This window comes from Demequina phytophila (assembly GCF_000971135.1).
Lineage (GTDB): Bacteria > Actinomycetota > Actinomycetes > Actinomycetales > Demequinaceae > Demequina > Demequina phytophila.
This window is the reverse complement of sequence record NZ_BBLW01000003.1, coordinates 168699-225384: the sequence shown is the minus strand read 5'-3', so window position 1 is coordinate 225384 and position 56686 is coordinate 168699. Positions and strand designations below refer to the sequence as shown.

Here is a 56686-nt window from a genome sequence, read left to right as displayed (position 1 = left end):
GGCGCGGGTGGACGAGCGGTCGGCCACCACCGGGTGCGTGTAGCCGCCCAGTTCGGTCCAGGACGCGGCGCTGAGGCCGAGTGCGCGCCAGGTGCGCTCGTTCACCACGCCTGTCGACGGGATGCCGCGGCTCCGCTGGAACCGCCGGACACGGTCCACCGTGGCGGCGTCCATGGTCTCCCAGCGGCTCCCCATTCCGAGCGCGCGCTGCACGGCCTTGACCTTGTTGCCGTTCCGGCCCGGCTCGAGCGAGTAGCCACCGGGCTTCTGGGCGATCGACAGCACCGGTTGGATGTGCCGGGTCCGCGCCCGGTACGCCATGGTGGGACGGACCGTGAGCGCGGGGCTGGTGGCGGCCCGCAGCGCGCGCGTCGCCGGTGCGACCACGCGGTACCGGTACGTCGAGCGCCCGGTCGCGTACCAACGGGAGTCATCGCCGTCGAAGGTGAACGCCACGGTGGCGGTGCGCGCGTTCGCCGTGCGGGCTCTCTTGACCGTGGTCCACCGTCCGTCGCGATAGGCCTGCAGGTGGACCACGCGGCCGTATGCGGGGGTGACGGTCGCGCGGCGGCTCCAGGTCGTACCGGCCTTGATCTCCTTGGTGGTGCCCGTGACCGCCCAGCGTGAGGTGCTCGAGTCCACCTTGCCGAAGCGCGCCGCGGCCGTGACCCCGCCGAGCGCGACGGTCACCCGTCCGCTGCTGCCCACGGTGCGGTCGAACGGCACCGCCCACGCGTGTCCGGCGGCGGTCACGCGCGTGACGGTGGCGGCGCGGCGCTCGGTCACCGTGCGGCCGGTATCGAGGGTGTAGGTGACCGCCGCCATGAACGGGTCCCCGCCGAGAGAGTCGGGGTCACCGGTCGCGGTGAAGGTCGCCTCGCCCGTGAGGTGGAGCGCGTTGGCGGAGGCCCCGGCCGTCGTCGCGGCGACCCTGCCACCGCTCACCACCACCGGGTCTGGGTCCGGTGCCGCGGGGTCCGTGCCGTCCGGCAGCTCGGCGGGGTCCGCGGACGAACCCACGCCCGGCTCCGGTGCAGGGGCACCTTCCTCGGCCAGAGCGGGCGTCGCCGGAACGAGCACGAGTGCGGCGAGGACCGCGACCACCGCGAGGGGGGCGATCGCCGCTCGCGCGGCAGGCCCCGACCGCGTCCTCCGACGGCCGTCGTCCACACTCGCCCCAGCACGCACGACGTTCACCACGTGGCCCCCCAGCCGTCACCCGCGCACGCCCGCCGAACCGGTCGCACGCCCTCACCCGTCCCGCTCCCGGACCTCGGGCCCGACGCGCGCGTCAGGTGCCGCGATCGCTGGGGAGGGGACTCTTGCGCGTCGCAATGTAGCCGAATAACAGCGATTTTGCTGGCGAGCACCCGGCCCGGGTGAGGAGTGAGTCCCGCCTCGCCGCTGAGCCGGACACGCGCGCCTGGCGCCAGCGGTGATGTGCTGGAGGCATGGATCCCGCCGATCGGGTCGCCGCCGCCTTCGCCGCCCAGCCGCGCCGTCGGTTCCTACCCCCGGACGTGCGAGGGTCGGCCGCATGGGACGCGCCGCTGGCGATCGGCTACGGCCAGACCAACAGCCAGCCTCACACCGTCGGCGACATGCTGGTGCTGCTCGACGTCGCACCGGGGATGCGCGTGCTCGACGTGGGCGCCGGCTCCGGGTGGACCTCGGCGCTGCTGGGCGAGCTGACGGGGCCGGACGGCTGGGTGCTCGCGCTTGAGATCGTTCCGGAGCTCGCCGCGTTCGGCGCCGCGAACGTCGAGGCGGCGGGCGTGCCGTGCGTGCGGCTGGTCCGCGCGGGGCAAGGCGCGCTCGGCGCGCCCGACGAGGCGCCGTTCGACAGGATCCTCGTCTCGGCCATGGCCAGCGAGCTGCCCCTGTCGCTGGTGGCGCAGCTCGCTCCCGGCGGGGTCATGGTCGCGCCCGTCGCCGGGACCATGCTCCGCGTCGTGCGCGGGTTCCCGCCGCGCGACGCCCCCGGCGAGGCTCGGGTGACCGAGCACGGCTCCTACCAGTTCGTCCCGCTCGTCGGAGGGTGAGGCGCGCGCCGCGCGGACAAGGAAGAAGGCCCCCGGGGATACCCCGGGGGCCTTCTCATATGGTGCGCGAGGGGGGAGTTGAACCCCCACGCCCTTTCGGGCACACGGACCTGAACCGTGCGCGTCTGCCTATTCCGCCACTCGCGCGCGCCGGGTAACTCTAGCACGGTTTCAGAGGCCTATACGATGGCGGGCATGGGTGTGCTGGACCGCTTCGAGCGCGGAGTAGAGAACGTGATGCAGAACGCGTTCGCGCGCACCTTCAAGGCGGGGGTCAAGCCGGTCGAGCTGGCCGCCGCCGTGAAGCGCGAGTGCGACGCCCGCGCGGCGGTCGTGGACCGCGGCCGCACGGTCGCCCCTAATGAATACGGGATCGCGCTCGCGCCCGCGGACATGGAGACGGTCGAGCAGTGGGGCGCGGACGCCCTCCGCCACGAGCTGGTCGACTCCGTACGCGCGCACGCCGAGCGCCAGCGCTACTCCTTCGTGGGCGCCGTGGACGTCGCCTTCGACGTCGACGAGACCCTCGCGACCGGCCGCTACGCCGTGGTGTCCCGCACCACCCGCGGCCCCGTTGCCCCGGCCACCGGCACGAACACCAGCTCGCGCTACCCGCTGCTCGACATCGACGGCACGCGCTACTACCTCACGGGCGAGTCGACCACCATCGGCCGCGGCTCGGAGGCGGACATCGTGGTGGATGACACGGGCGTGAGCCGCAAGCACGTCCGCCTCGAGGTGACGGACCACGGCACCATCCTCACGGACCTCGGCTCCACCAACGGCACCATGGTCGAGGACCAGCGGGTGAGCGAGGCGACGCTGCTGGACGGCAACGCCATCACGATCGGCCGCACCACCCTCATGTACTGGGACGCCGTCGACGGGGACGAGGACTACTGACGTGAGCCAGCTGTCGATCACCCTCCTGCGCATGGGCTTCCTGGTCCTGCTGTGGGCGCTCGTGCTGTCCGCCATCGCGGTGCTGCGCGCGGACCTGTACGGCACGCGCGTCACCGCGCGCGGCCGCGGCAGGGAGTCGAAGAAGGACGATGCCCGGGCTGAGAAGGTCGCGTCGCCCAGCCGGGCGGCCACGGGCCTGCGCACCGGGTCGATCTCGACCAAGGACCCCTCGGCCGGTCACCTCGCGGTGACGGCGGGGCCGCTCAAGGGCACCACCATCCCACTCGGCGCCGCGCCGGTGCTGGTGGGGCGCGCGAGCACGTGCACGCTCGTGATCGACGACGACTACTGCTCGGCACGCCACTGCCGCATCTACCCCGAAGGAGACCGCTGGATGGTCGAGGACCTCGGCTCGACGAACGGCACGTACCTCGGCAACCAGAAGGTGACGGACCCCGTGCCGTTCCGCGGCGGCGACGTCATCCGCATCGGCGCGACCGCCCTGGAGCTGCGCGGCTGATGTACCTGGGCATCCACTTCGCCGCGCGGTCCGATGTCGGTCTCGTGCGCTCCAACAACCAGGACTCCGGCTTCGCGGGCCCCCACCTCCTCGCGGTCGCGGACGGCATGGGCGGCGCGGCGGGCGGCGACATCGCCTCCTCCATCGCGATCGCGCGCCTCGCGGCGCTCGAGGGCGAGTCCCACGGGCCCGACGACGCGCTCGACGAGCTCAAGGAGGCGATCTCCGACGCTCACGCGCAAATCGTCGACCGCGCCCGCAACGATCCGGAGCTCTCCGGTCTGGGCACCACGGTCACCGCGCTGCTGCGCTCGGGCTCGACGCTGTCGATGGCGCACATCGGCGACTCGCGCGCCTACCTGCTGCGCGACGGCGAGCTCAACCAGATCACCACGGACCACAGCTTCGTCCAGCACCTGGTCGACACCGGCCGCCTCTCCGTGGCGGACGCCGAGCACCACCCCAAGCGCTCGATGCTGCTGCGCGTGCTCGGTGACATCGACGCGGACGTGCCCGTCGACATCTCCGTGCGCGAGACCCGCGCGGGCGACCGCTGGCTCCTGTGCTCCGACGGCCTGTCCGGCGTGGTGAGCAAGGACACCATGCAGAAGACGCTGCTCGAGGTCGAGGACCCGGGCGACTGCGCCGACGCGCTGGTGGGGCTCGCGCTCGCCGCGGGCGCGCCCGACAACGTCACGTGCGTCATCGGCGACATCGTCGACATCGACGCCTCGCCGGACGGCGTGGGCCCGGCGACCACGTCGCAGATCGTCGGCTCCGCGGCCCGCGACCGGCGCAAGCCGTCCGCGGGCGGCGACTCGCCCGCGGGCAAGGCCGCGCGTCTCGCCGCCCGCGAGGAGCCGGACGACGACGAGGAGCCCTCCCGAGAGGGCTGGCAGCGGCTGCGCCCCTGGATCCTGCCCTTCGTGACCCTGCTGGTGCTGGTCGGAGCGGCGTGGGGCGGCTACTGGTGGTCCCAGCAGCAGTACTACGTGGGCGCGGACGAGGGCTTCGTCACCATCTACCGCGGCATCCCCGCGACCATCGGCACCTGGGAGCTCTCCCACGTGGTGGAGAAGACCGAGATCCTCGTCGATGAGCTCGCCCCCTACCAGCGCGAACGCGTCACCGGAGCGATCCGGGTACCCACCCTCGAGGAGGCCGCCGGGGTCGTGAGCTCGTTGGAGGCGGACGCGTAGTGGCGACCGTCACCGACGTCCAGGTCCGCACCGGCCGCCGCGGCGAGCTCGCGCTCCTGGGGCTCGCCGTCGCGATCGCCGTGCTCGCGCGCGGCCTGGTCGACTATCACGCGGACTTCCTCGAGCTCGACGAGCTCGCCCTCTACGCCGGCGGCTGGACCATCGTCGCGCTCGGGATCCACCTCGCGATCCGCCGCTGGGCGCCGTTCGCGGACCCGGTGCTGGTCCCGGCCGTGCTCGCGCTCAACGGCATCGGCCTCGCCGTGATCCGCCGCATGGACTTCGCCTACGCGGGCCGTGGCCGCGACACGAACTTCGGCGAGATCCAGACCCTCTGGACGCTGCTCGGGATCGGGCTCGCGCTCCTGGTGATCCTGCTGATCCGCGACTACCGGCTGCTGCGCCGCTTCACCTACACCGCCGGGATCCTGGGCCTCGTGGGGCTCCTGCTGCCGCTCGTCCCCGGGCTCGGCTCGCAGATCAACGGCGCGCGCATCTGGATCAGCGTGTTCGGCAAGTCGCTCCAGCCGGGCGAGTTCGCGAAGATCGCGTTCGTCATCTTCTTCGCCGGTTTCCTGGTGTCCAACCGCGACACCCTCGCGCTCGCCGGCCCCAAGATCCTAGGGATGCGCTTCCCGCGCCCCCGCGACATGGGCCCGCTCGCGCTCGTCTGGGCCGCCGCGATGCTCGTCCAGATCTACGAGCGCGACCTCGGCACGTCGCTGCTGCTGTTCGGGATCTTCGTCGCCATGCTCTACGTCGCCACCGAGCGGCTCAGCTGGGTGGTGGTCGGCCTCGGCATGTTCGCCGTCGGCGCGGTCCTCGCGGGCTCGCTGTTCAGCCACGTGGGCTCGCGCTACACCGCGTGGCTCCATGCGCTCGACGCGGACGTCTACAGCTCCGGCGCGTCCGAGCAGCTGGTGCGCGGCCTGTTCGGCATGGCCTCGGGAGGCCTGTTCGGCACCGGGTTGGGCGAGGGACGCCCCGACCTGGTCCCCTACGCGGAGTCGGACTTCATCGTCGCGTCGATCGGCGAGGAGCTGGGCCTCACGGGCCTCATGGCGATCCTCACGCTCTACGTCATCATCGTGCAGCGCGCCATGCGCACCGCGATCGGAGTCCGCCACGGCTTCGGCAAGCTGCTCGCCGCCGGCCTGGGCTTCGCGATCGCGCTGCAGGTGTTCATCGTGGTCGGCGGCGTCACCCGCGTGATCCCCCTCACGGGTCTCACCACGCCGTTCCTCGCGTACGGCGGCTCCTCCATGCTCGCGAACTGGCTGATCGTGGGCCTCCTGCTGCGCATCTCCGACCAGGCCCGCCGCCCGGAGGTGATGACGCCGTGAACGAGCCCGTCCGCCGCCTCTCCGTGATCGTCCTCGCGATGTTCCTCACGCTGATGATCGCGGCGTCCTACATCCAGGTGATCGCCGCGGGCGACCTCAACGCCGACGCCCGGAACGTCCGGACGCTGTACCGCGAGTACGGCACGTTCCGCGGGCCCATCGTGGTCGACGGCGAGTCCGTGGTGTGGTCCAAGCCCGTCGACGACCCGTTCAACTACCAGCGCACCTACGCCGACGGCCCGCTGTACGCCGCCGCGACGGGCTACTACAGCATCGTCTTCGGGCGCACCGCGATCGAGCAGACGGAGAACGACCTTCTCTCCGGCACCGCCGACTCGCTCTTCTGGACCCGGCTCAGCAACCTGGTGTCCGGGGAGACGCAGCGTGGCGCGAGCGTCGAGCTGACGCTCGACGCGGAGGTTCAGCAGGCGGCGGCGGAGGCGCTGGGGGACGATGCCGGGGCGGTGGTCGCGCTCGACCCGTCCACCGGGGAGGTGCTCGCCATGGTGACGAGCCCCACGTACGACCCGGCACTCCTCGCGGGCCACAACACGGCCGAGGTCGACGAGAACTACCGGGACCTGCTCGCGCAGGAGGACGGCCCGCTGGTCAACCGGGCCATCGCGGGCGACACCTACCCGCCGGGCTCGACGTTCAAGCTCATCGTGTCAGCGGCCGCGCTCGAGGCGGGCTACGACGCCGACTCCGAGCTCTACGCGCCGGACGAGCTCGAGCTGCCCCTCACCACCACGACCATCGAGAACTACGGCGGCGAGTCGTGCTCGGCCAACGAGCGTCAGACCCTCGAGGACTCCCTCGCGATGAGCTGCAACACGTCCTTCGCGAACCTGGGCATGCAGCTCGGGTGGGGAGTGGTGGAGCGCAAGGCCGCCGAGTTCGGCTGGGGCGAGCAGCTGTCGATCCCGCTCGCGGTCACGCCCTCGAGGCTCCCCGAGGACCCGGACGAGGCGCAGACGGCCATGGCGTCGATCGGCCAGTACGACGACCGCGCGACGCCGCTGCAGATGGCGATGGTCGCCGCGGGCATCGCGAACGACGGCGTGCTCATGCGCCCGTACCTGGTGGACAACGTCCGCGACGCGGACCTCCGGGTCATCGAGGAGTACGAGCCGGAGGAGATGTCCACGCCCATGACGCGGTCGGACGCGAACGAGCTCACCGACATGATGGTCGCGGTGGTGCAGTCGGGCACGGGCACCGCGGCCCAGATCTCGGGCATCGACGTGGCCGGCAAGACCGGCACCGCGGAGACGGGCACGGGCGACAAGCCGCACACCTGGTTCGTCGGGTTCGCCCCCGCGGACAACCCGGTGGTGGCGGTCGCGGTGCTCGTCGAGAACGGCGGCTCCGCCGAGGGCGAGGTCACCGGCGGGCGCGTCGCGGCGCCCATCGCCCGCACCGTGATGGAGGCCGCGATCGCGGCCCAGGGAGGCAGCTGACATGGCGATCCACGCGGGCACCACCCTGGGCGGGCGCTACGTCCTGCGCTCCCTCCTGGCCGTCGGGGGCATGGGCGAGGTGTGGCGGGGCACCGATGCGGACCTCGATCGAGAGGTCGCGATCAAGGTCCTCAAGGACGGCGCGGCGGAGAACGAGACGTTCCTCAAGCGGTTCCGCAACGAGGCGAAGAACGCCGCGGGCCTGCTGCACGGCAACATCGCCCAGGTGTTCGACTTCGGCGAGCACGACGGCACGCCGTACATCGTGATGGAGCTGGTCGAGGGCGAGCCGCTGTCCTCGATCCTCGAACGTGAGCGCACGCTCGACGAGGCGCGCCTCGTCACGATCCTGCGCCACACGTGCCGCGGCCTCGACGCCGCGCACGCGGCCGGGATCATGCATCGCGACATCAAGCCGGGCAACCTGCTGGTCCAGGACGGCGACCGGGTGAAGATCACCGACTTCGGGGTGAGCCGCGGCACCGACCAGACCACGCTGACCGCCACCGGCATGGTGATGGGCACCGCGCAGTACCTCGCACCGGAGCTCGCGCTCGGCAAGCCTGCCACCCCGGCCTCCGACCTGTACGCGCTCGGCATCATCGCGTTCGAGGCGGTCGCGGGGAAGAGGCCCTTCACGGCCGCGAGCGCGGTCGACATCGCGATCTCTCAGGTGAACGACCCGGTGCCCCCGCTGCCGGGCGACGTGTCTCCGGAGCTGGCCTCCCTCATCGTCCGCCTGCTGGAGAAGAACCCCCGCCGCCGGCCCGCCTCGGCCCTCGAGCTCGACCGCCTCCTCGCCGAGCTCACGCTGCTCGAGCCGGGCACCGGAGCACGGGTCCCCGTCGAGGCATCCCTGCCCGCGTCACCGCCCCGCCGCGCCATGCCGCCGAGCATCGCCCCGCGCGAGTACCGTCCGCGCCCCGACGTCGAGCGTCGGCGGCCGGGAACCCGGTAGGTGCGACAATGGCCCCCGAACACGGACCACTAAGGAAGAGTGAATGAACGACGAACCGAAGATCCTCGCCGGACGGTATGAGGTCGGCGACCTCATCGGCCGGGGTGGGATGGCCGAGGTGCATGTCGGATACGACACGCGGCTCGGACGCACGGTCGCGATCAAGATCCTCCGCGCCGACCTCGCGCGCGACCCGTCGTTCCAGACCCGCTTCCGTCGCGAGGCCCAGGCCGCCGCCGGCCTCAACCACCCCAGCATCGTCGCCGTGTACGACACGGGCGAGGACACCTTCGTCAACCCCGACGGCAACCCCCAGGCCGTGCCCTTCATCGTGATGGAGTACGTCGAGGGGCACACGGTCCGCGAGATCCTCAAGGGCGACGTCGCCGCACCCATCGACGAGGCGGTGGAGATCACCGCGGGCGTGCTTGCCGCGCTCGACTACTCGCACCACGCCGGGCTGGTCCACCGCGACATCAAGCCCGCGAACATCATGCTCACCCCCACCGGCGCGGTGAAGGTGATGGACTTCGGCATCGCGCGCGCCCTCGCCGACGCCGGGCAGACCATGACGCAGACCCAGGCCGTGGTGGGCACCGCGCAGTACCTGTCGCCCGAGCAGGCGCGCGGCGAGAACGTCGACGCCCGCTCGGACCTGTACTCGACGGGCTGTGTGCTGTTCGAGCTCCTCACCGGCCGGCCGCCGTTCATCGGCGACTCGCCCGTCTCCGTCGCCTACCAGCACGTGCGCGAGCCCGCGCCGAAGCCGTCGCAGTTCGCGTCCGACGTGCCCGCCGAGCTCGACCAGGTGGTCGGGCGGGCGCTGTCGAAGAACCGCGACGAGCGCTACTCGAGCGCACAGGAGTTCCTCGCGGACCTCCGGAGCGTGATGGCGGGCGACGGCGTGTCGCCCACGACCGGCGCGATCGCGCTCGGCTCAGCCGCGCTGGGCGCGGGGGCCGCGGGCGTGGCCGCCGCCGCGATGGCCGGTGACGACGGCGCCCCGGTCACGGGCGCCACCGAGATCATGCCGGAGGCCACCGTCGCCGGCCAGACGGCCGTCATGCCGGCGGGCGCCTGGGGTCCGGAGGGTCAGCCGGTGTCCGGCGGTGCTCCCACCACCGCCCCGGTCGACACGCTCGACGACGAGGAGGACGAGGCGGCGCTGCGCAAGAAGCGCATCATCCAGTGGTCGCTGCTCGCCGCGGCGCTCATCGCCGTCGCGCTCGTGATCGCCGCGCTGTTCATGATCAACCGCGACGCCCCCGGCGCCGAGCCCAGCCCGTCCGCGGCCCGCGTCGAGATCACCGACCTCGAGGGCATGACGCAGGCGGAGGCGCAGGCGGAGCTCGACAGGCTCGGCCTCGCGGGAGACTTCCAGACCGAGGCGTCCGACACGATCGAGAAGGACCTGGTCACGCGCACCAGTCCCAAGGCGGGGCGCAACGTCGACGAGGGTGCCACGATCACGGTGTTCCTCTCGACCGGCCCCGACGTGGTCACCGTCCCGGACGTCAAGGGCTACACCGAGGACGACGCCATCAAGGCGCTCGAGGCGGCCGGGCTACGCGTGGTCGCGCGGGACACGGTCGACGATGCGAGCCTGGACGAGGGCCGCGCGTCGAAGACGGACCCCAAGGCGGGCGAGGAGGTGCCGAACGACTCGACGGTCACCCTGTACCTCGCCTCGGGCCTCGTCAAGCTGCCCGACCTCACCGGGCTGAGCATCGAGGAGGCGCGCCAGAAGCTGGGCAAGCTCTCGCTCGTGGTGTCGGAGTCGGAGGAGGAGACCACCGATGCCGCGGACGGCACGGTGCTGCGCCAGGACCCGGGCGAGGGGCGCGTCGAGCGCGGCTCCACCGTGAGCCTCGTGGTCGCGACGGCGCCGTCCACGGTGGCGGTGCCCGACGTCCTCGGCAAGTCGCAGAACGCCGCGAAGGCGGACCTCGAGGGCGAGGGCCTGTCGCTCGGCGACGTCACGGTCGACAACACCGAGGCGAACGTCGACCTGGCCGGCACGGTCAAGGCCACCAACCCGAACGCCGGCACCCAGGTGGCGCCCGGCACCGTGGTCTCGCTCACCATGTGGTGCGACGTGCGGTCCGTCCTCGTCACCCCGGACCCGGGGCAGCCCGACGCGACCGAGCAGCAGTACGTCTGCCGCTGATCACTTTTCGAGAACAGCCGACCCCTGGGGGAATACCCCCGGGGGTCGTGCTGTCTATCCTGTCGTGATGACGCCGCTGGGGACCGTTGCCGGGGTACGCGACTTCGTCGAGGCCAATCTCGACGACGTACGTGCCACGCTCGACCGCCACGTCGAGCGTGCGATGCTCGAGCTGCCCTCCGCGGGCGCCGACTACCGCGACCTGTGGGCGTCCATCGGCGACCAGTACCTGGGCGGCAAGGACCTGCGACCCTCGCTCACGCTCGCGGCCTACGCGGGCCTGGGCGGCGAGGACGCCGAGGCGGCCGTGCCCGTCGCCGCGGCGATGGAGATGCTCCACACCGCGATGCTCATCCACGACGACCTGCTCGACGGCGACGAGGTGCGCCGCGGCCGTCCCAACGTCGCCGGCACCCGGCGTGCCGCGCTGGCGACCAGCGGCCTCCCGCCCGCGCAGGTCGAGTCCCACGTCCTGTCCGCCGCCCTCCTGGGAGGCGACCTGGCCCTCGCATCGTCCTACGACCTGATCTCCCGCGCGAAGCTGCCCGCCCACCACCGCATCGCGTGCCTCGACCTCATCACCCGCGCGATCCGCACCACCATCGCGGGCGAGCTGCTCGACATGTACGGCGGCATGGTGGCCCCCGAGCAGGCGGACTCGCTGGTGGTCGCGGAGCTCAAGACGGCCACCTACTCGTGCATCGTGCCGCTGCTGGCCGGCGCGCAGCTCGCGGGCGGCGACCCGACCATGGTGAGCCACCTCGAGAAGCTGGGCGCCTCGCTGGGCCTGAGCTTCCAGCTGGTGGACGACGACCTGGGCGTGTTCGGCGACCCCGCCGTCACCGGCAAGTCCGTCCTGTCGGATCTGCGCGCCGGCAAGCGCACCGAGCTGCTGCGCCTGGGCTTCCAACGGGCCGATGCCGCGGGCAGGGCCGTGCTCGAGGCCTCCGTCGGCGACCCTCGCCTGGACGAGGACGGGGCCGCTCGCGTGCGAGAGGTGCTCATCGCGTCGGGGGCCCGGGAGCATGCGCTCCGCACGGCGCGTCAGCACGGCCGCCTCGCGCGACGCATCGCCTCCGAGCGGATCCCGGCGCCGCTGTCGGGCTACCTGGTGGACCTCATCGACAGCCTCGCGGACCGGCTCTCGTGAGCCGCCGCTCGCGACGGCGACGGCACGACGACGGCGCCGCCAGCCTCGCCCTCTACGACGCCGCGGCACGCGACGCCGCCGCGCGCGTGATCGCCCGCTACTCGACGTCCTTCGGGCTCGGCACGCGGCTGCTGGCCCGTGCGCAGCGCACCCACATCAGGAACGTGTACGCGATGGTGCGCGTCGCCGACGAGATCGTCGACACCTACCGCGGGCCCGATGCGGGCGAGCTGCTCGACGCGTTCGAGGCCGAGGTCCACGCCGCGATGGACCGCGGCTTCAGCACCGACCTGGTCGCGCACGCGTTCGCGCTCACCGCGCGCGAGGTCGGGATCACGCACGAGCAGACCGAGCCGTTCTTCGCGTCCATGCGCATGGACCTGACCGCGACGGCACACGACGCCGACTCGCTCGCGCGGTACATCTTCGGCTCCGCGGAGGTGGTGGGGGAGATGTGCCTCGCCGTCTTCGTCAACACCGGCGCCGGGCCGCGACCGCTCGACCCCGAGGTCCGCGCGGGCGCGCGGCGCCTCGGCGCCGCGTATCAGAAGGTGAACTTCCTGCGGGATCTCGCGACGGACGACGGCGAGCTGGGGCGCAGCTACTTCCCCGGCGTCACGGCCGCAACGCTGGACGATGCGCGGCTCGCGGGCCTCGTCGAGGAGTGCCGGGGGGACATCGCGGCGGCGCAGGAGGTGCTGGGGGCGCTCCCCCCACGCGCGCGGGCGGCGGTGGGCACCACCATCGACATCTACGCGCGGCTGCTCGACCAGATCGCGGAGACCCCCGCGCGGAGGCTCGTCACCCGTCGGGTGCGGGTCCCCAACCCGGTCAAGGCGTCGCTGGCGGCGCGCAACCTGGCCGCCCTCCGCCCCTGGAGCACCGCATGACCGGCCCGCGGGTCGTGGTGATCGGCGGCGGCGTCGCGGGGCTCGCGTCCGCGGGCCTGCTCGCGCGCGGCGGCGCCGACGTGGTGCTGCTCGAGAAGCACGCGACGTTGGGCGGACGCATGGGGCGTGTGGAGGTGGCCGGCCACACGTTCGACTCGGGCCCCTCCTGGTACCTCATGCCCGAGGCGTTCGCGCAATGGTTCGCGCTCATGGGCCGGGACGTCGAGCAGGAGCTCGACCTGGTCGACCTCGACCCGCGCTACCGCGTGTTCTTCGAGGGCGACGACCCGTGGGAAACGGCGTCGACCCTCGACGTGTCCGCGGATCCCGAGAAGAACTGGCGACGCTTCGACTCATTGAGCCCCGGCGAGGGCGACGCGATGCGCGCCTACGCCGAGGAGGCAGGGGTCCTCTACCGCTTCGCTCTCGAACGCTTCCTCTACACCACGTTCGCGCGGCCCCAAGCGGTGGTGAACGGCGAGGTGATGCGCCGCCTGCCGCTGCTCGCCGGGCTGCTCGCGCGCTCGCTCGGCGCGCGCATCGCGTTACGCGTCCGCGACCCCCGGCTTCGCCAGATCCTCGGCTTCCACGCGGTGTTCCTGGGATCCTCGCCCGACCGCGCGCCGGGACTGTTCTCGCTGATGAGCCACCTGGACCTCACCGACGGCGTGCGCTACCCCCGCGGCGGCATGTACGCGGTCACGGAGGCCATCGCGCGCGTGGCACGCGACGCGGGAGCGGACCTGCGCACCGGCTCGCCCGTCGCGCGGGTGCTGGTGGACGATCGCGGCTTCGCGACCGGCGTCACCCTCGAGTCGGGCGAGGTGGTGCGGGCCGATGCCGTGGTGGGCGCAGCGGACCTCCACCACCTGGAGACGGCGCTGGTACCCGAGGAGTGGCGAGCTCATCCCGAGAAGACGTGGCGGCGGCGCAAGCCCGGCGTGAGCGCGCTGCTGGTGATGGCCGAGGTCGACGGCTCCGTGCCCGAGCTCGCGCACCACAACCTGCTGTTCACGCGCGACTGGGACGCCCACTTCGACGCGATCCTCGCGCGCGACCTGCCGCCCGTGCCCGCGTCCATCTACGTGTCCCGGGTGGGCGCCACGGACCCTGCGGTGTCGCCCCCGGGCAAGGACTCGCTGTTCATGCTGGTGCCGTTCCCCGCGGACACCACGCTCGGGGAGACGCCCGAGTCGCGTGCGGCGCTCATGGCGCTGGGCCGGCGCTACCTCGCGCAGGTGGGGACCTGGGCGGGGGTGCCGGATCTCGCCGACCGCTCCACCGTGCTGCGCGTCACCACCCCCTCCGACTTCGCGACGCAGATGGGCGCCTGGGAGGGCGGCGCGCTCGGACTCGAGCACACCCTCACGCAGTCCGCGCTGTTCCGGCCCGCGAACGTCTCCTCGAAGGTGCCCAACCTCCTGTACGCCGGGGCGTCCACGGTGCCCGGGATCGGGGTGCCGCTGTGCCTGATCTCTGCGGAGCTCGTGGCGAAGCGGCTGCTCGGCGCGGTCGACGTGGGTCCGCTGCCCGCGCCCGCCCCGCCGGGCTTCCTCGCACGCTCGCGCGACCGCGGGATCCTGGGCAACCTCGCGCGGCGGGCCGGCGCGTGACGTCCTTCGCCTACCTGGGCGCGCTGCTCGTGTCGATCGCAGGGCTGGTCCTGCTGGACCGGCGGTATCGCGTCGCGGTGTTCGACCGTCCCCGACCCGCGCTGCTCACCGTGGCGATCGCGGTCGCGTTCTTCCTCGCGTGGGACGCGGTCGGGGTGGGGCTGGGGATCTTCTTCATCGGCGACGCGCCCTACCTCACCGGCGTGCTCCTCGCGCCCGAGGTGCCCCTCGAGGAGCTGTTCTTCCTCGTCCTGCTCGTGTATCAGACGCTGCTGCTGTGGCGCTGGCTTCACCGCAGCCACCGCGCGCAGGAGCCCGCATGACCTACGCGCTCCTCTCCGTCGCCGTCCTGGCGCTCATCGCCGCGGTGACCGTGCCCACGCTGAGGCGACTGCCGCATCGTCCCCTGCTGCTCACCGGACTGGTGCTCATCGCCCTCACCACGATCTTCGACAACGTCATCGTGGGCCTCGGGATCGTGGCATACGACGAGTCGCTCATCTCCGGCGTCCGCGTGGGATCCGCGCCCCTCGAGGACTTCTCCTACACGCTGGGAGCCGTGATGCTGGTGCCCGCGCTGTGGACGTGGCTGGCGCGCGAGTGAGCACGCTCGCCGCGCTGGTGCGGGCCTCGCGCCCGGTGTCCTGGATCAACACCGCGTTCCCGTTCGCCGCCGCGTACCTGCTGGTGACGCATCAGGTGGACGCGGTGCTGGTGGTGGGGACGCTGTTCTTCCTCATCCCGTACAACCTGCTGATGTACGGCATCAACGACGTCTTCGACTACGAGTCCGACCTCGCGAACCCCCGCAAGGGCGGCATCGAGGGGGACGTGATCCGCGACCGGACGGAGGCGCGGCGCGTGCACCGCGCGATCCTGTGGGCATGCGCGATCACCGTGATCCCGCCGTTCGTGTGGCTGGTGCTGCAGGGGTCGGTGGCGGCGGGTGTCACGCTGGTGCTGGTGCTGTTCGGGGTGGTGGCGTACTCGGCGCCGGGGCTGCGGTTCAAGGAGCGGCCGTTCCTCGACTCGCTGACGTCCGCGCTGCACTTCGCGGGGCCCCTGGTCTATGCGCTGGTGCTGGCGGGGGAGTCGCTGCTCGACCCGGGCGCGTGGCCGGTGTGGGTGGCGTTCATCATGTGGGGCATGGCCAGTCACGCGTTCGGCGCGGTGCAGGACGTGCGCGCCGACCGCGAGGGCGCGATCGGCTCGGTCGCGACGGTGATCGGGGCGCGCGCCACGGTGTGGTTCTCCATCGCGCTCTACGTCGCCTCCGCGCTGGTGCTGCTGGCGCTGCCGTGGCCCGCGCTGCTCGCGGCGCTCCTCCCGCTCGCGTACGTGGTCTCGGTCGCGCGGTTCGTGGGCGTCACCGACGAGACGTGCGAGGACGCGAACCGCGGCTGGCGCACCTTCCTGTGGCTCAATCAGCCGGTCGGGTTCGCGGTCACGCTGCTGGTGATCGCCGCCTGGTGAGGTGTCGGGTCAGCTGGCGCGTCGATTCCCCATGACACTTGTGACAGGTGTGTTGCCGCGTGAAGGATGGGGCTGCCTCACCTGCACCACGGGTGCATTCGCGTCACATCCGTCATTGGAAGTCAACGGCGCCGGCGGTCAGCGCGCGCGCAGGCCCGACTCGAGGCGGTCGAGCAGCCCCGCCGCCGCGGATGCCCCGCCCACCGCGCCGCCGAGCGCCTCGCGAACCCGCGACGACCAGTAGGCGTGCAGCCGCTCGACGCCCTCGTCCGCGAGCGCGGTGGCCTCGAGGTGCTGCTGCCGATGATCCGCGGGGTCGGGCGACCGGCGCACCAGCCCCTTGTCCTCGAGGCTGCGGACCGCCGCGGAGAGGTTGGGCCGGCGCAGGCCCGTCGCGTCCGCGACCGCGCTGGGCGACGCCCCCGGGTGGTGGTGGATCCATCGCAGGACGGCGGTCTCCGTGCCCGTCAGCGGGACCACGTCCACGCCGGCCGCATGGGGATCCAGCTCGCGCGCGATCCGCAGGATGGACTCGGCGAACTCCGCGAGCTCGCGGTCGGTGGGGTCGTCCTCAACCATGCGTCCGAGGGTACCGTCGCGAGGCCCGTTCAGTTATGATTTCATAATCAATTCACCGCGAGGAGTCCCTATGTCCGCGCCCGCGCACCCCCAGGCCGCCACCTCCGAGGCCAGGGCGACCGCCGCATCGTCCACCGGCGCCGCCATCACCGCCGCCCTGCTCGCGGTGCTCGGCCTGCTGTCCGCCATCGCGCCGTTCGCGACGGATCTGTACCTCCCGGCGTTCCCGCAGATGGCCGCGGAGCTGGGGACCGGCGCGACCGCCGTGCAGCTCACCCTCACCGCGTTCCTCGTGGGCGTGACCGCGGGTCAGCTGGTGTTCGGGCCGCTGTCCGACCGGTTCGGTCGAGTGCCCCCGCTGCTCGCCGGCTGCCTGCTCATGGTGGTCGCCGGCATCGCCACCGTGCTCGCCCCCAGCCCCGCCGTGCTGATCGGCGCGCGGCTGCTCCAGGGCCTCGGCGGAGCCGCCGGCATGGTGATCGGCCGCGCGATCATCTCGGACCTCGCGACCGGGAAGGCGGCGGCGCGCGCGTTCAGCCTCATGATGATCGTCGGCGGCGTCGCGCCCGTGATCGCGCCCGTGGTGGGTGGATTCCTGGTCGAGCCGATCGGCTGGCGCGGCATCCTCGCCGTGGTGCTGGCGCTCTCCGTGGTGATGCTCGTCGCCGTGATCGCGGTGGTGCGGGAGTCCTACCCCGCAGACCGGCGCCTCGCGGACCGCGCCGAGCGCCTCGCCACCGGTTCGCCGCTGCGTGCGCTGCGCTCGCGCGCGTTCCTCGGGTACACCGCGGTCTTCACCTTCGCGTTCGGCGTGATGATGGCGTACATCTCCGCGTCGCCGTTCCTGTACCAGGACATGATGGGGCTCGACACGACCGGCTACGGCCTGGCGTTCGGCGCCAACGCGCTCGCCCTCATGGTGGTGAGCGCCGTGTCGGCGAAGCTCGCGGCGACCCACGACGTCCGCCGGCTGCTCGTCACGGGCATCGCGGTGCTGCTGGCGTCGACGCTGGTGTTCGGCACGCTGGTCGCGCTCGGCGCGCCCGCGGGCTGGCTCGCGCTGCCGCTGTTCGTCGGGGTGGGCAGCCTGGGCCTGGTGTTCGGCAACGCCACAGCGCTGGCCCTAGGCGCGGTCCCGGCTGGGGCCGGAGCCGCCTCCGCGGTGCTGGGCGCGGCGCAGTTCGGCCTCGCGGCGCTGGTGTCGCCCCTCGTGAGCGTGGGCGGAACCGCGACAGCCGCGCCGCTCGCGCTCGTCATGACGGCGTGCGCGGTGGTCGCGACCGGCGCACTCATGGTGACGGTCCGACGCGGCTGAGCGCGGACCCTCGCTCGCGCTCCGCAGGATGAGCCTCGACTCGGTCCTGCATACGGGTCGGCACGGCCCGCATGCAGGATTGTTGAACCGGTGATCCTGCATGCAGGACCGGGTCGAACCGCGCAGCAGGGGTAGAGCAGGCGGAGCGAGCGCTCCCACTACCTCCGCACGAGCGGGCTCAGCCCCGCCGCCCGCCCCTCGGGGTCGGGCATGCCGCACACCTCGAGCCAGTTGGCGAGCAGGCGGTGGCCGCCCTCCGTCAGCACGGACTCGGGGTGGAACTGCACGCCGTGGAGCGGCAGCGCCCGGTGCTTGAGCCCCATGATGATGCCGTTCGCGGTCGAGGCGGTCACCTCGAGCTCGTCGGGCACCGTGGGGTTCTCCACCGCGAGCGAGTGGTAGCGCGTCGCGGTGAACGGAGACGGCAGTCCGTCCAGCACCGACTCGCCGGAGTGCGTCACCGCCGAGGTCTTGCCGTGCATGAGCTCGGGCGCGTGCGACACCACGCCGCCGTAGACCTCCGCGAGCGCCTGATGCCCGAGGCAGATGCCCAGCATGGGCACCCCTGCGTCGGCGCACTGGCGGATCACGTCCATCGAGGAGCCTGCCTCGGCCGGCGTGCCCGGTCCGGGCGAGATGAGGACGCCGTCGTAGCCCGCCACGTCGCCCGCCGTGGTCACGGCATCGTTCCTCACCACCACGGTCTCGGCACCCATCTGCCGCAGGTATCCGACGATCGTGTAGACGAACGAGTCGTAGTTGTCGACGACGAGGATCCGGGTCATGGCACGGCCTCCACATTCTGGTCCTGGATGTCGAAGGTGACCGAGAACCACGGGTACACCCACTGGAAGAGCACCGCCACCACGGCGGCGAGCAGCAGCACGAGCAGCACCACCTTGACCCACGCGGGGCCGGGCAGCACGCGCCAGACGAACGGGAAGATCATGGCTGCGGGATCTCCTCGAGGATCTCGGCCGGCACGCCGATGCCGGTGGGCGCCCAGTACTCGAGCTCGCCGTGCACCACGTAGCGCTCGGCGGCGGAGTACATCGGGTGGCAGGTGGTGAGCGTGATGTAGCGGCCGTCCGGCGCGGCGTCGAGGTCGCCGGGCTTGGGCGCGATCACCTCGACCTGGTTCGGGTAGACGATGAGGTCGTCGGTCACGCGGTAGACGTACCAGGCCCCCTCCGTCTGCACCACCAGCGCGTCGCCCCGCTCAAGCTCCGCGATGCGGTTGAAGGGCTTCGCGTACGTGGTGCGGTGCGCGGAGATCGCGAAGTTGCCCAGCGCGCCCGGCATCCCGGTGCCCGGGTAGTGGCCGATCCCGAGCACGTCGAGCACCTCGGTGCGGGTCACGCCCTCGGAGATCGGCTTGACGTAGTCCGTTCCCCAGCGCGGTACATAGAAGGTCGCGAACGTGGTCGTGAAGTCCGGCTCCTCCATGACGGGCGCGGTCTCGGGCGGCATGTGGGCACCCACCGGGATGACCTCGGGGCCCTCGTCCGCGGTGGAGGCGGCGGTGACGGGCTCCGTGTACGCCCAGTCGAGCGTCTCGAGCACGTGCTCCTGCTCCTTGCCGGCGATCACGTCCGTGTAGAACAGCTGCCACACCACGTACAGCCCGATCACGGCGCCCGCGATGATGAGCAGCTCGCCCACCAGCGACACCAGCCGGTTGCCGAACCCCGCACGCCGGGGCGCGGGGGCGCCCGGCTCGGTGGGGACCTGCGCGGGAGCCTGCATGATGCGACCAGCCTACGGGAGCCCCGCACCAGCGGGAATCCCGCTCGAGCACCCCCACTCGGTACCCTGGGCGCACACCCCGCGCGCGTGCGCGGGCGAAGGATGCACGGAGCAGACAGTGGCACTCTCGAAGAAGCGCGACACCAACGGCCAGCAGGTCTACAAGGCCCCCCGCAACCTGGGCAAGGCTCAGAGCGACAACCCCAAGTGGCTCCTGCCCACGGCGCTCACCCTGCTGATCCTGGGGCCCACCTGGATCGTCGTCTACTACGTGACCAAGGCGAACTACCCGATCCCGGGGATCGGCGACTGGAACCTCGGCGTCGGCTTCGTGCTGATGGCGGGGGGCATGGTCCTCCTCACCCGCTGGCGCTGAATCACACTGCTGTAGTTATCCCCACGGCCGTCCACAGCGGTGGAGAAACCACACCGGTGTAGTTATCCCCGAACTGTGCACAACGGTGGGGATAACTACACGGATGTCATTCACACCTGTGGATGACTGTGGGGAAATCGCGGGATCGCGCCGTACTTGTCCACAGATCCGGTCTGTGGAGAAAACGGGCAGACCCCTGTGGGTGGACCTCCGTGGACGATGCCGCGGCCGGGTGAGCGGTCCCGGCCGGGGGACCCGCGGGAGACCCCCGACGACGGGTGACCGCGGTCGCGCGACCCGACCCGGGCATCGTCCCCCGGTCGCCAGCCCCGGACGCGGACGGCCCCACCGCGATGACGCGGTGAGGCCGTGAGTCGGGACGGTGCGCGCTCGCTAGACGGGCTTGCGGTCCACCCAGCGCAGCATGGCGAGCATGGTGAGCGCGCCGACGACGGCGCCGCCCAGGTGGCCCTGCCACGAGATGTTCATGCCCGGCAGGAAGCCGATCGCCAGCCAGATGCCGGCGGTGGTGAGCAGCGACCGGTAGTCGAGTTTGAGCTTCGCGAGCACCACCGCGTACGCGGTGATGAGGCCGAAGATCGCGCCGGACGCGCCGCCGTGAAGGGCGATCTCGGGGGAGATGAGCACCGCGGCGAGCGAGCCTCCCAGGAGCGAGGCCATGTAGAGGCCCAGGAAGCGCAGGCGCCCCAGGATGGGTTCGAGCTGCGTGCCGAACTGGACCAGCACCAGCATGTTCATCGCGATGTGCAGCAGGTTGAAGTGCACGAACCCGGAGGTCACCCAGCGGTACCACTCGGTGCCGACGTTCGAGTACATGGCCGCCTCGACCGGGCCCACGCCGGTCCACAGGCCCCACGCGTCCTGCCACGCCTGCGCGCCCATGACGAAGGTGCCGTACAGGTACGCGAGCACGTTGAGGCCCACGAGCGTGTAGGTGACGACGGGCGTGCCCATCGCGCTGACGAATCCCAGGCGGTTGACCATGGGTCGCGCGGTGGCCTTCGCCTCGCGCACGCAGTCGACGCACTGGATGCCCACCGCGGCCGGGCGCTGGCACTCGGGGCAGGCGGGACGTCCGCAGCGCTGGCAGCGGACGTAGGACACCCGGTCCGGGTGCCGCGGGCACGTGGGCGCAGCGGCACCCGGATCCTGGGTCATGCGGTGTTACTCGGAGATCGAGACGCCGGTGATCATGACGTCCTCGAGGGGACGGTCACGGCCATCGGTGGGAGCGGCGGCGATGGCGTCGACCACCGCGCGCGACTCGTCGTCGGCGACCTTGCCGAAGATGGTGTGCTTGCCGTTGAGCCAGCTCGGCTTGTCCACGGTGATGAAGAACTGCGAGCCGTTGGTGCCGCCCGGACGGCCGGTGATGGGGTTGAGGCGCTGGCCGGCGTTCGCCATCGCGAGCAGGTAGGGCTCGTTGAACTGGAGCTCCGGGTGGATCTCGTCGTCGAAGTTGTAGCCGGGGCCGCCGGTGCCGGTGCCGAGCGGGCAGCCGCCCTGGATCATGAAGCCGGAGATGACGCGGTGGAACACGAGGCCGTCGTAGAACGGGTCGTTGCTCTTCTCGCCGGTCGCGGGGTTCTTCCACTCCTTCTCGCCGGTGGCGAGGCCCACGAAGTTCTTGACGGTGACGGGAGCGTGGTTCGGGAACAGCTCGATGCGGATGTCCCCGGCGGTGGTCTGAAGGGTTGCGATCATGGTCGCCATTGTTCCATGGCCCTCGCCACCGCGCGCCGCAAGTGGCACGATGGACGGAACGGACTCGGGCATGGGCGCGTTGCCGATGTACGAGGGCCAAGTCCCCACGAACCAGGAGGAGCGCAGCATGAGCAAGGTTTCTTTCCAGGGCTTCGACGCCGACAAGGCGCGCGATCAGGCGGCAGACGCGGCACAGCAGGCGCGTGAGGCTGCACGCGAGGCGTCCATCGCCGCCCGGAAGGCCGCCAAGCGCGCGAAGGAGTGGGCCGAGCCTCAGTACGAGCACGCGAAGGAGTGGGCCGCTCCGCGTGCCAAGGAGGCCTATCACAAGGGTGCGAAGAAGGCCTCCCCCTACGTGCACAAGGCCGGCGACACCGCCGAGCAGTGGGTCGACGTCGCGCACGCCGCGATCGTGGGCGCCGCGATCCCCGCCGTGCTCGCCGCGGTGGACGATGCCGCACGCACCGAGGACGAGAAGTCGCGGGGCTCCTGGGGCAAGGTCCTGGTGCCGCTCGCCCTCGCGGCCGCGGCCGGTGCCGCGGTGGTGGTGTGGGCGCGACGCGACCGGGGCCGCGACCCGTGGGCCGGCGAGGACGAGGAGTGGGAGTTCGCGTCCGAGGACGACTTCAAGGACAACCTTCGTCGTGGCGTGAACAAGGCCGTCGACGCCGCCGCGGACGCGGCGCGCAAGGCCGCGGACGCCGCCACGGCAGCCGCCACCGCAGCCGCCGAGGTCATCAACGACAAGGCCGGACCCACCTACGAGAAGGTGCGCGAGGCCGCCGGCCCCGCCGCCGAGCAGATCCGCGAGACCGCCGTGACGGAGGCCAAGAAGGTCGCCGACGTCGCCGGACCCGCCTTCACCAAGGTCAAGGACACCGCGATCAGCGAGGCGAAGAAGGTCAAGGAGGCCGCCGACGAGGCCCGCGCCCGTGCCACCGAGGAGGTCGTCTCCACCATCGACGGCGCCGAGGACGTGTGGGACGACGCGGTCGAGGAGATCAAGCCCGAGGACAAGTAGCGCCCGGACGCGAAGCGGGGCCCGCCCACAGGCGGGCCCCGCTTCGCGTCTCCGGCCCTCCCCGCGCTCAGCGTCGCGGCATGGTCAGCGTCGCGGCGTTGTCACGGTGAGCAGCGCGGTCGCGCCCGGCTCCGCCGCGAGGTAGGAGTGCTCGGCATCGCTCACCCAGGTGAGGAGCCCGCCCGCGCCCGCCGTGGTCGCCGCGCCCACCCGCCCCGCGGTCACCGTCCCGCGCAGCACCAGCAGCCGCTCGACCACGCCGTCGCCGTGCGCGCCCGACCGGTGCTCGACGCCGCCGGCGAGCTCGAGCCGGTAGACCTCGACCACGCCGTCGTCGCCCCGTTCGACGTCCAGCAGGCGGGCGATGATCCCGTCCGCCGCCGCTTCCGCGCCCGCCGTCTCCGCGAGCAGCGCCGCGAGCGGGATGTCGAGCGCGCCCGCGAGCGCGTAGAGCGTCGACAGGTTGGGATTGCGCGACCCGTGCTCGATCTCGGAGAGCGACCCCTTGCCCACGCCGGAGGCGCGGGCGAGCGCGCCGAGGCTCAGGCCGCGTGCGGACCGCGCGGCACGCACCCGCGCGCCGATGATCTGCGCGAACTCCTCCGTGGTCACGCCCCCGAGCATACGCATCCGTTCCATGAACAGAACACCGGTGCTACCGTTCTGTTCATGGAACAGTCGTGGGCGAGGCCCGTGTCGGTGGGCGTGACCACCGCCCTCGTGGGGTTCACCAGCTCCGTGGCGGTGCTCATCGCGGGGCTGACGGCCGCCGGCGCGAACCCGGCCCAGGCATCGTCCGGCCTGCTCGCCCTGTGCCTCACCGTCGGCGTGGGCACCATGGTGCTCTCCAGGCGCCACCGCCTCCCGATCACGCTCGCGTGGTCGACTCCCGGGGCGGCGCTGCTCGCGACCCAGGCGTCGCTCGGGTGGCCCGCGGCCGTCGGCGCATTCCTGCTCACGGGAGTGCTCATCGCGGCCGTCGGCATGTGGCCGCGCCTGGGCCGGCTGGTCGCCTCGATCCCCGCGCCTCTCGCGCAGGGCATGCTCGGCGGGGTCCTCGTGCCGCTGTGCCTCGCGCCCGTGACGGGGCTCGCGGCGTCGCCGGCCTGGGTGGCACCCGTGGTGGCCCTGTGGCTGATCCTCCAGCGGTACGCCCCGCGGTGGGCGACGCCCGTCGCCTTCGCCGCCGGGCTCGTCGTGATCGTGCTGCAGGCGGGCGGTGACGCGGTCGCGGCGATCACCGCGCCGTCCCTGACCATCGCCTCACCCTCGTTCACGTGGGCCGCGGCGGCCGGCATCGCGCTGCCGCTCACCGTGGTGACCATGGCGTCGCAGAACGTGCCGGGAGTCGCGGTGCTCGCGAGCGCCGGCTACCGGGTCCCCTGGCGCGGGACGATGCTGATCACCGGGGCGGGCACCGCGCTGGGGGCGGCCGCGGGCGGGCACGCGATCAACCTGGCCGCGATCACCGCCGCGCTCCCCGCGTCCCCTGACGCCGACCCGGACCCGCGGCGCCGGTGGATCGCCGCCTTCGCCGCCGGCGCCTCCTACGTGGTGCTCGCCGCGACCGGCGCGACCCTGGTGGCGCTCGCGCAGGCGGGCACCACCGAGATCCTCGCGGTGGTGGCCGGCCTCGCGCTCCTGCCCACGCTCGCCGCGTCGCTCGCGGGCGCGTTCGTATCCGAGGGGGACCGGCTGCCGGCCGCGGTCGCGTTCATGCTGGCGGCGAGCGGCGCGACCCTCGCCGGGATCGGATCGGCCTTCTGGGCGCTGGTGGCGGGGCTCGCGGTGCGCGCACTGCTGCGGCCACACGTGAGCAAGGTGGCGGAGGGGCGTGCGGCCGAGCCTGCGCGGGCAACACCCGGGACCAAGGGTTGACCCTCCCCTCCACTGGAATGTCTACGCTCGAAGACATGGAGATCATGACTCACGTTCCCGGGACCGTCGTCGAGCTGGCCGTGTCCGGCATGACGTGCGACGGCTGCTCGTCCTCGGTCGAGAAGGCCCTCACGGGTCTCGCCGGCGTCAAGTCCGCCTCGGTGGATCACGCGACGGGTCGCGCGGTGGTGCTGCTCGCGGCCGGAGCCAGCGCGGAGGACTTCGCGTTCGACGCCGACGCCGCGATCCACGACGAGGGCTACACCCTCGAGGGCGCCCAGGCCCGACCCGAGCGCGCGCCGAAGTCCGGCGGCGGCTGCGGCGGCGGCGGGGCGTGCGGCTGCTCGCACTGAGGCACGACTCGCACTGAGCTGCCCCTAGGCGCTCCCGGCGGGCGTTCCGCGCCCGCTGATACACGAGCGCAGCACAACGGGCCGATTTCTGCACGGATGTATCAGCGGAGCGCGTCACATTCTCGTGCGATGCGTCTGCTCGTCACATGAGTGCCCGCACACGTGTGTGCGTACACCGATGTGTCACCAGGGCGCAGCGCCGGCTCAGGCTGCGCGCGCGACCTTGAGCGTGCCGCGGCACCCTGGGACGGGATGCCACTCGCATGCGAGCCCCAGCCGGCGCGCGGGCGTGCCCGGCTCGAGCGTGGCGTCCGTGGCCGCGACCACGCGTCCGGCCGCGGTGCCGAGGATCGCGGGCACGGAGGCGGCCCCGATCACGCCGTCGGTCAGCAGCTCGAGACCGGCGACCGAGAGGTCCGCCCCCACCACCCCGGCGACGCGTCCGTCGACCTCGACGGGCATGGTGAGCGTGAGCGTGAGCTCGTCGGTGCACAGGTAGTCGATGTACGGACCCGCCAGGTAGGCGTCGCGCCCGTCGACCGCACCGCGCCACCACTCGAGGCGCGTGTAGTCATGGAAGGACTCGTCGAGCGGGTCCTCGATCGACGCGAGGCGGCGCAGCGTTCCCTCGCGCCCCGCGAGCCCCACGCCGTTCGCCGCGCTCACCCACCACGCGAGGTGCCACGGCGCGTCCTCGAGGAATCCGGGAGCGGCGACGAACCCGGCGCCGATCGCGGGGCCAGTGTCGGCGAGCGACGGAGCCACCAGCCACTCGACCGCGTCGTCCACGTCGCCGGCGTGAGCGGAGCCCCCGGCGAGCACCGCCTCGAGCCGGTCGCGCCAGTCGGACACCTGCGCGAACACGGGCGCCAACGAGGCGCCCAGCACGTCCGCCATCTCGAGGATGGCCTCGGCGATCATCGCTCCACCGTCTCGCGGATCGCGAGCAGCCGGTCGGTCAGCCATCCGACCTGCTCGACCACGACGGCGCGCGCCTGCTCGGGGCTCTCCGCGCCGATCGCCTCGACCAGCCTCCGGTGACGCGCCGCGTTCCCGGCGACCACGGTGCGCTCGTGGAGCGCGATCCACAGCAGCGGGCCGAACTCGGCCTGCAGGCGCACCTGCTCGCTCACCAGCCGCGCGGACCGGGAGAGCGCGGCGACCTCGAGGCGGATCCCGTTCTCGGCACGCCGCGCGGCCGCCCCGCTCGCCGTGACGCCGTGCTCCACCAGCAGCGACAGCGACTCGACCTCGTCCGGGGTGGCGAACAGCGCGGCCCGCTCGGCCGCGCCCGCGGCCACGAGTCCGTAGATCAGCGCCTTGTCGCGCAGCTCGACCCGCGACAGCGCGGCGAGGCGCGACTCCAGGGCGACCCGGGCATCGTCCCCGCTGCCGCACACGAAGCTGCCGCCCGCGCGGCCGCGGCGCGTCTCGATGAGCCCCGCGGAGCGGAGCGTCTCCAGCGCCTCGCGTGCGGTGACGGTGGCGACACCGAACTGGCGCCCGAGCTCCTGCTCGGTGGGAAGGCGCTCTCCCTGGTCGAGGAGCCCCAGCTGGATCGCGTCGGCGAGGCGCTGCGCGACGGCGTCGGCGCGTCCCGCGGGCGCGAGCGGCGCGAAGATCGCCGCATGCGTGGCCGATCGCGCCGCCGCGGCTCCCGGACCCCAGGACATTCCCATCGCGCTCCCTCCCGTGGCGGCCATTGTCGCGCCCCGCGCGCCCTCCGCAAAGGTCTGGGTCCAGAGATTTAATCGAGTTGTTACATCGCGGGTCTTGAAAAAGACATCTGGAAGTAGATGAATAGCCCGCATGGATTCAGCCATCCGCCTCCGCGGCCTGCACAAGCGCTACGGCGACACCATCGCGGTCGCCGATCTCGACCTCGACATCGAGCCGGGGGAGTTCTTCTCGATGCTCGGCCCGTCGGGCTCGGGCAAGACCACGGTGCTGCGCTGCATCGCCGGCTTCGAGCAGCCCACGCGCGGCACCGTCGCGCTGTTCGGCACGGACGTCACCGCGCTCGCCCCGTTCGCGCGCCCCGTCAACACCGTCTTCCAGGACTACGCGCTGTTTCCGCACCTCAGCGTGATCGCGAACGTCGAGTACGGGCTGCGCGTCGCCGGCGTGGGTCGCAAGGAGCGCCGCGCCCGCGCCGAGGAGGCGCTCGGCCAGGTCCGCCTCGCGGGCTTCGAGGCGCGCCGCCCCCACGAGCTCTCCGGCGGCCAGCGCCAGCGCGTCGCGCTCGCCCGCGCGATCGTGCTGCGCCCCCAGGCGCTGCTCCTCGACGAGCCGCTGGGCGCGCTCGACCTCAAGCTGCGCGAGCAGATGCAGGTCGAGCTCAAGGAGCTGCAGCGCGCGCTCGGCATCACGTTCGTGTTCGTGACCCACGACCAGGACGAGGCGCTCACCCTGAGCGACCGTGTGGCCGTGTTCGACGCGGGCGAGGTGGTGCAGCTGGGCACCCCGCGCGACGTCTACGACCACCCGCGCAACCGCTTCATCGCCTCGTTCGTGGGGTCCTCGACGCTGCTCGAGCCCGCCGTCTCCGCCGCTCTCGGCCTGGGCTCGCAGGCCATGGCCGTGCGCCCCGAGCGCGTCACCCTCGACGCCGCCACCGGCGGCGTGCCCGGCACCATCGCCGAGGTCATCTACACGGGCCCCGAGCACCGGATCGTCGTCGACCTCGACGGCCTCGGCGCCCGCATCACCGCCTTGGAGCCCAACATGGGCGCCCAGAACAGCCGCTCCCGCGGCGACCGCGTCACCGTCTCCGTCGAGCCCGCCGCCGCGGCGCCGCTCGAGGCGGAGCCCGACGCGGCCTGAGTGACCCGCACCACCCCAACGAAAGGAAGTCCCCGTGTCGAAGTCCCCGTCCCGCACGGCCCTCCGGGCCGGCATCGCGACCGCAGCGGTCGCCTCACTCGCCGCGTGCGGCACCAGCGACTCGGGCTCCGGCTCCGAGGCCGCCGCCTCGCTCGGCGCCGCCGAGGGCACCGTCTCCATCCTGGCGTGGCCCGGCTACGTCGAGGACGGCAGCAACGACCCCGAGGTCGACTGGGTCTCCGCGTTCGAGGAGTCCACGGGCTGCATGGTCACCTCCAAGACCTACGGCACCTCCGACGAGGCCTACCAGCTCATGCAGAGCGGCGGCTACGACGTCGTGGCCGCCTCCGGCGACCTCACGCTCCGCCTCATCGCCGGCGACCTGGTCCAGCCGGTCAACACCGACCTGCTCGAGAACTACGACGGCATCTTCGACTTCCTCAAGGACAAGGAGTGGAACTCCGTCGACGGCGTGAGCTACGGCGTCCCGCACGGCTACGGCGCCAACCTCCTCATGTACAACACGGACGAGGTCACGCCCGCCCCCACCAGCTGGGACGTGGTGTTCGACAAGGCGTCCGACTACTCGGGCAAGGTCACGGCCTACGACTCGCCGATCTACATCGCCGACGCCGCGATGTACCTCATGACCCACAACCCCGACCTGGGCATCGAGAACCCCTACGCGCTCGACCAGGACCAGTTCGACGCCGCCGTCGAGCTCCTCAAGACCCAGCGCGACTCCGTGGGCGAGTACTGGTCCGACTACCTCAAGGAGATCCAGGCCTTCGAGACCGGCGACTCCGTGGTCGGCACCACGTGGCAGGTCATCCAGAACTCCATCACGTCCGGCAACACCGAGGTGGTGCTCCCCGACGAGGGCGCGACCGGCTGGTCGGACACCTGGATGGTCGCCTCCGACTCCGAGGCCCCCAACTGCGCGTACGCATGGCTCGACTACATCGCGAGCCCCGAGGCCAACGCGCAGGCCACCGCCTACTTCGGCGAGGCGCCGTCCTCGCAGGAGGCCTGCGACTTCCGCGACGACTGCGAGGCGTACCACGCCGGTGACGCCGAGTACGCGGAGCAGATCTGGTACTGGACCACCCCCGTGAGCGACTGCGTCGACGGCCGCACCGACGTCGAGTGCGTCGACTACTCCGAGTGGACCAAGGCCTGGCAGGAGATCAAGGGCTGACGCCCGGGCGCGGGGGGACGATGCTCCGTCCCCCCGCGCCGGCGCCGTCGCCTCGCGCGCGGCGCACCCCCCGCATCGTCCCCCGAAGGAATCATGACCACACGCAGCGTCTCCGCCTTCCTGGCACCCCGCCGCCGCCTGCAGCTCGCCGGCCTCCTCACCCCGCCCGTCCTCTGGCTCGGCCTGGTCTACGTGGTCGCGCTCGCGGCGCTGCTGGTCACGGCGTTCTGGACCGTCGACGAGCTCACCGGGCAGGTGCAGATCGAGTGGACCACGGACAACGTGGTCGAGGTCCTCACGGAGGCGCTGTACCGGACCGTCACGCTGCGCACGCTGGGCATCGCGGTGCTGGTCACCGTCCTCGACATCATCGTGGCCGTGCCGGTCGCGTTCTTCATGGCCAAGATCGCCCGCCCGCGGATGCGCCACCTCCTGGTCATCGCCGTGCTGGCGCCGCTGTGGGCCTCGTACCTGGTCAAGGTCTACGCGTGGCGCGCGCTGCTGTCCTCCGAGGGCCTGATCGAGTGGGCGGTGTCGCCTTTCGGCCTCGACACCCCCGGCTACGGGATCGTGGGCGTGGTGCTCACGCTGTCCTACCTGTGGCTGCCGTACGTGATCATGCCCATCTACGCCGGGTTCGACCGCGTCCCCGACCGCCTGCTCGAGGCCTCCGCCGACCTGGGAGCGAAGGGATGGACCACCCTGATCGCGGTGGTCATGCCGATGATCCGGCCCGCGATCATCGCCGGGTCGATCTTCGCGTTCTCGCTCAGCCTCGGCGACTACATCACCACCGGGATCGTGGGCGGCACCACCCAGATGCTGGGCAACCTGGTCTACGCGAACGTGGGCGCGGCGAACAACCTGCCGCTCGCCGCCGCGATCTCCCTCATCCCGATCGGGATCATCCTTCTCTACCTCGCCGCGGTCCGCCGGACCGGCGCCCTCAGGAGCCTCTGATGCAGATCGGCCGCGTCGCCCGCTACGTCCTCGGCACCATCACGCTGGTGGTGCTCGGGCTCATCTACCTGCCGCTGGGCGTGGTGTTCCTCAACTCGATCAGCACCTCCGAGACGCTGTCCTGGCCGCCGCCGGGCTTCACGCTCGAGTGGTGGGGCAAGGCGCTGCATTCCGAGGGCGCGTTCGAGGCCCTCGGCATGTCGGTCATGGTCGCGGTAGCGGCGTCGACCATCGCACTGGTGCTCGGCACCCTCGCGGCGATGGCGCTGTCGCGCTACCGGTTCTTCGGCAAGGAGTCCGTCAACCTGCTGATCGTGCTGCCCATCGCGCTGCCCGGAATCGTCACCGGCATCGCGCTCAACAACGCGTTCCGCACGCTCATGGGCGTGCAGCTGGGCGTGTGGACGTTGATCGTCGCGCACGCCACGTTCTGCATCGTGACCGTCTACAACAACGCGTTCGCGCGGCTCAACGCGTCGGGCACGCGGCTCGAGGAGGCGTCGCAGGACCTGGGCGCCGGGCTGTTCACCACGTTCCGCCTGGTGACGTTCCCGCACCTCAAGTCCGCGCTGCTGGCCGGCGGCCTGCTCGCGTTCGCGCTGAGCTTCGACGAGATCATCGTCACCACGTTCACCGCCGGCCCCGGCGTCACCACGCTGCCGCTGTGGATCCTGCAGAACATGTTCCGCCCCAACCAGGCGCCGGTGGTCGCGGTGATCGCCGTGATCCTCGCGGTGCTGTCCGTGGTGCCGCTCGCGATCGCGCAGCGCCTCACCGCGAAGGACGCGGAGGCCGTGTCGCGGTGAGGCTCGCCCTCACTCCCTGGTCATGAGCGCCACCGCGACCACCCCGGCGGTGGCGCCCCCGGGGCCTGCCTCGAAGCGCACCTCGAGCCCGTCCAGCGGGGCGTCGACCTCGTAGACGGACTCGAGGACGTCGCCATAGAGGGGGAGGTCGCGCTCCTCGGTGCGCACGGGAGAGGCGACGGCGCCCGCGATCCGGACCACGGCATCGTCCCCTCCCGCCGGCAGGCCCGCGAGTGTGCGCACCCGGAGGAGGTGCGGCCCGGCGACCCTGGGCTTGAGCACGTACGAGAACCAGTCCTCCGCCATGCGCCAGCTGCGCGCGTTGATCCACGCGATCCGCGAGGCGTGCGACGCGTAGCCGTGGTCCATCTCGGACTGCTGCTCGCCGGGTGCGACCACGTCGACCACGGAGGCGTCCTCGAGCTCGGCCTCGTCGAGGTCGGCGAGCATCGCGCGCACCGCGGCGGCGTCCGCGCCCACGGGGAAGTAGACGGTGCAACGCTCGTCATGGATGCCCCGGTAGGGCTCGAGCGCGAGCGAGACCCGGGCGGGGGCGTCGCCGTCGAGACGCCACGCGGCGAGGGTCGCGGTGGTGCCCCGCACCTCGATGTCCAGCTCGTCGCCCACCAGTGCGGGCGTCTCGATCATGCGGCGCTTGGGGCCCAGGGCGATGTGCGGCGCACCCTCGCCCGTCGCGATCGCGCCCTCGAGCGCCTCGGCGCCGTCGCGGTGCGCGAGCACGAACGGCCCGTAGCGGAGCGACGCCCACGGCGACCCGTCGGGCAGGCCCTCGAGCGCGAGGCGCGGGCGCAGGTCGAGGACGATGCGCGTGGTCCCCTCCCACTCCCGGTCCAGAGCATGCTCGCCGGGGCCCGCCTCGATGGCGAGGCCGGCGACGGTCACGGTCGCCCCGTCCGACCATTCCGGGATGCGCAGGCGGACGATGCGCCGGTGGCTCTCCCCGGCCGTCACGTCGATCTCGACGCGCCAGGACGCGGTGAGGTCCGCGCGGACGTCGAGCCGGATGCCGTCCCAGTCGAGAGTGGCGGGCTCGTAGATCTCGACGCGGGGGCTGTCGCCGTCGCGGGAGAAGAGGAACCGGTCGTAGCGGCCGTGGCCCTCGAGGCCGGAGCCCACGCAGCACCACATGGACTCGCCGTGGCTCGAGTAGACGCGGTAGTGCGCGGGGCGCAGCGGCGAGAAGTAGACGAACCCGCCGTGCCCGGGGTGCTGGACGGTCAGGGCGTGGTTGTAGATCGCGCGCTCGGCGAACTCGACCAGCTCGAGGTCGGGGCTGGTCGCACGGAACAGGTCCGTGATGGCGAGCATGTTGAAGGTGTTGCAGGACTCGGGGCCGAGCGGGTCGAGGACTATCGCCCGGAAGTCGTCCTTGGGGTGGAAGTGCTCGCGGACCCCGTGGCCGCCGATCGAGACGGTGCGCTCGTGGACCACGTGGTCCCAGAAGGAGCGCGCGGCGTCGACCAGGTCCTCGTCGCCGGAGCGCGCGTAACCGACCACCTTGGGCACCTGGGTGTTGGCGTGCAGTCCGTCGAGCCGGTCCTCGTGGTGGAGGAGCGGATCCAGCAGCAGGCGGTGGGACCAGCGGCGGCCCTCGGCGTGGAGGCGCGCGGCCAGATCGGGGTCTGCCGTGAGGGCGGCGAGGCGGAAGAAGGCATCGTTCATGCCACCGAACTCGGCGATGAGGATGGTCTCGAGCCGGGCGTCGGTGAGGTGGCCGGAGATGTCGAGCCACCACGCGGCCCAGCGTTCCGCCATGGCGAGCGCGTCGGGTTGAACCGCGACCTCGTAGGCGTCGATCAGGCCGTTGAGCACCTTGTGGAGGTTGTACATGGGGACCCAGCGGCCGTTGAGCGCGAAGGGCTCGGCCTCGATGGTGCCGGCGCGGAGCTCCTCGCCGAGCGCGACGCCGCGCGGGGTGCCGCCGAGGTAGCCGGTGCCGACCGCGTCCTGGCATTCCTGGAAGCCGTCGAGCATGCGGCGCAGGCGCGCGCGGATGTCCTCGCGGCCGGTCGCCGCGTACAGGTGGGCGAGCGCGGAGAGGTAGTGGCCGCCGATGTGCCCGTCGAGGCCGCGCGACTCCCAGTCGCCGTAGGCCTCCGCGACCGCGGGGAGGCCGGCCTCGCGGCGGTACGGGGCGAGGAGGCGATCGGGGTCGTGGGCGAGGACCGTGGCGACGGAGCGGTCGAGCGCGGCCTGGAGCGGTCCGCCGGTCAGCGTGATCGTGCCACGGGGGAAGCTGCGGGGAGCGGGGTCGCGGTCCGCGGCCGTCTCGGGGTCGTTACAACGTTGGAAATCACCCATGGGTCGATGGTAACCGCGCGCGAACGGGACCGCGACGCCCTGCCGGCCGGGGCATCGTCCCTCCCGCGGAGCGCTCGCGGTGTCGGTCAGGTCGCGGTGATAGGCGAGCGCAGAAAAGTCCGCGGAATTCTGCTCGATCGGATCAATGGGGAGATGACCGCCCGCCAGGTGCGCTCCAGATGCGCTCCACCGTCACATTGACGTTCGCACAGCCGCTGTGCGGACACCAGGGTGCCACCGGGAAGCAGCCCCTCGAAAAGCAGAAAGACCCCCGCCGCAACCGGCGAGGGTCTTCTCGAGAGTGGAGCCTAGGGGACTCGAACCCCTAACCCCCTGCTTGCAAAGCAGGTGCGCTACCAATTGCGCCAAGGCCCCGTGGTCAGCAGACCGGGTGGTCACCGAACCGGGTAGTGGACATCGTCCCACACGTCGCGGTTGGAGTTCTCGGTGATGAGGACGTAAGCGATCGCGCCTGCCACGACGGCGGCTGCGAGGAACAGCACATTCTTCATGTTCACCTCGGTGGGCCCAGGAGGACTTGAACCTCCGACCTCTTCGTTATCAGCGAAGCGCTCTAACCGCCTGAGCTATGGGCCCCTTCCGCGGCGTCAGCGCCGCGGCGTTAAACGATACCAAACCGCCGCCGTGGGACAAAATCGCGGCGGCGGGGTCCGTCTAGCAGGCCGTTCAGTCGTCGGTGAGGGTGACGTAGACACCGCCGACCACCGAGGAGACCACGTTGTAGAGGAACGCGCCGATGGTCGCGAGCGCCGTCAACAGCACCACGTTGACCACCGAGATGAGGATCGCCGCGCTCATGACCCGGTTGCGGTCGAAGAACTGCATGATGTCGACCTCGGAGTCCTGCGCGAACAGCTTCACGACCCACTCGTTGATGAGGGCGAACGTGCCCATGCCGTTGGCGACGTTCCACACCACGAACACCGCGACCACGAACATGATGCCGAGCGCGATCGACAGCAGGAAGCCGAGCTTGAGCGCCGACCACGGGTCGATCCGCGACAGCAGCACGCGGGCCTTGCGCGGGCCGCCCTTCGCGGTGGGGGTGCCCAGGTCGTCGCCCGCCTTGAAGCTCTCGGCGGCACGGCCCGCGAAGCCCTTGACCTTGGCGGCACCCGCGCCGATCGCCGCGGTGCCTGCGCCGACGGCACCCTCGAGGCGCGACGGCTCGTCCGAGGCGGGCGCCGGCGCGGTGGGGGCCGTGGGGGCGGGGGCGCCGGTGGGCGAGAACGCCTGCGGCTGCTGCGTGGTCGGGATGCCCTCGGGCTCGCTCTGCGGCCGCAGCGCGGTGCGCTGCGGGATGGAGCCGGTCGAGGGGGACGATGCGGTGGTCGCGTTGTCGACGGGCATGAACGCCCGGCGCGCGGGGACCTGACCGGTGGTCGGCTCGGCACCGCGCGGCGCGTAGAGGCCGCGGGTCGACGTGGTGGTGCGGTCGTCCGCGTTCATCAATGCTCCCTGTCGTCAGACGCGCGCGAGGCGGTCCTGTGGTCCACGCATGGCTGCGCGGGCATCTCCCAAGGGTAACCGAGGCGGCTCGGAAGGTCATTCTTCCTGGTCCCGCGGCGCGGAATCCCGGGACACGCGCCGCCCGCATGGCTAGCGTGGGCCTATGGCGACCGAGTCCCCCGCTTCGACCTCCGCATCGTCCCTCGCCCGCGCGCTCGAGTTCGCAGGCCGCGTGCCGGGCACCATCGTCATCACCGTCGTGGTCCTGGTCGTGGGTGCGCTCACCGGCGCGCTGTGGAGCACGGCCGAGGAGTCGGGCCTGGTGGACCGCTGGGGCTGGGGTGTCGACGAGTTCGCCGACGGCCACTGGATCAACATCCTCGCCGGCGCGGCGATCGCGCCGGAGCCGTGGATGTACGCGCTGATCCTCGCGACGTTCTGCCTCGGCGGCGGGTTCCTCGAGCTGCGCTATGGGACGCTGCGCATGCTCATCGCCGTGATCGGCACCCACGTGATCGCGGTTCTCGGCACCGCCGTGCTGCTGCTCGGCCTCGGCGCGGCGGGCGTCGGATGGGCGGAGGCCCTCGCCCACGTGCCCGACGTGGGCCTGAGCAACGCGGGCTTCGGCGCGGTGGGAGCGGCGACGGCCGGCATGCCGCTGCTCTGGCGGCGACGCGTCCGTCTGGTCGGGCTCCTCTACTGCTCCGCGATGATCCTCTACGCCGCCGAGATCTGGGACTTCACGCACGGGATGGCCTTCCTGGCGGGCATCTTCATCGGGCCCTGGATCGTCGGCCGTGCGCGCGAACCCTTCGACTGGAGGTTCGGCCCCCAGGAGGTGCGCGACACCGCCGCGGTGCTGCTCGCGTTCGGCAGCCTGCACCAGCTGCTCACGCGGATCTGGCCGGGATCGGGCGGGATCCTCAGTTACGGCGAGAACGCCGATCAGGCAGGCGTCACCACGCTCGCGCTCGTCGGCGGGGCGGTCGTGTCGCTCGCGTTCGCGTACGCCCTGCACCGCGGGCGACGCGGCGCGTGGTGGTACGTCGCGATCGTCACCACCGGAACGGTGATCGGCGTCGTCGCCGACGGGATCGTGGGCGGGCTCACCGCCTCGGGCACGCTCGACCTGGTCCTCGACCTCGCGCTGCTCACGCTGATCTTCGGATGGCGCAGGCACTTCGGCGTCAAGGGCGACAGGTCGAGCCGAGGTCGGGTGTGGCGGCGGGGCCTCCTGACGATCGCGGGCCTCATGCTCTTCACCGTCGTCTCGATCATGGCGCTCCAGAGCCAGTTCGACCCCGAGCCGACGCTGGGAACCGCCATCGGCGAGGCGATCGTCCGCATCTTCGGCGGCACCACCGGCGTCGAGGGCACCACGCCGCTCGCGCGCGGGCTGCTCAACAGCATCGGCGTCATCTGGTTCACCGCGTTCGCGATCTTCCTCATCAGCCTGCTGCTGGTCTCGCGCCAGCACCGCACCGACGAATCGGTCCGCGACCGCTTCCTCGCCCTCCAGCACGGCACGGACTCGATGACCAGCATCGGCTACATGACACGTTGGGACGGGATCGACCACTGGATCTCCGAGGAGGGGACGGTCGGCCTGGGCTTCAAGCAGGTCGGCAGCACCGTCGTGGTCCTGTCCGATCCCGTGGGGCGCGCCGCGGACCTGCCCGCCGCCTACGTCGAGTTCGCGGACTTCTGCCGCTCGCGCGGGTGGCGGGTCGCCTACTTCGGGATGAGCGTCGACGCGAAGGCCACGCTCGAGGACCTCGGGTGGCGAGCCATCCAGGTCGCCGAGGACACGGTGGTCCGCCTGCCCGAGCTGGCGTTCACCGGCAAGGCCTGGCAGGACGTGCGCTCCGCCATCAACCGGGCGAAGCGCGAGGGCGTGACCATGCGCTCGGTGCGGTTCGCCGACGCGCCCCGCGGCATGAAGGATCAGCTCGAGGCCATCTCCGCTCAGTGGGCGGGGGACAAGTCGCTGCCCGAGATGGGCTTCACCCTGGGCGACCTGCCCGAGGCCGACGACCCGAACGTCGAGATGCACGTCGCCGTCGACGAGGACGGCACCGTCCACGGCATGACCAGCTGGATGCCGGTCTACCGCGACGGCGACGTGGTCGGCTGGACCATCGACATCATGAAGCGCCGCCTGGACGACGGGGTGATGAACGGCGTGATGGAGTTCCTCATCGCCGAGTCCGCGGTCGCGTACAAGGAGGCCGGCTACGAGTTCATCTCGCTCTCGGCGGCACCCCTGAGCTACTCCGGCGAGGTCGAGGGCACGGTCGAGCGGCTCCTCGACATCCTCGCGGACAAGATGGAGCCCTACTACGGGTTCGCGAGCCTCGAGCGGTACAAGGCCAAGTTCAAGCCGGAGCACCACCCGCTGTTCCTCATGTACCCCGACGAGGCGCAGCTGCCCGCCATCGCCCTCGCGATCCTGCGGGCCTACCTGCCCGACGCGACGGCGACGGACCTGGTCAAGGCCGCGGTGACGCGACCCGACTGACCGGCGCCGGCGAACCCGCCCGCGCCGCCGGCCCGCGCATCGTCCCTAGTGGCCGGCCCCGAGGTGCCCGGTCATGCGGCCGTGGAGCGCGCGCGAGGCCTCGTTGAGACCCACGATCTCGACCTCGATCCCATGCGCGGCGTACTTGTGCTCGACGGCGTCGAGCGCCGCGACGGTCGAGGCGTCCCACACGTGCGACGCGCTCATGTCGATCACGACCTTCGCGGGGTCGCCCGCGTAGTCGAACTGGCTGTAGAGGTCGTTCGAGCTGGCGAAGAACAGCTCCCCGGTGACGGTGTAGCGGCGCACACCGTCCTCCGCGGGCGTGGCGGTGACCTGCGCGAGGTGCGCGACCCGACGCGCGAAGAGCACGCTCGCGAGCAGCACGCCCGCGACCACGCCGTACGCGAGGTTGTGCGTCGCGACCACGACGGCGACGGTGAGCAGCATCACCGACGTCTCCGAACGCGGCATGCGGCGCAGCGTCGACGGGCGGATCGAATGCCAGTCGAAGGTCGCCCACGCGACGAACAGCATGACCGCCACGAGCGCCGCCATCGGGATGATCGCGACCACGTCGCCCAGCAGCAGGATGAGGATCAGCAGGAACACGCCCGCGCTCAACGTCGACAGTCGGGTTCGCGCGCCGCCGGCCTTCACGTTGATCATGGTCTGGCCGATCATCGCGCAGCCGCCCATGCCGCCGAACAGGCCGGTGATCACGTTGGCGGCGCCCTGTCCCCAGGCCTCGCGGGTCTTGTCGGAGTGGGTGTCGGTGATGTCGTCGACCAGCTTCGCGGTCATGAGCGACTCGAGCAGACCCACGAGCGCGAGGCCGAGCGCGTACGGCGCGACGATCCGCAGGGTCTCGAGGGTGAGCGGCACGTCGGGAAGGAACAGCCCGGGGAGTCCCTCGGGCAGCGCGCCCTCGTCGCCCACGGTCGGGACCGCGATGCCCGCCGCGACCGTCACCACCGTGAGCAGCACGATCGCGACGAGCGGCGCCGGCACCGCCTTGGTCAGCCGCGGCCACAGCGCGATCACTCCGAGCCCGGCGGCGACCAGGACGTACACGACCCAGGGCTTGCCGGTGAGGTGCGGCAGCTGCGCCATCGCGATGAGGATCGCGAGCGAGTTGACGAACCCGACCATGACGGAGCGCGGGATGAAGCGCATGAGCTTCGCGACGCCCAGCAGTCCCAGCGCGACCTGGATGAGCCCGCCGAGGACCACCGCGACCACCAGGTAGTCGAGGCCGTGCTCCTTGGCGAGGGGTGCGACCACGAGCGCGACCGCGGCCGTCGCGGCCGAGATCATCGCGGGACGCCCGCCCAGGAAAGCGATCGACACGGCCATGGTGAAGGACGCGAACAGACCCACCCGCGGGTCCACGCCCGCGATGATCGAGAAGCTGATCGCCTCGGGGATGAGCGCGAGCGCGACCATGAGGCCGGAGACCAGTTCCACGCGTAGCGTGCGCGGCTTCAGCGCCGCGCGCCAGGACGATGCGGTGGTCGCCTCGGGCACTCCGGTCGCGGTGCGGGCGTCGGTGGGCATGGAGGGTCTCCGTCCGGGGCAGGTGGGGGCGCGGCCATGGTAGCCGCGGACGCGCCGAGGGCCCGAACCCGCTCATCGAGCGGGACCGGGCCCTCGGATTCAGTTGACGCGATCGATCAGACGGTGACGGGCTCCACTCCGGTGCCGGGCTCGCCGGCCTCGACCGGCGTCTCGCCTGCGAGGTTGGCGCGCAGCTTCGCGCCGAGGCCCGCGTCGACGTTGGTCCAGTACTGGATCGCACGCTCGCGGATCTCGTCCGACTGCACCGCGCCGACGTGGCCGGTGATCTGCTCGAGGATGTGGGCCTTGCCCGCGTCGTCGAAGACCTCGCGGTACATGGTGCCGGCCTGGCCGAAGTCGTCGTCCTCGGCGTGGAGGGTCGCGGCCGCACGGACCAGCTCGCCGTCGGACTCCCAGTTGCCCGCGTCACCGGCACGCTCGGCGTCGGCGTGCGCGCCGCCCAGCGAGTTGGGCGCGTAGACAGGCGTCGAGGGCGAGGAGAAGGAGTAGCGCATCGCGCCGTCCTTCGCGTACGAGTGGCCGTTGGCGTCCGCGGCGTGCGGGGAGTTGACGGGGAGGTCGGCGTGGTTGGTGCCCACGCGGTAGCGGTGCGCGTCCGCGTAGGAGAAGATGCGCGCCATCAGCATCTTGTCCGGCGAGGCGCCGATACCGGGCACGAAGTTCGAGGGGGCGAAGGTCGCCTGCTCGATCTGCGCGAAGTAGTTCTCGGGGTTCTTGTTGAGCTCCATCACGCCCACCGGGATCAGCGGGTAGTCGCCGTGCGGCCACACCTTGGTGAGGTCGAACGGGTTGAAGCGGTACGTCTTGGCATCCTCGTACGGCATGACCTGCACGTGGAGGTCCCAGCGCGGGAAGTCGCCGGCCTCGATGTGCTCGTAGAGGTCGCGGATGTGGTGGTCGCCGTCCGAGCCCGCGAGCTGACCCGCCTCCTCGATGCTGAGGCCGTGCACGCCCTGCTGGGACTTGAAGTGGTACTTCACCCAGAAGCGCTCGCCCTCGGCGTTGATCCACTGGTAGGTGTGCGAGCCGTAGCCCTGCATCTCGCGCCACGAGCGGGGCAGGCCGCGCTCACCCATGAGCCAGGTGACCTGGTGCGCCGACTCCGGCTGGAGGGTCCAGAAGTCCCACTGCATGTCGTTGTCGCGCAGGTGCGAACCCGGCAGGCGCTTCTGCGAGCGGATGAAGTCGGGGAACTTGATGCCGTCACGGATGAAGAACACGGGCGTGTTGTTGCCCACGAGGTCGTAGTTGCCCTCGGTCGTGTAGAACTTCAGCGCGAAGCCGCGCGGGTCGCGCCAGGTGTCGGGCGAGCCGTGCTCGCCGGCCACCGAGGAGAAGCGCGCGAGCATCTCGGTCTGCACGCCGTCCTGGAACAGCGCGGCGCGCGTGTACTTCGCGATGTCCGGGTTGGTGGTGGTGAACGTGCCGAACGCGCCGCCGCCCTTGGCGTGCACCACGCGCTCGGGCACGCGCTCCCGGTTGAACTGCGCGAGCTTCTCGACCAGGTAGTGGTCGGTGAGGGCGGTGACGCCGTTGTTGCCGACGGTCAGCGAGTGCTGGTCCGAGGCGACGGGGGCGCCGGCGTTGGTGGTGGTGAACTTCTCCGACATGGGAGCGCTCCTCTGTGGGGTTGGGACGTTCAGAGACGTGCGTGGGCAGGGGACGGCAGGGATTCCACGGACTGGCAGGCGCCGCAGAGGCCCCAGAAGGTGACCTCCGCCTCGGCGACGGCGAAACCGTGGTCGTCGTCGGGGGTGAGGCACGGGGCCTGACCCACGACGCAGTCGACGTCTGCGATCACGCCGCAGCGCGTGCAGACCAGGTGGTGGTGGTTGTCGCCCACCCGCAGCTCGTAGCGGGCGGGGTGGTCGCCGGGCTCGATCGAACGCGCGATGCCGCGACCGGTGAGGTCGTGGAGGACGTTGTAGACGGTCTGGAGGGACACGTCGGGGAGGCGGCGCGAGACGCGCGCGTGCACCGCGTCGGCCGAGGCATGCGGCAGGCCCTCGAGCGCCTCGAGCACCGCGCGTCGCGGCTCGGTGACACGCAGGCCCGCCTCGCGCAGCATGGCGGGCGCGTCGATCGATCTCATGAGGGCCAGCGTACGTCCTTCTTTTGATTCTTTCAAATGAACGGCGGGGGACGATGCGGTGCTCACCGCCGCGCCAAGGCGGCGCCACCTGTCCAACGAGCCCGCGCATCGTCCCGCTCCCGGGCGCCGGGAGCCACCCAACCGGGACCAGATACCCCCAGGTGTGGATACCCCGGGGGATATCTTCGATGTCAGAAGCCAGATACCCCAGGAGGCATCTCATGAAGCTGGTCGTCATCGGCGGGGTCGCCGCCGGAGCATCCACCGCCGCGAGGGCGCGGCGCCTCGACGAGTCCGCGGAGATCGTGGTGTTCGAGCGCGGGCACCACGTCTCGTTCGCGAACTGCGGGCTGCCGTACCACGTGGGCGAGGTGATCTCCGAGCGCTCCCGGCTGCTGCTGCAGACGCCCGAGAGCCTGCGCGAGTCGCTCGACATCGACGTGCGCATCGCGACCGAGGTGGTCGCGATCGACCGCGACGCCAAGACCATCACCGCGCGCGAGGTGGACACCGGCCGCGAGTACACCGAGTCCTACGACAAGCTCGCGCTGTGCATGGGCGCCGAGGCGGTCCGCCCGCCGCTGCCCGGCATCGACCACCCCGCCGTGGAGGTGCTGCGCCGGATCGGCGACATGGACCGCATCAAGGCGCGCCTGGACGCGGCGATCGCCGCGCAGAAGGCCGGCCGCCGCGGCACCGTCACCGCCGTGGTGGTGGGCGCCGGTTACATCGGCCTCGAGATGGCGGAGAACCTCCATCACCGGGGCGTGCGTGTCGACGTGGTCGAGCTCTCCGACCAGATCCTGCCCCCCGTCGACCACGAGATCGCCACCCCCGTCGAGCAGCACCTGCGCATGCGCGGCATCGGTCTGCACCTGTCCACCGCCGCCGCGGCGTTCCAGCCGCTCGCGGACAAGGACGGCGACGGACGCGTGAGCGTCGAGCTCAACTCGGGCACGGTCCTCAAGGCGGACCTGGTGATCCTCGCCGCGGGCGTGAGGCCCGCGGTCGAGCTGGTGAAGGAGGCCGGGATCGAGCTGGGCGAGCGCGGCGGCATCAGGGTCGACACCCACATGCGCACCTCGGATCCGGACATCTACGCCGCAGGCGACGCCGTCGAGACCGCGCACCCCGTGCTGCCCGGCCAGTACCTCGCGCCGCTCGCCGGCCCCGCGAACCGGCAGGCGCGCGTCGCTGCCGAGAACATGTGCGGCCGCACCACCGAGTACAAGAGCACGCAGGGCACGTCGATCGTGAAGGTGTTCGACATGGTCGCCGGCGGCACCGGCGCGACGTCGCGCCAGCTCGACGCAGCGGGGGTCGAGTACCGGGTGGCGCACGTCCACCCGTCGGGCCACGCCGGCTACTACCCCGGCACCGCGATGATGCACATCAAACTGCTGTTCTCCCCGTCCGACGGCCGCGTGCTGGGCGCGCAGGCCTGCGGCTTCGACGGCGTCGACAAGCGCCTCGACGTCTTCGCCATGGCGGTCCGTGCCGGCCTCACCGTGTTCGACCTCGAGGAGCAGGAGCTCGCGTACGCGCCGCCGTTCGGCTCCGCGAAGGACCCCGTCAACATGGCCGGGTTCGTCGCCGCCAACACCATCCGCGGCGACTTCACCCTCTGGTACGCGGAGGAGTGGCCGCTGCCCGCCGGCGCACGTCTCGTGGACGTCCGCACCCCCGAGGAGTACGGCATCCACCACCTGCCCGGCGCCGAGTCGGTGCCGCTCGCCACATTCCGCGAGGCCATCAAGGGCTGGAGCGACAAGGACCAGCCGATCCGCCTCTACTGCGCAGTGGGCTTCCGCTCGTATCTCGCGCACCGGATCCTGGTCCAGAACGGCTTCACCGACGTCGCCACCCTGTCCGGCGGCTCGACCACCTACGGCCACGTGCACGACAACCCGGCCGACCAGTACGTCGCGCAGCCCCCGATGGAGAACTACGCGGAGAAGGTGTCGGTCGCCTCGGCTGTGGCCGCCGCGACCGGCCAGGTCACCGAGCTGGACTGCACCGGGCTCGCCTGCCCCGGCCCGATCATGCGGCTCGCGGACGCCATGAGGAAGGCGAACGCCGGCGACGAGCTGCGCGTCACCGTCTCCGACCCGGGCTTCGCGCTCGACGGGCCCGCGTGGGCCGCCAAGAACGGCCACACCCTGGTGAGCCTCGACCCGAAGGGGCCCGGCTTCGTCGGCACGTTCCGCAAGGGGGGCGTGACGCCGGTGGCGACCGGCGCATCGTCCTCCGGCAAGAACAAGACGTCGATGGTGGTCTTCAGCGGGGACCTCGACAAGGTGCTCGCGGCGTTCATCATCGCGAACGGCGCCGTCGCCATGGGCGACGAGGTCTCCATGTTCTTCACCTTCTGGGGTCTCAACGCGCTGCGCAGGACGGACCCGCCCAAGCGCGAGAAGAAGATGATGGACAAGATGTTCGGCGCGATGATGCCGCGTGGCGCGGAGAAGCTGACGCTGTCGCAGATGCACATGGCCGGCGCGGGTACGGCGATGATCAAGAACGTCATGAAGAAGAACGACGTGCAGAGCCTGCCCGAGCTGATCCGGTCGGCGCAGGAAGGCGGCGCCCGCCTGCTCGGCTGCACCATGACCATGGATCTGCTGGGCATGTCGCAGTCCGACCTGCTCGACGGGGTCGAGCTCGCCGGCGTCGCGACCTTCCTCGGAGAGGCCAACGAGAGCGGCACCACGCTGTTCATCTGACCTCGCCGCCGGCATCGCCAGGTGGGCGGGCTCAGGGGAAGGTGACCGTGAGGACGCCGCCGCTGAGCTCGACCTCGGCGGTCCATCCCGAGCGAGTCTCGACCAGGAACGTGTCGCCGTCGCGGTCGAGCTGGCCGATCGACGCGTAGTAGTCGGCGAGCACCTCCGTGTCGAGCCCCACGGCGGTGGGCACCCCCTCCGTGACCACCGCGCCGCCGGTGTCGACGGGCCAGGGGACCGATGCATGGACGCCGTCGCCCGCGACCGCCAGCCACGCGTCCGGCATCGGGATCGGCACCGGGCCCGACCGGGCGGTGAAGAAGTATTCGTCGCCGTCCTCGGGCTGGGGCTCCTCCGCCGTCGCGGTGAGCAGCGCCTCGCCGGGCCCGGTGGGCGGCGCGGCGAACGCCCCGGTGAGCGAGACGGTGACGGTGGTCGCCATGGCGGCCGCGGCGAGCCCCACCGCGTGCCACGGCTTGGCGGACCACCGCAGGATCGCCGCCGCGGTCAGGGTCAGCGCGAGCAGCAGCCCGGTCAGCACGAACCCCGCACCCATGGTCACCCCCTGGTGCGGACGTTACCAGGGGGTTCGTGACCCTGCTGGAGCGCTGATCCGAGGAAGTCCCGAAGCGTCTCGAAGTAGCGTGCACGCGGGCCCGCGGCGCTGAGGGCGGCGTCGTGGAGCGCTCCGGCGATGATCACGGGCTCGACCTGCGCCCCCAGCCGCGTCGCCGCGCGCGCGGTCGCGGCCACATCCACCACGGTGTCCTGGCTCGCGTGAAGCGGGTTGTCGAGACGGTCGGGCCCGGTCGAGTCGGACGAGACGAGGAGGACGGGCACCCGGATGTCCAGGCCCCCTGCGGCGCGGGCCTGGGCCGCCCGGGTCGCCGCGAGCCACCCCGCGGTCGCGCCCACACCCTCGGGTCGCTTCCAGGTGACGTCGAACTCCCAGCCGCGCTCGAGCAGGCCCGCGGTGTACGGGGATCGTGCCGGGTCGATCACCATGCGCGACCGCGCCCGGGCGAGCACCGGCACGGCCCGCATGAGCGCGCGCTGACCTGCGGTGAGCGCGAGCCCGAAGAACGGCCCGTCGAGCACCAGCGCAGCCAAGGCGGCATCCGGGCGGTCGCTCGCCCACACCGCCGCCGCGAGCCCGCCGGTCGAATGGGCGTGGACCACCAAGGGGAGGTCGCCCAGGCCCCGGGCCAGGGCATCGTCCCGCGCGGCCGTCGCCGCGTCAGCGATGTCGTCCCCCAGCTCGTCGATGTGCGCGATGTGGTGCGGCTGGTTGCCGGGCTGGAGCGAACGGCCGGCTCGACGCATGTCGACCGCGTAGGCCGCGCAGCCCGCGGCCGCGAGCTCGTCCGCCAGGTGGGTGGCGAAGAAGTAGTCGTTGTAGCCATGCACGATCACGGCCACCGCGCGAGGCGCCTCGGGCACCGCGACCCGGCGGATCAGGGTGCGGGTCAGCGCGCCGTCGGCGCGGCCGGACGGCGCGACCGCGGGAGCGCCCAGGTCCGCCGCCTCGTATCCGTCGAGGATGTCCGGCCGCCACGTCAACGTGCTCATCACCCGAGGATAGGCGCGTGTTGGCCCCGGAGACGCAGGAAGGGCCGGTCGCGGTCGCGACCGGCCCTTCCGCTGCACGGATCACTCCGCGGCGGGAGCCTCCGGCGCCTCGCTCGCGTCGGCGCCGGCCTCGACGGCGGGCTCGACCTCACCCTCGACGGTCTCCGCGTCCTCGCCCTCGAGAGGCTCGTCGCCGTCGAGGTTGCGCTCGACGTTGCGGGCGATGCCGATGATGCGGTCGCCCTTCGCCGGCTTGGCGAAGATGACGCCCATCGAGTTCTTGCCCTTGACGGGGACCTCGGCGACGGCGGAACGCACCACCTTGCCGGACTCCATGATGACCAGGACCTCGTCGGTGTCCTCGACCAGCATGGCGCCCACCAGGTCGCCGCGCTCCTCGGTGAGGGTCGCGACCTTCACGCCCAGGCCGCCGCGGTGCTTGGGGCTCCACGCCGAGGCGCTGGTGCGCTTGGCGTAGCCGTGACGGGTGACCACGAAGGAGAACGGTCCGTCGGAGACGGTGACCTCCTCCTCGGCGGCCTCCGCGTCCGTCTCGACGTCGGCATCGTCCCCGGCCACCGCGGTGCCGGCGAGGATGACGTCCATCGCGAGCAGCTCGTCGTCACCGCGGAAGCTCATGCCCTTGACGCCCGAGGTGGCGCGGCCCATGGGGCGCAGCTCCTCATCCTTGGCGTTGAAGCGGAGCGACTGGCCGAGGCGGGAGACCAGCATGAGGTCGTCCTCGTAGTTCGCGAGGCGTGCGGAGACCAGCTCGTCGGCCTTGAGCTCGCCGTCCTCGGACTCGACCTCGCGCAGGTTGATCGCGATGAGGCCGCCGGTGCGGTTGGAGTCGTAGGCCTTGAGCTCCGTCTTCTTCACCAGGCCGCGCTTGGTGGCGAGCACCAGGTAGTCGGCGTCCTCGTAGCTGCGCAGGTCCAGGACCTGGGCGATCTCCTCGCCCGGCTGGAACGCGAGCATGTTCGCCACGTGCTGGCCCTTGGAGTCGCGGCCGCCCTCGGGAAGCTCGTACGCCTTCGCGCGGTACACGCGGCCCAGGTTGGTGAAGAACAGCAGCCAGTGGTGGGTGGTGGTGACGAAGAAGTGCTCCACCACGTCGTCGTTGCGCAGGGTCGCGCCGCGCACGCCCTTGCCGCCGCGCTTCTGGGCGCGGTACTGGTCGGAACGGGTGCGCTTGACGTAGCCGCCGCGGGTGATGGTGACCACCATCTCCTCCTCGGCGATGAGGTCCTCGATCGACACATCGCCCTCGAACGGGTGGATGACCGTCCGGCGGTCGTCCCCGTACTTGCGCACGATCTCGGCGAGCTCCTCCGAGATGATGGTGCGCTGGCGCTGCTCGTTGGCGAGGATGTCGCGCAGGTCGGTGATCTCGACCATGAGGGCGTTGTAGTCGTCCGTGATCTTCTGGCGCTCCAGGGCCGCGAGGCGGCGCAGCTGGAGGTTGAGGATCGCGGTCGCCTGGACCTCGTCGACGTCGAGCAGCTCCATGAGGCCCACGCGGGCCTCGTCCGCGGAGGGGGAGCGGCGGATGAGGGCGATGACCTCGTCGAGCGCGTCGAGCGCCTTGAGGTAGCCCTGCAAGATGTGGGCCTCGCGCTCCGCCTCCCGCAGGCGGTACGCGGTGCGGCGCTGGATGACCTCGAGCTGGTGCGTGGTCCAGTGGCGGATGAACCCGTCCAGCGAGAGAGTGCGCGGCACGCCGTCGACGATCGCCAGCATGTTCGCGCCGAACGTCTCCTGCAGCTGCGTGTGCTTGTACAGGTTGTTGAGGACCACCTTGGCGACGGCGTCGCGCTTGAGCACGATCTCGAGGCGCTGGCCCGTGCGGCCCGACGTCTGGTCGCGGATGTCCGCGATGCCGGAGACCTTGCCGTCCTTGACCAGGTCCGCGATCTTGATCGCGAGGTTGTCGGGGTTGACCTGGTACGGCAGCTCGGTGATCACCAGGCACATGCGGCCCTGGATCTCCTCGATGTTGACCACGGCACGCATGGTGATGAGGCCGCGACCCGTCCGGTACGCGTCCTCGATGCCCTTGCGGCCCAGGATGGTCGCTCCGGTGGGGAAGTCGGGGCCCGGGATGCGGGCGATGAGCGCTTCGAGCAGCTCCTCGCGGGAGGCGTCCGGGTGGTCGAGGTGCCACTGCACGCCCTCGGCGAGCTCGCGGAGGTTGTGCGGCGGGATGTTGGTCGCCATGCCGACCGCGATGCCGGCGGAGCCGTTCGCGAGCAGGTTGGGGAAGCGCGCGGGCAGGATGGTGGGCTCCTGCTCGCGGCCGTCGTAGTTGTCCTCGAACTCGACGGTGTCCTTGTCGATGTCGCGGACCATCTCCATGGCCAGCGGCGCCATCTTGCACTCGGTGTATCGCGAGGCCGCGGCGCCGTCGTTGCCCGCGGAGCCGAAGTTGCCCTGGCCCGCGATCAGCGGGTAGCGCAGCGACCACGGCTGGACCATGCGGACGATGGCGTCGTAGATGGCCGAGTCACCGTGCGGGTGGTACTTGCCCATGACGTCGCCCACCACGCGCGAGCACTTCGAGAACGCGCGGTCGGGCCGGTAGCCGCCGTCGAACATCGCGTAGAGCACGCGACGATGCACGGGCTTGAGCCCGTCGCGGACGTCCGGGAGGGCGCGGCCCACGATGACCGACATGGCGTAGTCCAGGTAGGACCGCTGCATCTCGGTGTTGAGGTCGACCGCCTCGATGCGGCCGTGATCCATCTCGGGGGTCTCAGATGTCAAGGAACCTCACGTCCTTCGCGTTGCGTTGGATGAAGCTGCGGCGGGACTCGACGTCCTCGCCCATGAGGACCGAGAAGATCTCGTCGGCCTGCGCGGCGTCATCCATGGTGACCTGGAGCAGGGTGCGGGTCGCGGGGTCCATGGTGGTGACCCGCAGCTCCTCGTGGTTCATCTCGCCCAGACCCTTGTAGCGCTGCACCCCGTTGTCCTTGGGGATGCGCTTGCCGTTGGCGAGGCCGTCCTTGAGGACCGCGTCACGCTCGCGGTCCGAGTACACGTACTCGTGGTCCGCGTTGGTCCACTTGATCTTGAACAGCGGCGGCTGCGCCAGGTAGACGTAGCCGGCCTCGATCAGGGGTCGCATGTAGCGGAACAGCAGGGTGAGCAGCAGGGTGCGGATGTGCTGGCCGTCGACGTCGGCATCGGCCATCAGCACGATCTTGTGATAGCGCGCCTTCGAGATGTCGAAGTCCTCGCCCATGCCCGCGCCGAACGCGGTGATGAGGCCCTGGACCTCCTGGTTGGACAGGGCGCGGTCGAGGCGCACGCGCTCGACGTTGAGGATCTTGCCGCGGATGGGCATGATCGCCTGGTTGTACGGTTCACGGCCGGCCTTGGCGGAGCCGCCGGCGGAGTCGCCCTCGACGATGAAGATCTCGCACTCGGAGGGGTTGCGGCTCTGGCAGTCCGACAGCTTGCCGGGCATGCCGCCGGACTCGAGCAGTCCCTTGCGGCGGGTCGCCTCGCGCGCCTTGCGGGCGGCGATGCGCGCCTGCGAGGCCTGCAGCGCCTTGCGGATGATGTCCTTCGCCTCGTTCGGGTGGGCGTCGAACCAGTCCGTGAGCTGCTCGTTGACCACGCGCTGCACGAACGTCTTGGCCTCGGTGTTGCCCAGCTTGGTCTTGGTCTGGCCCTCGAACTGCGGCTCGCCCAGCTTGACCGAGATGACGGCCGTGAGCCCCTCGCGGACGTCGTCGCCCGTGAGGTTGTCGTCCTTGTCCTTGAGGATCGCCTTCTCGCGGGCGTACTTGTTCACCAGCGTGGTGAGCGCCGCACGGAAGCCCTCCTCGTGGGTGCCGCCCTCGGTGGTCGAGATGGTGTTCGCGTAGGTGAACACCGACTCCGAGTACGCGGACGTCCACTGCATGGCCATCTCGAGCGAGATCTTCTTCTCGGTGTCCTCGGAGTCGAGCGAGATGACCTCGGCGTGGACCAGCTCCGCCTTCTTGGCGGAGTTGAGGTGCGCGACATAGTCGACCAGGCCGCCGTCGTACTTGTACGTCACGGCCCGCGACGTGGGCGCCTCCTCGGCCTCGGCATCGTCCTCCGCCGCGATGTGCTCGGGACGCTCGTCGATCAGCGTGATGGAGAGGCCCTTGTTGAGGAACGCCATCTGCTGGAAGCGGGCGCGCAGAGTCTCGTAGTCGTAGTCGGTGGTCTCGAAGATCAGCGGGTCGGCCCAGAACGTCTGCTGGGTGCCGGTGGCCTCGGTGGCCTCGCCCTTGACCAGGGTGCCCTGCGGCTTGCCGCCCTCGGCGAAGCTCTGGCGCCACACATGTCCCTGGCGGCGGACCTCGGTCTCGACCTTGTAGGACAGCGCGTTCACCACGGAGATGCCGACGCCGTGCAGGCCGCCGGAGACCGCGTAGCCGCCGCCGCCGAACTTTCCGCCGGCGTGGAGGATGGTCATGACCACCTCGACGGTGGGCTTCTTCTCCGTCGGGTGCATGTCGACGGGGATGCCGCGACCGTTGTCCTGGACCTTGACGCCGCCGTCCGCCTGCAGCGTCACCGTGATGGTGTCGCAGTAGCCGGCGAGCGCCTCGTCGACGGAGTTGTCGACGACCTCGTAGACCAGATGGTGGAGACCGCGCTCACCCGTCGACCCGATGTACATGCCCGGGCGCTTGCGGACGGCTTCGAGGCCCTCCAGGACGGTGATGTTCTCGGCGCCGTAGGCGGGCTCGACAGCCCGCTCCTCGCTATTCGCCACAGATTCGCCTTTCAAGCCGCTGACGGGACTTTGCACAAGTCCCGTCCTATCTCGGCCCATTCTAGTGGCCCAGAGGGCCCATCTGGCGCGATTCACAGGCCATTCAGCACAAGTCGAGGACCCGCTCTCGAGGCGATCGGCGGGATCACGCCGCCGGAGCGTCCCCCTCGGCTCTCCAGCGGCGCGACCTGCGGGCACCGAAGGCGCCCCCAGCACGCCTCCGGCCCCGTTGCCGGAACAAGGGTAGGCGAGTTGTGGCATTAAGTGACATTTGAGGGGGTGTGTGCTTTGTCACACCGTGCCCGATATGTCGAGGCCACGGGACGATGCGCGGGCCGGGTCACCCTGCCGAGTCACCCGTACGTGTCGCGCGGTCCGCGTCCCTTCACCGAGCGCGGACCCTTGGTCCACGACCTCGCGGTAGGTCCGAGCACCTTGAGCTCGGTGACGATCTCGCGGCCGAACTCCTCGTTGATGCGGTGCCGGATCTGACCGGCCATCATCTGCAGCTGCGTCGCCCACGCGGTCGAGCTCGCCTTGACGGTGAGGACTCCCTCGTCGAAGCCGAGCGGCTCGCAATGATCGGCGATGCGGTCGCCGATCACCTCGCGCCAACGCCCGGTCACCGACGAGACCTCGATCTGCTCGGTCCAGCCCATCCGTCGCAGCAACGAGGCGACCGCATCGCCCATGGGCTGCGGGTCGCGGCCGTTCGTGTACGGCTGGGTCGCCCGCCTGGCCTCCTCGCGCTGCTTGCGTCCCCGCTTCGCGCTGGACCGGGTCGCGCCACGCTGACGCGCCGCCTGCCGCGCACGCTCCATCGCCTCGCGCGCGAGCCGCGCCGCGTCCCCGGGAACCAGCGGGTCCTGGCCGTCGGCACCCTCGCCGGCGAGAGCATCGTCCCTGGTGTTCTCACTCATCGCCCACACGCCCCTTGACCACGGGGATGATCCGGCCCGCCAGCGCCGCGGGCACGTCCTCCGCGACGGCGGCGGTGATGAGCACCTGGCTGGCTCGCTCGAGCCGGGCCGCGAGAGCCGCACGCCGGCCGGAATCGAGCTCCGCGAACACGTCGTCGAGGATCAGGACGGGTTCGCCGTCCGCGTCGGAGTCGGGACCCGCCTCGGAGGTGAGCAGGTCGTAGGTTCCCACCCTCAGCGCGAGCGCGCAGGACCACGACTCGCCGTGGCTGGCGTACCCCTTCGCGGGCATCCCGCCCAGGCGGATCTCGAGGTCGTCGCGGTGGGGGCCGGCCAGCGTGACGCCGCGGTCGAGCTCCTTGGGACGGACCTCGCGCAGCCGCTCGAGGAGCAGCGCGGCGATCGCCGGTGCATCGCCCGGAGGCTGATCTGCCAGGGAGGTCGCGTACGAGATCGCGCAGTCCCCGCCATCCGGTGCAACGTCCTGGTACGCCGCGGCGACGTGCGGCGCGAGGGCGGCGACCGCGCGGAGCCGCGCCGCCATGATGCGCCCGCCCAGCTCCGCGAGCTTCTCGTCCCAGATGTCGAGCATCGTGAGATCGCCACGAGCGTTCCGGGACGTCTTGAGCATCGAGGTGCGCTGACGCAGCACCCGGTCGTAGTCGGACAGGTCGCCCGCGAGGGCGGGCTGCAGGGCGACGCAGAGCTCGTCGAGGAACGCGCGCCGGCCCGAGGGATCGCCCTTGACCAGCGCGAGATCCTCCGGCGCGAACAGCACCGTCCTGAGGATCCCCACGAGGTCACGCGGACGGGCCGCGCCCCGATTGAGCCGCGCGGTGTTAGCGCGTGCGTTCTGCAGCGTCACCTCGAGGCCGAGCGACCGGCCGCCCTTCTCCACCTTCGCGCGCACCACGGCACGCTCGGCGCCGAACCGGATGAGAGGCGCGTCGGTCGCGACCCGGTGGGAACCCAGCACCGAGAGGTACCGGATCGCCTCGACCAGGTTGGTCTTGCCCTGGCCGTTGCGACCGACGAACGTGGTGACGCCCGGTCCGAGCTCGACGTCTGCCTCGGGGTACGAGCGGAAGTCGGCGAGCTGGACGTGGGTGACGCGCACTAGGAGGCGATGCGGATGGGCACCAGCAGGTAGCGGAAGTCGGCCGCGACGTCGCCGCCGGGCTCCGACAGGCCGACGAACTCGACCGGCTTGGTCTCCTGCGTGAAGCCGAGCTGCACGAAGTCCGTGCCCAGCGCCGTGAGTCCGTCGAGCAGGTACTGCGGGTTGAACGCGACGGTGATCGAGTCGCCGTGGAGGTGCGCGGTGAGCGCCTCCGACGCCTGCGCGTCATCCGACTGGCCGGCGTCGAGGGTGACCTCGCCGTCCGCGAACGCGAGCCTCACCGAGGAGTTGCGCTCGGCGACCAGCGCGACGCGACGCGTCGCGTCGATGAGGTCCTGCGTGCGGACGGTCGCCGTGATGGGGCTCGACTCGGGGAAGAGGCGACGGACCTGCGGGTAGTCGCCGTCCATGAGCAGGGACGTGGTGACGAGGCCGCCGGCCTCGAAGCCGATGAGGTCCATGCCCTGCCCGGAGCTCAGCGCGACGGTGACCTCGCCCGAACCCAGGGACTTCGCCGTGTCGGACAGCGTCTTGGCGCGGACCAGCGCGACCGCGCTGATATCCGGCTGCGACGGGTTCCACTCGAGCTCGCGCAGGGACAGCCGGTAACGGTCGGTCGCGAGGAGGGAGATGTGGGAGCCCTCGATCTCGACACGGACGCCGGTCAGGATCGGCAGGGTCTCGTCACGCGACGCCGCGGAGGTCACCTGGGCGACGGCCTGCTGCAGGGTCGCGCCGTCGATGGTGCCGGAGTGCTCGGGCAGCTCGGGCAGCGACGGGTACTGGTCCACGGGCATGGTGGCGAGGGTGAAGCGGGAGGCGCCGCAGGTGACGGACACCTTGGTGCCCTCGAGCGACAGCTGCACCGGCTTGTGGGGCAGCGCGTTCGCGATCTCACGCAGCAGGCGACCGCTGACCAGCACCTCGCCCGCCTGCTCGACGTCCGCCGGGAACTCGCCGCGGGCGGAGACCTCGTAGTCGAAGCTGGCCAGGCGCACCAGTCCCTCGGCGTCCGCGGTGATGCGGACACCGGCGAGAACGGGGACCGGGGGGCGCGCCGGCACGGCACGCGACGTCCATGCGACGGCGTCTGCCAGAACGTCGCGCTCGACGGTGAACTTCATGCTTGCTCCTCAGGTGTCGAGCACAGACTATGCCACGGGTCCGACCTCGTCGGTAGGCGGATCGGGGCGGCGCGGGGACCTCGAGGCGCGGAGCGAGATGAAGGTCGTGTGGACAACTCCAAGAAGATGGACTCGTAGTCGTATTAGGGCCCGTGGATTCTGTGGATTCTTGTCATTCGTGCTGGAAATCACATGAATCGACCTGTGAGCGGGTTGGGGGCGGAACACCCCGAACCTGTGATTCGTGGCGGGACGGCTCCGACGTCGACCACAGCTGGTCACCGTTTCTTCACAACGCGTCCCCTGTGGACGGAGCACGTCATCCACGGGCATCCACAGACTTTTCCACAATTGTGAGCGAACGGGGATCTGAGGCCTTCCCAGCGTCGAATTCGACCGATGACCGGCGTGTCGGCGGCGCGTGTCGGGACGATGCGGCTGTCACGACCGCTTCTGACGAACGTTTCGCACGCCTTTGGCGGGCGACGAGGCCCGCCGCGCGGCGGCGGGCCGATTCCTTCGTCAGGGGGGCATGAGACCGGCACCCGGCCCGTGAGGCGCGGCGAACCTCCGCGGCCCCGTGGCGCGTGCACGCCGGCTGAGCGCGTCCTGACGCACGAATCGGCCCTTCTCCGCGCCCGTCGCGGGTCAGCGCCGCAGAACGGCCCGAATCGTTGTCCAGGAGTCGTCAGGAGAGCGCGTCCGCCCGGGCTCGTACGCGGACGCGCCACGGTCACGGCGGGGCCGCCGGCGGGCTCACGGGGCACGGACCGCCCGGTGCCCCGCGAGAGCCCGGCGACCGCCGCATCGTCCCTTCGCACGGCGACGACGCTCAGACAACGATTCGGCCCCTCCCGCGCCTCTCGGGGCTCGGAAGGGGCCGAATCGTTCGTCAGGAGGCTCTCAGGCGCGCGACTGCTTGATGCGCGCGTGGATCTCGTTGACCTGGTTGTACATCTGGCGGCGCTGCGCGATCTGGTCCTCGACCTTCTTGACCGCGTACATGACCGTCGTATGGTCCTTGCCGCCGAAGTGCTCGCCGATCTTCGGCAGCGACAGGTCGGTGAGCTGCCGGCAGAGATACATCGCGATCTGACGCGCCGTCACGAACACACGCGAGCGGCTGGTGCCCGTGAGGTCCTCGATCGAGATGCCGAAGTACTCGGCCGTCTTGCCGATGATCGAGGCCGCGGTGATCTCGGAGTCGTCGTCCGAGATGAGGTCCTTGAGCACCACCTGGGCGAGGGAGAGGTCGACCGGCTGTCTGTTGAGCGCGGCGAAGGCCGTGACGCGGATGAGCGCGCCCTCGAGCTCGCGGATGTTGCTCGTGATGTTCGACGCGATGTATTCGAGCACGTCCGACGGCGCGTTGACCGCGTCCGCGGCCGCCTTCTTGCGAAGGATCGCGACACGGGTCTCGAGGTCCGGCGGCTGGACATCCGTCATGAGGCCCCACTCGAAGCGGGTCCTCATGCGCTCCTCGATGCCGTCGAGATAGCGCGGGCTCACGTCCGAGGTGATGACCACGTGCTTGCCGGCGTTGTGCAGCGCGTTGAACGTGTGGAAGAACTCCTCGAGCGTCTGCTCCTTGCCCTGCAGGAACTGGATGTCGTCGATGAGGAGGACGTCGACCTCACGGTACGTGCGCTTGAAGCTGAGCGAACGGTCGTCACGGATCGAGTTGATGAAGTCGTTGGTGAACTCCTCGGAGTTCACGTACCTCACGCGGGTCTGCGGCTTGAGATGGCGCGTGTAGTGGCCGATCGCGTGCAGCAGGTGGGTCTTGCCCAGTCCCGAACCGCCGTAGATGAACAGCGGGTTGTAGGTCTTACCAGGGGATTCGGCGACGGCGAGGGCTGCGGCATGCGCGAACCTGTTCGACGGGCCGATGACGAAGGTGTCGAACGTGTAGCGCGGGTTGAGGTGCGGGTCCTCGACCACAGGCTTGGGCTCGGGCTGCGGACGGCGCATCGGCGCGCGAGGCGTCTCCTCGGAGGACTCGTCGCTGGGCTCCGGAGGGGAGACGGACGCGTCCACCGTCACCGCGATGCGGACGTCGCGGCCGAGCACCTCGCTGAGCGCCTCGGTCACCGAGCCGCGCAGCGTGGTCTCCACATAGTTCTTGGTGAAGTCCTCGGCGACGGCGAGGAACACGTTGTCCTCGACCACCGCGAGCGGCTTGACCAGCCGGAGGAACGAGCGGTTCTGCGCGCTCAGCGCTCCATCATCGGCAAGGACGTCGAGGGCGGACCGCCACACTGCGTCGATCGACTCCGAGGCAGGCTCTGCCGCCACTGGCCGTCACCCCCAAGTAGTTTCCACAGCGTTTCTCACAGTCGGTGCATGGCCCGTCACCGGTTCGTTACCGCGTGTCCGCGTGTCGGTCACCTGGTGTCCGGCCGTGATGGTGGAGCCTATCCTGTTCAGGAGCGCGCCCCAAGACGGCCGACGCGATTTGACCCTTGTCCAGGGTTACGCGTAACGTTAGTGCGCTGATTTGACCATGCCCTGAAACCTGTGGAGTGACCCGTGAGCAAGCGGACTTTCCAGCCGAACAACCGCAAGCGTGCCAAGACGCACGGCTTCCGTCTGCGTATGCGTACGCGTGCCGGACGTTCCATCCTGGCCTCGCGCCGTCGCAAGGGCCGCGGCAAGCTCTCGGCCTGAGGTTGCTGCCGGCCGGCGCGCGCCTGCGATCGTCCGCGGACTTCCGGTCCGTGATGCGATCGGGGGCTCGAAGCGGTCGGCGCACCCTCGTGGTGCACGTAGCGCTCACCGGCGATGCCTCGCGCATGGCCGGTTTCGCTGTTTCTAAGGCGGTAGGAGGTGCCGTGGTCCGCAACCGCGTCAAGCGACGCCTGCGCGCGATCATGTCGACGCGCCTCCACGACCTGCCGGCCGGCACCTCCGTCGTGATCCGCGCCCTGCCGCCTGCCGCCGACGCCCCGTTCGAGGACCTCGCGTCCGACGTGGACGGGGCGCTTCGTCATGCCCTCGCGAAGGCGACGCGATGAGCGTCGCCGGACGCGCGCTGACCGGCGCCATCCGCGGGTACCAGCTGGGGATCTCCCCTCTGACGGGGCCGCGCTGCAAGTACCACCCGACGTGCTCGCACTTCGCGATCGAGGCGATCCAGGTGCACGGCGCGTTCGTGGGTACCGGCCTCGCGGCGTGGCGGGTGCTGCGCTGCAACCCCTGGAGCAACGGCGGCGTCGATGACGTCCCGGAGAAAGGCGAGCGTCTGTTTCGCCTCACACGGAACAATGCCGCGATGCTCAACCAATCGACCTCTGCCCGGCTGACCTAAGGACAACAGTGGACACTCTGCTCTACCCGCTCGAGTGGGTGGTCGCCAACATCGTGGTGATCTGGCACCAGATCTGGGCCTTCATCGGCCTGGACCCGACCTCCGGCATCACCTGGGCGCTGGCGATCGTGGGCCTCGTGGTGACCATCCGTGCGGCCCTCATCCCGCTGTTCGTCAAGCAGATCAAGGCATCGCGCGCGATGCAGCTGATCGCGCCGGACCTCAAGAAGGTCCAGGACAAGTACAAGGGCAAGAAGGACCAGGCGTCGCGCGAGGCCATGAGCCGCGAGACCATGGAGCTGTACTCCAAGCACAAGACGAACCCGTTCGCCTCGTGCCTGCCGATGCTCATCCAGGCGCCCATCTTCTTCGCGCTCTTCCGTGTGCTCAACTACAACCTCGGCGGCGACGCCGGTCCCATCGGTCTGCTGTCGCAGGACCTGATCGACCAGGCCGCCAACGCGACCTTCTTCGGCGCGCATCTCAACGAGACGTTCTTCAACTCCGAGGGCATGTCCGCCAAGATCGTGTCCGCGGTGCTGATCGTCGCCATGGTGACGACCACCTTCCTCACGCAGCACCAGCTCACGCGCAAGAACCTGCCGGCCTCGGCGCTCGAGGGCCCGATGGCGCAGCAGCAGAAGATCCTCATGTACGCGCTGCCGTTCATCTTCGTCATCACCGGTCCG

52 protein-coding genes and 3 tRNA genes (2 of these 55 only partly in view) are annotated in these 56686 nt (G+C 71.2%); 29 read left to right on the top strand and 26 right to left on the bottom strand.

What is annotated here, in order from left to right:
- Positions 1-1020: the 5' portion of a C40 family peptidase gene (locus AOM01_RS06095; RefSeq protein ID WP_062290500.1), read on the bottom strand. 429 nt of this gene lie to the left of the window's left edge; 1020 of the gene's 1449 nt are visible here — the first part of the coding sequence; the start codon lies at positions 1018-1020; its stop codon lies off the left edge, out of view.
- A gap of 431 nt (positions 1021-1451) precedes the next feature.
- Here AOM01_RS06095 and AOM01_RS06090 point away from each other — a divergent pair, with 431 nt between their 5' ends.
- Positions 1452-2042 (top strand): protein-L-isoaspartate O-methyltransferase family protein, encoded by a 591-nt coding sequence (locus AOM01_RS06090; protein ID WP_062290497.1) that lies wholly within the window; start codon positions 1452-1454, stop codon positions 2040-2042.
- 60 nt (positions 2043-2102) lie between these two features.
- Here AOM01_RS06090 and AOM01_RS06085 read toward each other — a convergent pair.
- Positions 2103-2189: transfer RNA gene (locus tag AOM01_RS06085), tRNA-Leu, on the bottom strand.
- Positions 2190-2237: 48 nt separating this feature from the next.
- Here AOM01_RS06085 and AOM01_RS06080 point away from each other — a divergent pair.
- The 13 genes from AOM01_RS06080 to AOM01_RS06020 all read left to right on the top strand — a co-directional run bounded on the left by AOM01_RS06080 (position 2238) and on the right by AOM01_RS06020 (position 15718).
- Complete coding sequence (locus AOM01_RS06080; protein ID WP_062290990.1) at positions 2238-2945, top strand: FHA domain-containing protein; 708 nt, start codon at positions 2238-2240, stop codon at positions 2943-2945.
- Between the two features lies 1 nt (position 2946).
- Positions 2947-3465, top strand: coding sequence for an FHA domain-containing protein FhaB/FipA (locus tag AOM01_RS06075; protein WP_062290496.1), 519 nt, complete (start codon positions 2947-2949; stop codon positions 3463-3465).
- Positions 3465-4664 (top strand): PP2C family protein-serine/threonine phosphatase, encoded by a 1200-nt coding sequence (locus AOM01_RS06070; RefSeq protein WP_062290492.1) that lies wholly within the window; start codon positions 3465-3467, stop codon positions 4662-4664. Before AOM01_RS06075 ends, AOM01_RS06070 begins: the two co-directional genes overlap by 1 nt.
- On the top strand, positions 4664-6007 hold the full coding sequence (locus tag AOM01_RS06065) for an FtsW/RodA/SpoVE family cell cycle protein (RefSeq protein WP_062290490.1): 1344 nt from the start codon (positions 4664-4666) through the stop codon (positions 6005-6007). The genes AOM01_RS06070 and AOM01_RS06065 overlap by 1 nt, the downstream gene beginning before the upstream one ends.
- Positions 6004-7467: a peptidoglycan D,D-transpeptidase FtsI family protein gene (locus AOM01_RS06060; protein WP_062290486.1), complete on the top strand. Its 1464-nt coding sequence runs from the start codon at positions 6004-6006 to the stop codon at positions 7465-7467. Before AOM01_RS06065 ends, AOM01_RS06060 begins: the two co-directional genes overlap by 4 nt.
- Before the next feature lies 1 nt (position 7468).
- Complete coding sequence (locus AOM01_RS06055) at positions 7469-8425, top strand: serine/threonine-protein kinase (protein ID WP_062290482.1); 957 nt, start codon at positions 7469-7471, stop codon at positions 8423-8425.
- Positions 8426-8468: 43 nt separating this feature from the next.
- The gene (gene pknB, locus AOM01_RS06050; protein ID WP_082110036.1) at positions 8469-10592 is read left to right on the top strand and encodes a Stk1 family PASTA domain-containing Ser/Thr kinase; all 2124 of its coding nucleotides are present in this window, start codon (positions 8469-8471) and stop codon (positions 10590-10592) included.
- A gap of 67 nt (positions 10593-10659) precedes the next feature.
- Entirely contained in the window at positions 10660-11742 is a 1083-nt protein-coding gene (locus AOM01_RS06045; RefSeq protein ID WP_062290479.1) for a polyprenyl synthetase family protein, read from the top strand.
- Positions 11739-12632, top strand: coding sequence for a phytoene/squalene synthase family protein (locus tag AOM01_RS06040; protein ID WP_062290476.1), 894 nt, complete (start codon positions 11739-11741; stop codon positions 12630-12632). The genes AOM01_RS06045 and AOM01_RS06040 overlap by 4 nt, the downstream gene beginning before the upstream one ends.
- A complete protein-coding gene (gene crtI, locus AOM01_RS06035) occupies positions 12629-14245 on the top strand; it encodes a phytoene desaturase family protein (protein ID WP_062290473.1) in 1617 nt (538 codons plus the stop codon). The genes AOM01_RS06040 and crtI overlap by 4 nt, the downstream gene beginning before the upstream one ends.
- On the top strand, positions 14242-14568 hold the full coding sequence (locus tag AOM01_RS06030; RefSeq protein ID WP_062290471.1) for a lycopene cyclase domain-containing protein: 327 nt from the start codon (positions 14242-14244) through the stop codon (positions 14566-14568). Before crtI ends, AOM01_RS06030 begins: the two co-directional genes overlap by 4 nt.
- Positions 14565-14849, top strand: coding sequence for a lycopene cyclase domain-containing protein (locus tag AOM01_RS06025; protein WP_062290468.1), 285 nt, complete (start codon positions 14565-14567; stop codon positions 14847-14849). The genes AOM01_RS06030 and AOM01_RS06025 overlap by 4 nt, the downstream gene beginning before the upstream one ends.
- On the top strand, positions 14831-15718 hold the full coding sequence (locus AOM01_RS06020; RefSeq protein WP_082110064.1) for a prenyltransferase: 888 nt from the start codon (positions 14831-14833) through the stop codon (positions 15716-15718). The genes AOM01_RS06025 and AOM01_RS06020 overlap by 19 nt, the downstream gene beginning before the upstream one ends.
- A gap of 138 nt (positions 15719-15856) precedes the next feature.
- On the opposite strand, the gene AOM01_RS06015 is transcribed toward AOM01_RS06020, so the two are convergent.
- Positions 15857-16297: a MarR family winged helix-turn-helix transcriptional regulator gene (locus AOM01_RS06015; RefSeq protein ID WP_062290462.1), complete on the bottom strand. Its 441-nt coding sequence runs from the start codon at positions 16295-16297 to the stop codon at positions 15857-15859.
- Positions 16298-16367: 70 nt separating this feature from the next.
- On the opposite strand from AOM01_RS06015, the gene AOM01_RS06010 reads away from it, so the two are divergent.
- Positions 16368-17612, top strand: a complete 1245-nt coding sequence (locus AOM01_RS06010; RefSeq protein ID WP_062290459.1) for a multidrug effflux MFS transporter — start codon at positions 16368-16370, stop codon at positions 17610-17612.
- A 158-nt stretch (positions 17613-17770) separates the two neighbouring features.
- Here the strand turns inward: AOM01_RS06010 and AOM01_RS06005 are convergent, their stop codons facing one another.
- From AOM01_RS06005 to AOM01_RS06000, 3 genes are read right to left on the bottom strand one after another with little or no spacing between them, the layout of a single operon-like run.
- Positions 17771-18397, bottom strand: coding sequence for an aminodeoxychorismate/anthranilate synthase component II (locus AOM01_RS06005; RefSeq protein ID WP_062290457.1), 627 nt, complete (start codon positions 18395-18397; stop codon positions 17771-17773).
- Positions 18394-18561, bottom strand: coding sequence for a hypothetical protein (locus AOM01_RS14350; RefSeq protein ID WP_156155860.1), 168 nt, complete (start codon positions 18559-18561; stop codon positions 18394-18396). Before AOM01_RS14350 ends, AOM01_RS06005 begins: the two co-directional genes overlap by 4 nt.
- The gene (locus AOM01_RS06000) at positions 18558-19358 is read right to left on the bottom strand and encodes a class E sortase (RefSeq protein ID WP_062290454.1); all 801 of its coding nucleotides are present in this window, start codon (positions 19356-19358) and stop codon (positions 18558-18560) included. The genes AOM01_RS14350 and AOM01_RS06000 overlap by 4 nt, the downstream gene beginning before the upstream one ends.
- A 118-nt stretch (positions 19359-19476) precedes the next feature.
- Here AOM01_RS06000 and AOM01_RS14155 point away from each other — a divergent pair, with 118 nt between their 5' ends.
- Complete coding sequence (locus tag AOM01_RS14155; protein WP_228374230.1) at positions 19477-19734, top strand: cell division protein CrgA; 258 nt, start codon at positions 19477-19479, stop codon at positions 19732-19734.
- Between the two features lie 393 nt (positions 19735-20127).
- Here AOM01_RS14155 and AOM01_RS05990 read toward each other — a convergent pair whose 3' ends face one another.
- Positions 20128-20913 carry a rhomboid family intramembrane serine protease gene (locus tag AOM01_RS05990; protein WP_082110035.1) on the bottom strand — a complete coding sequence of 262 codons (786 nt, stop codon included), beginning with the start codon at positions 20911-20913 and terminating at the stop codon, positions 20128-20130.
- Between the two features lie 6 nt (positions 20914-20919).
- The gene (locus tag AOM01_RS05985; RefSeq protein WP_062290984.1) at positions 20920-21459 is read right to left on the bottom strand and encodes a peptidylprolyl isomerase; all 540 of its coding nucleotides are present in this window, start codon (positions 21457-21459) and stop codon (positions 20920-20922) included.
- Between the two features lie 127 nt (positions 21460-21586).
- Here AOM01_RS05985 and AOM01_RS05980 point away from each other — a divergent pair, with 127 nt between their 5' ends.
- On the top strand, positions 21587-22480 hold the full coding sequence (locus AOM01_RS05980) for a hypothetical protein (RefSeq protein WP_156155858.1): 894 nt from the start codon (positions 21587-21589) through the stop codon (positions 22478-22480).
- Positions 22481-22564: 84 nt separating this feature from the next.
- Here the strand turns inward: AOM01_RS05980 and AOM01_RS05975 are convergent, their stop codons facing one another.
- Positions 22565-23092 carry a helix-turn-helix domain-containing protein gene (locus AOM01_RS05975; RefSeq protein ID WP_228374229.1) on the bottom strand — a complete coding sequence of 176 codons (528 nt, stop codon included), beginning with the start codon at positions 23090-23092 and terminating at the stop codon, positions 22565-22567.
- A 57-nt stretch (positions 23093-23149) separates the two neighbouring features.
- On the opposite strand from AOM01_RS05975, the gene AOM01_RS05970 reads away from it, so the two are divergent.
- Both AOM01_RS05970 and AOM01_RS05965 read left to right on the top strand, forming a co-directional pair.
- Complete coding sequence (locus AOM01_RS05970) at positions 23150-24358, top strand: benzoate/H(+) symporter BenE family transporter (RefSeq protein ID WP_062290441.1); 1209 nt, start codon at positions 23150-23152, stop codon at positions 24356-24358.
- 35 nt (positions 24359-24393) lie between these two features.
- Positions 24394-24711 (top strand): heavy-metal-associated domain-containing protein, encoded by a 318-nt coding sequence (locus AOM01_RS05965; protein ID WP_062290438.1) that lies wholly within the window; start codon positions 24394-24396, stop codon positions 24709-24711.
- 204 nt (positions 24712-24915) lie between these two features.
- Here AOM01_RS05965 and AOM01_RS05960 read toward each other — a convergent pair whose 3' ends face one another.
- Positions 24916-25632 (bottom strand): cache domain-containing protein, encoded by a 717-nt coding sequence (locus tag AOM01_RS05960; protein ID WP_062290435.1) that lies wholly within the window; start codon positions 25630-25632, stop codon positions 24916-24918.
- Complete coding sequence (locus AOM01_RS05955) at positions 25629-26390, bottom strand: FadR/GntR family transcriptional regulator (RefSeq protein WP_169746523.1); 762 nt, start codon at positions 26388-26390, stop codon at positions 25629-25631. The genes AOM01_RS05960 and AOM01_RS05955 overlap by 4 nt, the downstream gene beginning before the upstream one ends.
- Before the next feature lie 130 nt (positions 26391-26520).
- Here AOM01_RS05955 and AOM01_RS05950 point away from each other — a divergent pair, with 130 nt between their 5' ends.
- From AOM01_RS05950 to AOM01_RS05935, 4 genes are all read left to right on the top strand, one after another.
- Positions 26521-27534, top strand: coding sequence for an ABC transporter ATP-binding protein (locus AOM01_RS05950; protein ID WP_062290429.1), 1014 nt, complete (start codon positions 26521-26523; stop codon positions 27532-27534).
- A gap of 34 nt (positions 27535-27568) precedes the next feature.
- Entirely contained in the window at positions 27569-28732 is a 1164-nt protein-coding gene (locus tag AOM01_RS05945; RefSeq protein ID WP_062290426.1) for an extracellular solute-binding protein, read from the top strand.
- Positions 28733-28825: 93 nt separating this feature from the next.
- Positions 28826-29692, top strand: a complete 867-nt coding sequence (locus AOM01_RS05940; RefSeq protein ID WP_062290423.1) for an ABC transporter permease — start codon at positions 28826-28828, stop codon at positions 29690-29692.
- Positions 29692-30498 (top strand): ABC transporter permease, encoded by an 807-nt coding sequence (locus tag AOM01_RS05935; protein ID WP_062290421.1) that lies wholly within the window; start codon positions 29692-29694, stop codon positions 30496-30498. Before AOM01_RS05940 ends, AOM01_RS05935 begins: the two co-directional genes overlap by 1 nt.
- 9 nt (positions 30499-30507) lie before the next feature.
- Here AOM01_RS05935 and AOM01_RS05930 read toward each other — a convergent pair whose 3' ends face one another.
- From AOM01_RS05930 to AOM01_RS14685, 4 genes are all read right to left on the bottom strand, one after another.
- A complete protein-coding gene (locus tag AOM01_RS05930; protein ID WP_062290418.1) occupies positions 30508-32820 on the bottom strand; it encodes a beta-L-arabinofuranosidase domain-containing protein in 2313 nt (770 codons plus the stop codon).
- Positions 32821-33122: 302 nt separating this feature from the next.
- A tRNA-Ala gene (locus AOM01_RS05925) sits at positions 33123-33195 on the bottom strand.
- A 148-nt stretch (positions 33196-33343) separates the two neighbouring features.
- A tRNA-Ile gene (locus AOM01_RS05920) sits at positions 33344-33417 on the bottom strand.
- Between the two features lie 90 nt (positions 33418-33507).
- Complete coding sequence (locus tag AOM01_RS14685) at positions 33508-34290, bottom strand: DUF3566 domain-containing protein (protein ID WP_228374228.1); 783 nt, start codon at positions 34288-34290, stop codon at positions 33508-33510.
- A 163-nt stretch (positions 34291-34453) separates the two neighbouring features.
- Between AOM01_RS14685 and AOM01_RS05910 the strand changes: the two genes are divergently transcribed.
- Positions 34454-36808, top strand: a complete 2355-nt coding sequence (locus AOM01_RS05910) for a bifunctional lysylphosphatidylglycerol flippase/synthetase MprF (protein WP_062290415.1) — start codon at positions 34454-34456, stop codon at positions 36806-36808.
- Between the two features lie 45 nt (positions 36809-36853).
- Here AOM01_RS05910 and AOM01_RS05905 read toward each other — a convergent pair whose 3' ends face one another.
- From AOM01_RS05905 to AOM01_RS05895, 3 genes are all read right to left on the bottom strand, one after another.
- Positions 36854-38365, bottom strand: coding sequence for a SulP family inorganic anion transporter (locus AOM01_RS05905; RefSeq protein WP_062290413.1), 1512 nt, complete (start codon positions 38363-38365; stop codon positions 36854-36856).
- A gap of 116 nt (positions 38366-38481) precedes the next feature.
- A complete protein-coding gene (locus AOM01_RS05900) occupies positions 38482-39996 on the bottom strand; it encodes a catalase (RefSeq protein WP_062290410.1) in 1515 nt (504 codons plus the stop codon).
- 29 nt (positions 39997-40025) lie between these two features.
- On the bottom strand, positions 40026-40478 hold the full coding sequence (locus AOM01_RS05895; protein WP_062290407.1) for a Fur family transcriptional regulator: 453 nt from the start codon (positions 40476-40478) through the stop codon (positions 40026-40028).
- Positions 40479-40699: 221 nt separating this feature from the next.
- Between AOM01_RS05895 and AOM01_RS05890 the strand changes: the two genes are divergently transcribed.
- Positions 40700-43201: an FAD-dependent oxidoreductase gene (locus AOM01_RS05890; protein WP_062290405.1), complete on the top strand. Its 2502-nt coding sequence runs from the start codon at positions 40700-40702 to the stop codon at positions 43199-43201.
- Positions 43202-43232: 31 nt separating this feature from the next.
- Here the strand turns inward: AOM01_RS05890 and AOM01_RS05885 are convergent, their stop codons facing one another.
- From AOM01_RS05885 to dnaA, 8 genes are all read right to left on the bottom strand, one after another.
- Positions 43233-43757, bottom strand: a complete 525-nt coding sequence (locus tag AOM01_RS05885) for a hypothetical protein (protein WP_062290402.1) — start codon at positions 43755-43757, stop codon at positions 43233-43235.
- 2 nt (positions 43758-43759) lie between these two features.
- Entirely contained in the window at positions 43760-44770 is a 1011-nt protein-coding gene (locus tag AOM01_RS05880) for an alpha/beta hydrolase (protein ID WP_228374227.1), read from the bottom strand.
- A gap of 81 nt (positions 44771-44851) precedes the next feature.
- A complete protein-coding gene (gene gyrA, locus AOM01_RS05875; RefSeq protein ID WP_082110033.1) occupies positions 44852-47512 on the bottom strand; it encodes a DNA gyrase subunit A in 2661 nt (886 codons plus the stop codon).
- A gap of 10 nt (positions 47513-47522) precedes the next feature.
- Positions 47523-49586, bottom strand: a complete 2064-nt coding sequence (gyrB, locus tag AOM01_RS05870; RefSeq protein WP_082110032.1) for a DNA topoisomerase (ATP-hydrolyzing) subunit B — start codon at positions 49584-49586, stop codon at positions 47523-47525.
- A 293-nt stretch (positions 49587-49879) separates the two neighbouring features.
- Positions 49880-50446: a DciA family protein gene (locus tag AOM01_RS05865; protein WP_062290389.1), complete on the bottom strand. Its 567-nt coding sequence runs from the start codon at positions 50444-50446 to the stop codon at positions 49880-49882.
- Entirely contained in the window at positions 50439-51563 is a 1125-nt protein-coding gene (gene recF, locus AOM01_RS05860; protein WP_062290386.1) for a DNA replication/repair protein RecF, read from the bottom strand. The genes AOM01_RS05865 and recF overlap by 8 nt, the downstream gene beginning before the upstream one ends.
- Entirely contained in the window at positions 51563-52690 is a 1128-nt protein-coding gene (gene dnaN / locus AOM01_RS05855) for a DNA polymerase III subunit beta (RefSeq protein WP_062290383.1), read from the bottom strand. Before dnaN ends, recF begins: the two co-directional genes overlap by 1 nt.
- 903 nt (positions 52691-53593) lie before the next feature.
- Positions 53594-54985, bottom strand: coding sequence for a chromosomal replication initiator protein DnaA (gene dnaA, locus AOM01_RS05850; RefSeq protein WP_062290380.1), 1392 nt, complete (start codon positions 54983-54985; stop codon positions 53594-53596).
- Between the two features lie 234 nt (positions 54986-55219).
- On the opposite strand from dnaA, the gene rpmH reads away from it, so the two are divergent.
- The 4 genes in view from rpmH to yidC are tightly spaced (at most 8 nt apart) and all read left to right on the top strand, a layout consistent with a single transcriptional unit that may run on beyond the window.
- A complete protein-coding gene (gene rpmH, locus AOM01_RS14145) occupies positions 55220-55357 on the top strand; it encodes a 50S ribosomal protein L34 (RefSeq protein ID WP_062204973.1) in 138 nt (45 codons plus the stop codon).
- 2 nt (positions 55358-55359) lie between these two features.
- The gene (gene rnpA / locus AOM01_RS05845) at positions 55360-55704 is read left to right on the top strand and encodes a ribonuclease P protein component (RefSeq protein WP_082110031.1); all 345 of its coding nucleotides are present in this window, start codon (positions 55360-55362) and stop codon (positions 55702-55704) included.
- Complete coding sequence (gene yidD / locus AOM01_RS05840) at positions 55701-55997, top strand: membrane protein insertion efficiency factor YidD (protein ID WP_082110030.1); 297 nt, start codon at positions 55701-55703, stop codon at positions 55995-55997. The genes rnpA and yidD overlap by 4 nt, the downstream gene beginning before the upstream one ends.
- Positions 55998-56005: 8 nt before the next feature.
- On the top strand, positions 56006-56686 hold the 5' portion of the coding sequence (yidC, locus tag AOM01_RS05835) for a membrane protein insertase YidC (protein WP_062290378.1). 315 nt of this gene lie beyond the right edge of the window; only the first 681 of its 996 coding nucleotides appear in the window; it begins with the start codon at positions 56006-56008; the stop codon falls past the right edge of the window.

Coding starts and splice junctions, on each gene's coding strand:
- AOM01_RS05980 (WP_156155858.1), top strand. CDS start 21,587: ATGAGCAAGGTTTCTTTCCAGGGCTTCGACGCCGACAAGGCGCGCGAT.
- AOM01_RS05865 (WP_062290389.1), bottom strand. CDS start 50,446: ATGAGTGAGAACACCAGGGACGATGCTCTCGCCGGCGAGGGTGCCGAC.
- gyrA (WP_082110033.1), bottom strand. CDS start 47,512: ATGGATCACGGCCGCATCGAGGCGGTCGACCTCAACACCGAGATGCAG.
- AOM01_RS05890 (WP_062290405.1), top strand. CDS start 40,700: ATGAAGCTGGTCGTCATCGGCGGGGTCGCCGCCGGAGCATCCACCGCC.
- AOM01_RS06025 (WP_062290468.1), top strand. CDS start 14,565: ATGACCTACGCGCTCCTCTCCGTCGCCGTCCTGGCGCTCATCGCCGCG.
- AOM01_RS05990 (WP_082110035.1), bottom strand. CDS start 20,913: ATGACCCAGGATCCGGGTGCCGCTGCGCCCACGTGCCCGCGGCACCCG.
- AOM01_RS05950 (WP_062290429.1), top strand. CDS start 26,521: ATGGATTCAGCCATCCGCCTCCGCGGCCTGCACAAGCGCTACGGCGAC.
- crtI (WP_062290473.1), top strand. CDS start 12,629: ATGACCGGCCCGCGGGTCGTGGTGATCGGCGGCGGCGTCGCGGGGCTC.
- AOM01_RS06055 (WP_062290482.1), top strand. CDS start 7,469: ATGGCGATCCACGCGGGCACCACCCTGGGCGGGCGCTACGTCCTGCGC.
- AOM01_RS05940 (WP_062290423.1), top strand. CDS start 28,826: ATGACCACACGCAGCGTCTCCGCCTTCCTGGCACCCCGCCGCCGCCTG.
- AOM01_RS05905 (WP_062290413.1), bottom strand. CDS start 38,365: ATGCCCACCGACGCCCGCACCGCGACCGGAGTGCCCGAGGCGACCACC.
- AOM01_RS14685 (WP_228374228.1), bottom strand. CDS start 34,290: ATGAACGCGGACGACCGCACCACCACGTCGACCCGCGGCCTCTACGCG.
- AOM01_RS05970 (WP_062290441.1), top strand. CDS start 23,150: ATGGAACAGTCGTGGGCGAGGCCCGTGTCGGTGGGCGTGACCACCGCC.
- AOM01_RS06010 (WP_062290459.1), top strand. CDS start 16,368: ATGTCCGCGCCCGCGCACCCCCAGGCCGCCACCTCCGAGGCCAGGGCG.
- AOM01_RS05930 (WP_062290418.1), bottom strand. CDS start 32,820: ATGGGTGATTTCCAACGTTGTAACGACCCCGAGACGGCCGCGGACCGC.
- AOM01_RS06045 (WP_062290479.1), top strand. CDS start 10,660: ATGACGCCGCTGGGGACCGTTGCCGGGGTACGCGACTTCGTCGAGGCC.
- AOM01_RS05935 (WP_062290421.1), top strand. CDS start 29,692: ATGCAGATCGGCCGCGTCGCCCGCTACGTCCTCGGCACCATCACGCTG.
- AOM01_RS06000 (WP_062290454.1), bottom strand. CDS start 19,358: ATGCAGGCTCCCGCGCAGGTCCCCACCGAGCCGGGCGCCCCCGCGCCC.
- yidD (WP_082110030.1), top strand. CDS start 55,701: ATGAGCGTCGCCGGACGCGCGCTGACCGGCGCCATCCGCGGGTACCAG.
- AOM01_RS06080 (WP_062290990.1), top strand. CDS start 2,238: ATGGGTGTGCTGGACCGCTTCGAGCGCGGAGTAGAGAACGTGATGCAG.
- AOM01_RS05985 (WP_062290984.1), bottom strand. CDS start 21,459: ATGATCGCAACCCTTCAGACCACCGCCGGGGACATCCGCATCGAGCTG.
- AOM01_RS05960 (WP_062290435.1), bottom strand. CDS start 25,632: ATGATCGCCGAGGCCATCCTCGAGATGGCGGACGTGCTGGGCGCCTCG.
- AOM01_RS14350 (WP_156155860.1), bottom strand. CDS start 18,561: ATGATCTTCCCGTTCGTCTGGCGCGTGCTGCCCGGCCCCGCGTGGGTC.
- dnaN (WP_062290383.1), bottom strand. CDS start 52,690: ATGAAGTTCACCGTCGAGCGCGACGTTCTGGCAGACGCCGTCGCATGG.
- AOM01_RS05900 (WP_062290410.1), bottom strand. CDS start 39,996: ATGTCGGAGAAGTTCACCACCACCAACGCCGGCGCCCCCGTCGCCTCG.
- AOM01_RS05965 (WP_062290438.1), top strand. CDS start 24,394: ATGGAGATCATGACTCACGTTCCCGGGACCGTCGTCGAGCTGGCCGTG.
- gyrB (WP_082110032.1), bottom strand. CDS start 49,586: ATGGGCCGAGATAGGACGGGACTTGTGCAAAGTCCCGTCAGCGGCTTG.
- AOM01_RS06090 (WP_062290497.1), top strand. CDS start 1,452: ATGGATCCCGCCGATCGGGTCGCCGCCGCCTTCGCCGCCCAGCCGCGC.
- AOM01_RS05955 (WP_169746523.1), bottom strand. CDS start 26,390: ATGGGAATGTCCTGGGGTCCGGGAGCCGCGGCGGCGCGATCGGCCACG.
- AOM01_RS05885 (WP_062290402.1), bottom strand. CDS start 43,757: ATGGGTGCGGGGTTCGTGCTGACCGGGCTGCTGCTCGCGCTGACCCTG.
- pknB (WP_082110036.1), top strand. CDS start 8,469: ATGAACGACGAACCGAAGATCCTCGCCGGACGGTATGAGGTCGGCGAC.
- AOM01_RS06015 (WP_062290462.1), bottom strand. CDS start 16,297: ATGGTTGAGGACGACCCCACCGACCGCGAGCTCGCGGAGTTCGCCGAG.
- AOM01_RS05895 (WP_062290407.1), bottom strand. CDS start 40,478: ATGAGATCGATCGACGCGCCCGCCATGCTGCGCGAGGCGGGCCTGCGT.
- AOM01_RS05880 (WP_228374227.1), bottom strand. CDS start 44,770: ATGAGCACGTTGACGTGGCGGCCGGACATCCTCGACGGATACGAGGCG.
- AOM01_RS06005 (WP_062290457.1), bottom strand. CDS start 18,397: ATGACCCGGATCCTCGTCGTCGACAACTACGACTCGTTCGTCTACACG.
- AOM01_RS05910 (WP_062290415.1), top strand. CDS start 34,454: ATGGCGACCGAGTCCCCCGCTTCGACCTCCGCATCGTCCCTCGCCCGC.
- AOM01_RS06070 (WP_062290492.1), top strand. CDS start 3,465: ATGTACCTGGGCATCCACTTCGCCGCGCGGTCCGATGTCGGTCTCGTG.